Below are 52,682 nucleotides of genomic sequence, written 5' to 3' on the forward strand. Positions count from 1 at the left end.
AAGTCAACGGTGCGTGGTTTGGTTTTCTTGCGCGCACTCTCCAGCATCGGCTTGATGATCTCGAATTGCTCGCGGCTCGTATCGCTGGGATATTTCTTGGTTCGCACCTCGTCATTGTCAGTGATCAAACAAAGATCGTGAACACGTTCTTAGGGTTAGGGTTCTCTCGGCCTTTTCCGGTTTGTCCAACAAAGCCGTTGAAACCCGCAAATACAATCAATCAAGATTTAGTAATTTTACATAATATACATCGTATCTAGTCAGGAGATATTAAAAAATGGGATCAATATCCCGACAGATAGATGCAGATAAAAGTAGTTTCGACCACCTCAGCGCTGAATCGCACGGTGTGGACTGTAGTTGCATCCAGCGATGCATGTCAATTGTTGAAAGACCGGTTTTGTGTCAAGACGAATCTTTTCTGACTCGGAACTTACTTTTACCGCTGGATGATGCTTACTCCAGCTTGAGCACAGGATTGGCCGGCGGCACCGGCACGACCCAGCGGTCCGGTTCGGCCAGCACGACGGCGGCGAGCCGCCCGACACTCGCGCCGCCTCGGCCCATGACCTGGTAGCGCAGGATGTTCACGCGGCCCTTGCCCTGGCCCGAGGTCATGCGGTGCCAGCCGGCCTTGATGACCTCGCGCTGCACTTGCAGGCCCGTCGCGTCGGCTTGATCGGCGGGCCCGGTCTCGCGGGCGTAGAGCTTGAAGATCAGCGGCGAGACGAGCGCCATGCCTTCGTCCACGAAGTGCACGGCGGCGCCGGTCTCGTTGTGCTTGATCTCGCGGCTGGCCAGGCCGTTTTGCAGCCAGCGCATGAAGGCGATGGCCACCTCGCTGGGCTCGGCCTTGCGGGCGGCCGCTTCGTGGGGTAGCTCGGGCAGGTGCGGCGCCAGGACCACCGGCGTGGGTTGAGTGCGCGCCGAAGTCTCAGGGGCCGAGCCGAACAGCGGACGCACGAAGCCGGCCTCGGGCCGCTGCTGGGGCGTGGCCGTCGATGGTGCCGTCTCCCGCTGGGACGCCGGCGTCGGTGCCGCCGCGGGCACCTTCGACGTTGATGCAACCTTGGGTTTGGCTGCGGCCTGGCTCTGGCCTTGGGCCGGTGCTGGCGCTGTAGGAGCCTTCTTGCCGTTCGGCGTTGGGGCATTTTTGGGTGCTACCGGAGCTGGCCTGGATGACGCCGCCGGCGCGCTGGGCCGCACCGGCGCGGGCGCTGCAGAACGCACGTCATCGTCCTCGTCCAGCCATCCCCCATCAACGTCGAAGCCGTCGTCCTTGCCCCCGATGCGGATCACATCGTCCAAGTGCGGGAACGCGGGCTCTGGGCGTTGGGGCGCTTTCGCCTGGGCAGGCGGTTTGGCCGGCACGGAAGCGGCAGGTCCTGGCACTGATGCCGGGACCGGGGCGGCTGATGCTGGCGCAGTTTCTTGTGTGACCGCTGCAGGAGTTGCCGCAGTCTCCTGCGCATTGCCGTTCGATCCTGCCGCAGGCTTGGGCTTGGGCCGGTTGAAGACGGGGGCCTTGAGCTGGTTCTCGCTGTGTTTGGGCGAAGTTGCCGCAGCCTTGGGCTTGTTGGGTTTTGCTCCAGCTTCGTGCGTGTGAGTTGCCGCAGGTTGGGGCGCTGGCGCGAGATCTGCCGCATCGTTGTCTGATTGCCCCAATGCATTCGCTGCATCAGCGCGTTCGGTACCCTGCTGCACCGATACATGCCCTGCCCCATCCTCCGGCGCAGCATCGCCTGCTTCATCCTTGCGTTTTTCTCGCACCACGATGCTGCCGGCCATCGCTTGCGGGTACTGGCTCGGATCATCGTAGAGCTTGGCCAGCGGAAACCTCAGCATGGTCAGCGAGTGGCTGTAGCCTGTTGCAGCCGTGTCCTGATGCGTTGCGGCAGCTTCCTGCTGGCCTGCTGCATCCTGTGCCTGGCCCTGCACCGTCACGTACCAGATCGCCTGGCCGCTGTGCGGGTTGACCTCGATGCAGCCGTACTCCTGCCAGGTGTCGAACAGCCGGTCGTTCTTGGCCTCGCCCGGCACGGCCTCCTCGGGGGCATGGTCCTTGATCCAGGTGCGTACGCCATCTGCCAGGCGCTTGGCCACGAACCACATCGAGCCGTCATGCACCCAGCCGGCCGCGCCCGAACGGTTCAAGGGCAGCGCGGTGCCCGCGCGCAGCATGGCCTTCACCGCATGCATCAACAGGTCGATGAGCGGGATCGCATTGCTGGTGGTGAATCGCGCCCGGCTGCCGTGTAGCAACGCCCGCTGGGTCGATGCCTGATCGGCGCGCCCAACGATGCTTGCCACCAGTCCGTCCTTGGTGCCCGAGAGGTAGCGGGTCAGAGCCTCCAGAGTGTGCGGCCGGCGCGCGAGCAACGTCATCGCCGTTGCCGGCGCGACCTGTCCCAGCAGTGTGACCGCCAGGCGCGAATGCGCGCCGTAGTCCCGCGCGGATTTCGGGGCGAACTCCACGAGGTATTCCGCAGCCCTGCCCTGCTCTATCCGAGTCATCGGTCCCCCGATCGGGTTCCACCGAGTGCGCTCCGTCGCCCCCGGCGTGCGCCAGGTCACGCGCAGATCGGTCATGGGCTTGGCGATGTCGTGCAGCAGCGCGGCGAAGAACACCACGTAGGTCCACTCGTCGCGCTCCGCGTCGATCTGCTCAATGGGCGCACCCTCGGGCAGGAAATGCCCGTTACGCCAGGTCATGGCCGCCAGGAGCATCTCCAGCGTGTGGGCCAGCAGCCCGCCCACATGCGCGTGGTGATGGGCCTCGGACGCCGGCATCAGCTGCACCATCTCTGCGTAGCGGTGGATCGCGGGCAGCAGGTCTCGCTGCCACACGCTTTGCGCCAGGCGCGACTGCCGCCACATGTCCTGCATGGCCTTGTCCGCGTTCACGCACACTAGCAGCTCGTCGGCGGGCAACAGGCGCAGCCACCCTTGCTCCGAGCCCTCCACCGCGATGCGCCTCGGCGTGGTGGGTATGCTGGGTGTGGCCGGTGTGGGTGCCGTTGCGGGAAGGGAGGCGCGTGCGGGCGCACCCTGCCCGCCAAGCAATCGGCCTGCATCGCCCCATCGGCTGCGAAGCCATTCGAGCGATCGCTTCATGCGGGGGCCAGCAGGTAGCGGGAGAGTTGCTCCAGCCAGGGCTTGGATGCCGGGCGGCTGTCATCGACGCAAAGCCAGTCCTGCTTCCCATGCGGTATCTCGATAAAGTCCAGCCAGCACTGCTCCAGCGGACTCCACAAGCACGCTGATGCCTCGGGCCGGTGTTCATTGCCCCACCAGGCGCGCACGCGCACCAGGTCCAAGGTCAGCAGATCCTGCACGATGGCGAGCCTGCGTGCGTGTGCCACCCGCAAATCCAAACCTGCGGCAGCTTCGCCGGGGATGCGGCAGACGTGCCGCAGCAACACGTCGCGCACGCAGATGTTGGGCGCCTGCCAGTCCTCCAGGTGTCGCTCCAGACCATCGTAGCGACCCAGCCATTGCAGCAGCCTCGATGTCCAGCCGGCCAGGCCCAGGGTGGACAGATGCTGCACGATCGAATAGACAGCATGGGCATGATCCAGCGCATCGCGTCCGGAATGTGGCCATCCCGCGTTGGGCGCAGGGTTGCTGTGCTGCGCCCTCAGCCGCGGTTGACGCGGGGGCGTAGGCGAGAATTCCGGGTCCAGTGCTTCTTCCATGATGGCGCAGCACTGTAGGGACGACTGGCGGTTCGGGCCAGCGAGAACCCTGCGCGAGATAGCGGAGGGTTTACGCTTGCCGGTATCGCCTTGATCTGATAAGCAAAACGAAATAAAGGGAATTCTTGATGAGACAGCAGCCCGACATGAAGCAGCGGTTTGCGCGCCGACTGCGAGATGCGATGGAAAATTCCGGTTACGCGGCCAAACCCGCCGTACTCCAGCGGGAATTCAACAGCCGAAACCCAGCGGACAAACCCCTCACGCTGCATGGGGTGCGCCGATGGCTGATGGGTGAGACCATTCCCAGTTACTCTAAGCTGCAAGTGCTCTCCGACTGGTTGGAAGTGTCTGTGCATGAACTCATGCAAGGTTCCGCCACTCCCTCGCCGAAGATGTCGAAACCACGGCCCATGTCACACGAGGACCGGCTGGCTGTCGAGGCATTCCTTGCTCTGCCCGTTGCGCCGCGGCGCATAGCGCGGGAGGTGATACTTGCCATCGCCCGTGCAAATGAGGCAAGGTAGTATCGATATACTGGCATTTCATACAGCTTTTGGAGGGCTCCATGAATGTCATAGACACCCGATACACCGTTGCACTGTGCGACTGTCCCGCTCTGCCCGCGAGCGAGCGCATCGCCGCAGAGTCGGCCTATGCGAAGACCCTGGAGCGTCTGCTGGATGGAGCCGATGGGGTCGTGCAAGCGTTCCTGGCGGTGCAAAGCATCCAGGAGCAAGAGGACGGTGGCGATGACTCGCCCGAGGCCCGAGGGCGGGCCCTTGCGACGATCAACCGCTGGGCCAAGGCCGCCGCAGCAGCCCGCCAGGCTGGCCTGCGCGAACTGCAGGGCGAGGCCGAGGAAGGCTACTTCGAGGTTCGGCCGGCCTGAACACCATGGACCAGATCGCCATCGCCATCTTGGGCGCAGCCGCCGCTTGGCTCTCGCAGTCCCGTGATCCAGCGCAAGCCCGGTGGGCCTGCATCTTCGGCATGTTGGGTCAACCCTTCTGGTTCTATGCCGCCTGGCAAGCCGGATAATGGGGCATCTTCGTGGTGTGTGTGCTGTACGCGATCGCCTGGATGCGGGGACTGTGGGTGCATTGGCTCTCGCCTCGGCGAGCAACAGGTGTGGGGACGATCCAGATCGCTCCAGGTCGGGAGCGTTGAGTTTGCGTGGTTGGGGGGTAAACTGGCAGCATGGAACTGGAAATCTACGAAGCTCTCACTGCTGTCAATGTCCCAGCTGACAAGGCGCGGGCAGTCGTCGATTCAATTAACAAGGAAATTGACAAGCGCTATTCCTTGCACGCAGCCCAGTTGGCGACCAGAGGGGACTTGCATGAGGCAAAAGGTGCCCTGGAAGTCAAGATAGCCCAGGCGCAGGCCGAAATCATCAAATGGTGCGTCGGCACCATGTTCGCTGCTGTTGGCCTCTTTGCCACGATCACCAAACTCTGGCACTGAATCAAGTTACTCCACCCCTTCGGCCCGCCTCATGCGGGCTTTTTTCTTCCCGCTGCGCCAGTGTGATTGGCCAGAACTGGGGAAGGTTCTAACGCGAGCAGGAGCGGCATTTGTGCGTGGAAACGCTTGCCGCTGGGTCAACTCGACGCTGCCCCCATCAGCCGTCGATAGGCTGGGCGGATTCACCTCTCCGGCAACGCCTGCTGAATACTCTTGTTGTATGTTGTATTTCAATACAATATACTACGAGTCGGCATTAGTCGCGGCGGTATGGCTCTCCCCTTTCATCACCCAACCAGGGGTCCGGGGAGCAATGGAACAGCCAACCGACTTAAGCCCTGAGCATCACCAGTGGCGGTCGGCTCCTTCCATGCGGGCATCACTCTCCGAGAAGCAGTGACGGTCGTCCGCGTCGCTGGCGATGGAACACCCTGTACGCGGACGCTGTGCTGGAGCAATTACGCCACGAGGGTTATCCGGTGCGGCCAGAAGACGAAGCACGCTTGTCACCATTCGGGCACGAGCACATCAACATGCTCGGGCGCTATTCGTTCGCGGTGCCAGAGGCCGTCGCGCGCGGGGAGTTACGACCCTTGAGTAAAAGGGAGGAGTAAATGTGACGCTTAAGTCGGTTCGCTGTTCCGTTGCTCCCCAGACCCCACCCAGGGGCGCTGCCGGGCTTGTCGTGCGGCCTGGAGTTCCGCGGGGCCTTTCGGGATCATGGGCCGGCGCCCCGCCGCCGGCCCATGACTCATCTCCCGTAAAAGCCCTTTTCCCTGTCCCCGTAAGCCCTTTCGTGCGTCCGACGATTTAGGAGGACGCACGCCCTTTGGATAGGCCCCTTCTCCTGTAGAAAGTCCTTTGCCCGTAGGCACCCGCCCTCGGGGGACGCCTTTCTCCTCCATGCGCCTTTCATTCACGGTATTTCACAGAATTCCGCAGCTTTTCTTGCCTACCACCTGACGGAACGTCCGTCAAGCGTAAACCGTCTGCCACGTAGCGGAGGGTTTCGGCTTGAGGGCGCCACCTACAAAAAAGACACTGCCGGCCATTGGCGACGTTTTCCCGGATGGGTGACGTCTTTGGCCCGCAGCCTCTTTGGCTTGCGGGCGTTTTCTCTACAGGTGGTGGATTCATGGGGCAGGCGCATGCAAGGGTGGCAAGTGCAGCGGCACGGGTTGCGGTGATGGGCATGGCGATCGGAGTGCTTGGCTGGCTGGCGATGCCGGCCCAAGCGCAGGCAGTGGGAGATGGATCAGTGCGCATCGGCCGCTACAGCACGCAGCAGGCGGCGCCGGTGGCAAGCGCGAGCGACCCGCTCGCCGTTTTCGCCACCATCACCTTCCCGCGCCAGCAGGTGAGGACCGTGGGGGACGCCGTGCGCCACACGCTCCTGCGCACGGGCTGGCAGATGGTGGACGTCGCCGCGCTCTCGCCCGAGGCGACGCGCTTCCTGGCGCTGCCGCTGCCCGAGTCGCAGCGGGTGCTGGGTCCGTACCGGGTACAGGACATCCTGGACCTCCTCCTTGGTACCACCTGGCAGTGGCACCACGATCCGGTGCAGCGGCGCCTGTGGTTCACCGTGGTGCCGGCCTATGCGCAACTGACGCAGGCCAGCACCGATGCCGGCCAAGCTTCGGTAGCCACCACGCAGCCCGTGCCCGAACGGGCTGCTCAGTCGCTGCCGGGAACGCCGCTCGATGCTGCACGCAACACCGCACCGACCACTGCGCAGGAGGCCCGCGATGCAACAGCACGTTGAGTACGACACGGCGCAAGCGCCCGGCCATAAGGCCCACCAGGATCACGAGATCGACCTCCTGCTGGACCACCAGGACGACGTGCACCGCCAGGACAGCCAGCCGACCGACGGACAGGATGCCGCCCGGGCATGGCACCCCGACACGGCCGCGATGCCGCTGGGCAACGACCCGCAAGCGTCAGCGGATGACGCTGCTCGCCGGCGCCGGCCATTCGGCAAGGCCACAACCTTGATCATGGTCCTGCTGCTGGCCCTGATCGCCTGGATGGCCTACGGCCGCTGGATGCGCTCGGACGCCCCGCTGGCGCCCGAGCCGGCCGCACTGGCCCAACCGGCCGAACCTGCGGCCACGGCTGATGCAGCCCAGGCCGATCCAGCTTCGGCTGCGGCCAGCCTCGACGCGGCGGCGCCGCAGCAGCAGGCATCGCCCTCCGTGGCTGCCGCGAGCGCAGTGGCGCCGCAGGCCTTGCCAGAGCCGACGCACCCGGAACTGCCCGCCATCGACGCCGGCGCGGCGACAGCCACAGATGCCCAGGACCAGCGCCTGGAACGCCTGGAGTCCCAGCTCGCGCGCATCGAGTCGCTGCTGACGCAGCGTCCTGCGAACCAGGCGGCTACCAACGCGCCCGCTGCGGTCACGGCAACTCGTCCCCAGGTCCGGCCCCGCTCCCCAGCCGCCAAGCCTGCGACTGCGATCCAGCCAGAGACGCCGACGCTCGCCGGCCAGTTACTGTCCGTTGACCTCTGGGACGGCCGTCCTTCCATCGTCGTGGGCACCGGCGAGGCTGCGGACCAGCGCGTGCGGGTGCTGCAACAGGGCGACTCCTACAACGGCATCACGCTCAAGGCCATCGACGTGGCGGCGCGCCGCGCAACGTTCGACGTGGGCCAGGGCCGTCTGGTCCAGCTGTCCGTGGAGGGCCAATAAACCATGCGACCGACGCACTCACGGTCTGTCCTTGCCTGTCTGATCGCCCTGGGCACCACCCTGGGTGCCAACCAGCTCGCCATCGCCCAGGCCAAGACCCAGCAGCAGCGCACGCAGGAGGTGACGAGCCAGCGGGCCGGCGCCGACCGCACGGGCACCGTTCTGGACGAGAACGACCAGCTCATCGCCTCCATCTGGGGCCTGTCGTCCGAAGAAATGCTGCGCGCCAAGGTCCTGCTGCAGGGCCCTCGCAAGTCCTTCTCCGTGGAGAACCTCTCGCCCGTGGAGGCGCTGGGCATCCACGCGCGCAGCGATGCGGAGCGCCGCAAGTACGCCGAGATGTTCGCCCGCACCTTCCACGCGGACGTGGAGCGCTCTCTCGCCTGGAATGCCGCCTTCACCGAGGCCATGGCGCGGATGTACCCCAACGAGCCTGTCATCGACTTCAGCGGCCAGGCCAAGGTGGCCGCGCCCATCGGCACGGCGGACATGCTCAACGTGCCGCGCTCGCTGGTGGTCGATACCGCACCAGGCGCCAGCGCACCGAAAGCGGCAAAGGTCCGTTGATGCAGACGATGCTGCCACGCCGATCCATGGTGCTGGGCTTGCTGGCGGGCATGCCCGCTTGTGTTTTGGGTGCAGAGCCCAACGGCCCATGGTTGCCCTACCGGCCCGAGGATGTGACGCGGATCGAGCCGACAGGCGCGCAGATCTCGCGCACGCCGACCGCTGCGATGCGCCGCATCGAACCCGTAGTACAGGACATGCTCTCCGCATCCATGGTGCAGAGTCACCCACCGAAGGCCTACGCGGTCACCGCAGGGCGCATGGGCGTCCCGCCCTGGCTGCTCTTCGGCGTCGCCCTGCAGGAATCCAAGCTCAAGTTCGGCGAGCGCACCCTGCCCTACCCGTGGACGCTGTGCGTGCGTGGACAGGGACTGCGCTACGCCGACTACCCCGAGACGCTGGCCGCACTCAAGGGCTTCATCGCCCGCCGCGTGACCAACATCGACATCGGAGCGATGCAGGTCAACTGGCACTGGCATGGCGACAAGCTCCAGCAGCCCGAGCGCGCCCTCGATCCCTACCCCAACCTCGCCGTGGGCGCGCAGATCCTGCGCGGGCATTTCGAGGCGGGCGGCAACTGGCGCCGCGCCATCGCGCTCTATCACACGGGATCGGACAACACCCACGAGACCCTCGCGCGCGGTGCGCGCTATGCCGATCAGGTGCTCCAGCGACTGGGGCGCATGGGCGTGTCCGTGGCCGCAATACTGCACAGCGTGCCGCGTCCATCTTCGGAGGCTTTGCGTGCACAGGCTTGATCCAATTCTTTTGGCTTCCGCACTGATGTGGACTGCTACAGCGAACGCTGGCCAGCCCGCACTGCAACAGATCCATGGCAGCGATGCCACCGTGCCCGTGGCCCCCTACCTGGCCGCGCTGGTTGGCGGTGAGGACCAGCAAGGGGTGATGCAGGGCATGACTTTCCCGCTGCGCACGAGCCTGCGCCAGGGCGTGCTGACCACCGAGGGAGTGGCCGTTTTCAACGCCCGCTGGATGACCCAGCCCATCGTGGTGATGGGCACCGACTGGGCATCACTGCAGTGGCTGCAGCTGCACCAGGACCGTCTGCGTGGCCTTGGTGCCGCGGTGATCGTCGTCGCCGCCGGCAGCGAAGACGAGTTCAAGGCGCTGCAGCGCGCAGCAGCCGGCGTGCCGGTGGCGCCCGCGCAGAGCCCATGGCTGGAGTCCCGCATGCGGGCGGCCGGCGTTGCCATCTACCCCGTCCTCATCGACCTCGATGGCCGGGCGCGCCAGATCATCTTCGACGGTGCCGAGGCCGATCTCGGGAAAGGCACGCCATGAAGAACCACGCGGTCCTGGAGGCGCTGCTGCGCCCGCCGATCGAGTTGTGGAGCGTGGCGATGGCCTGGGGCGTGGCCCTGGTGGCCATCGTGGCGCCCTGGGCCCTGATGATGCCGCCCCTGCTGGGCTGGGTCGCGGCAGCCATCGCCTTCGGCTTCGGCTACCAGCGCTTGGCGCAGGCGCTGCAGATCCTGCGCTACCAGCACTACATGAAGTATTACAAGGTCACGCGCATCTCGCCGTCCAAGATCCCGGTGGGCAAGGACGAGTATTACCTGGGCGAGGGCTTCGAGTGGACGCAGCTGCACACGCAGCGCAAGCGGGATGCCACGCGCACGGAAGCGGAGCCGTTCGTGAAGCCCAGCGCCACAGAGGTCGCCATGCGCCGCTGGGGCACGAAGCTCAACGAGGACATGCAGGCGAAGCTGCGCAAGAATCCCTCCGAGCCCACCTTGCTCGTGCGCGCCCTCGCGGGCGCCCTGGCCAGCGAGGCCTGGTTCAATCCCTTGCGCTCCTATCCTGACCTGGGCGGCTCGCCTATCCTTCACGGCGTGGGTGCCCTGCAGGAAGGCCCCGTCAAGATGCGCCAGTCCTCGCGTTCCGGCCACATGATCGTCATGGGCACCACGCGCGTGGGCAAGACGCGCATGCTGGAGATGTTCGCCACCCAGGACATCCACGCGGGCCACGTGACCATCGTGATCGATCCCAAGGGCGATGCGGAACTCATGCTGCGCCTGTATGCGGAAGCCGCCCGCGCAGGCCGGCTGGACCAGTTCTACCTGTTCCACTTGGGCTACCCAGAGATTTCTGCGCGCTACAACGGCATCGGCAATTTCGCGCGCATCACCGAGGTGGCCACGCGCGCGACCAATGCCCTGCCGTCCTCTGGCAACTCGGCCGCGTTCAAGGAGTTCTCCTGGCGCTTCACCAACATCGTGGCGCAGGCCCAGGTGGCTCTCGGTCGCGTGCCGACCTACGAGACGCTGCTGAAAGACGTGACCGGCATCGACGGGCTGTTCATGGACTACGCCCGCATGATCTTCACGCGCCTGGCATCGCAGGGCCAAGTCACCGATTGGGAGAAACGGGTCGCCGCCCTCGAAGCCGTCGTAGGCACCAAAGGTGGCCCGGCCGTGCCGCGCAGCCTGGCAGATCGCTCCCCGGACTTGGTGGCCATGTTCCTGTGGATCAAGGACTCCAAGGTCGAGGACACCGTGCTACGGGGTCTCGCCGCCGCGTTCAGCTATGAGCGCTCGTTCTACGAGAAGATCATCGCCAGCCTCGGGCCGTTCCTGGAAAAGCTCACCACCGGCGCCGTGGGCAAGCTGATCTCCCCGGACTACTTCGATGCCAGCGACAAGCGGCCGGTCTTCGACTGGATGACCGTGATGCGCCAGGGCGGCATCGTCTATGTGGGCCTGGATGCGCTGTCCGACTCGGTGGTGTCCTCGGCCGTGGGCAACTCCATGCTCGCCGACCTCGTGAGCGTGGGCGGCAAGCTCTACAAGACCGGCCTCGATCCGCACCACCCGCAAGGCAAGCTGCAACTGCCCACGGTGTGCTGCCACTTCGATGAGGTCAATGAGATCGCGGGCCCCGAATTTGTCCCCATGGTCAACAAGCTGGGCGGGTCGGGGTTTCGGATCACGGCCTACACGCAGTCGATGTTCGACATCGAGGCGCGCGTGGGCGACAAGGCCAAGGCCGGGCAGATCCTGGACAACTTCAATCATTTAGTGATGCTGCAGGTGCGTTCGGTCACCACGGCCAACCTGCTGGCCGAACAGGTACCGCAGGTGGAGGTCGTGCACCTCACGCCCATGTCCGGCGTCACCGACACGGCAGCGCAAGGCACGGGCGTGGACTTCACGTCCCGCAACGACGACATCGTGACCACCACCAAGGTGGCGATGATCGAGGCGGCCGACCTTCTCAGCCTGCCTCAGGGCCAGGCGTTTGCGTTGCTGGAGGGCAACCGACGCTTCAAGATCCGCATCCCGCTGGCCGATTCCACCAACGATCCGTTCGTTCCCGAGTCGCTCAAGAAGGTGGCCAGCGACATGCGCAACCGCTACCGCACCAGCGAGCAATGGGCCAAGGAGACGGACTGGATGGGCGACTGGATGGCCGCGCAGCCGCTGGGCGCTGCGGCTGCGGACCTGATCGCCACCGATCTGGCGCAGGAGGACTCGGGTGCCAATGAGGGCGGTACACATGAAACCGCTGTGAATGAGGCCGCGATGACCAGCACCGCCCTGGGTCAGATCATGAGGCACGGATCATGAAGGAGCTGCCATGAGCGACGCGCCTCCCAAGGGACCGGTGCGGCCCCGCACGCGCGGCCCCGTCGAACTCGTGCTGGAGATCGGCATCGGCCTGACCTTCGTGGCCCTGTTCTCCTGGTTCGTGGGCATCCTCATCGAGATCGGCGGCATGTACTTGCTGTGGAAGGACGAGGGGGTGCTCCATGCGCGCACGCTGGTGGAGCAGGACCTGGGATACATCGCCGCCGCGCCGCGCAGCCTCCTGGTGCCCGATACGGTGGCGTTCTCCCAGCGGATCGTGCGGTGGGTGCAGATGCCCTACGAGCGGCTCGGCGTGCTGCGCTGGTATGCGCGCTTCAACGGTCCGCAGGCGGCAACCGAGCCCACGCCATCGCACGCCACCGCCGCAGTCGGTGGCAATCCGCGCGAGGGCAGTCCCTTGTCCAAGGGGGTGGGCCAGGTCAGCCGCTCCATGGGCAAGCTCCTGTCGCAATGGGCGCTGGTCTCGATGTACGTCGCGCAGGACGTGCTGCTGCGCATGTCGGTGGCGCTCTTTGCCCTGCCCGCCTTCGTCCTCGCCTGCCTGGTGGGGGCCGTCGATGGCCTGGTGCGCCGCGACCTGCGCCGCTGGGGCGGCGGGCGCGAGAGCTCGTTCGTCTATCACCACGCCAAGCGCTACACCGCCTGGTCGCTCACCGGCGGCTTCGGCCTGTATCTCACCTGGCCCTTCGGCGGCTTCAACCCCGCCTACATGGTCCTCGTCTTCACCGTCCTCGTCGCCGCCACCCTCTCGACCACCGTGGCCGCGTTCAAGAAGTACGTCTAAGTACGTCTGACGGCGCCACCTACCACGTTCATCACGTTCATCAGGAGAAGAATCCCAATGCAATCCCCTCCCCTTCATAGCACTGGCCAACGCTGCCGCAGCGCCTGGCTGATCGCCCTGCTGCTGGCGGCGGGCGCTGCCGCAACCGCTCCCGCGCACGCCGGCGACGAGGACACCGAGCGCGAACACCTGGCACGCATCGCGCACGAGATCGAGCGCGTGCAGGCCATGGTGGCCACCGCCGCGCAGGATGCGCCCACCGGCCAGCGTGTCAAGTTCCGCTACGACTGGCTGGCCAGCGACTTGCAAATGCTCCGAGAGGGCATTGAGCGACACACCGACACCCCGCGCCAGCCACGGCCCGTGGCCCCGCTGCGCGGCGACTACCGCCAGTGATCCAGCTCGTACGCCCTCTGCAACCACCACGACCACCATGAACCAGACCATGCGCGAGGCCTTCCGCGCCGGCTCCGGCGCCGATCCTGCGGCTTTCAAGACCACGCTCACGCTGATCGTGAGCGCCGTGGTCCTGACCTTCTTCGCCTGGATCGTGATGCAGCTCATGGATGCCTACCGCCACGAGCGCGTCACCGCGATGCAGGCCACCATCGCCGGCGTCAAGGCCATGGTGCTGCTCTCGCTCGTCTTGTACGTCGTGGTCTAGCCCGCGACCGTTTTTTCATCCCACTTTCACAGAAGGACCCATCCACATGCCATCGTCCCGATTCCACCGTCTGCAGAGCCTCCAGGCGCTCGCCCGCAACACCCTTTTCATCGCCCGGGACCGCGCAGCCCGTGCACTGCTCGCTCCTGCCGTGGCCCTGATGTGCACGCCTGCCTTGGCGGCGCTGCCCACCCTGCCCAAGCCCGGCGAGGCCATCGGCGGCGGCACGGTCGCCGATGGCGACTGGCTGGGCAACATGGGCGCCCTGATGAAGGCCGGCCTCATCATTCTGGGCCTCATCATCGTGGGCTATGGATTCATCCATGTCGTTGCCGGCTCGATCGCGAAATGGCGCGCCTACACCGCGGGAAAAGCCGAGAAAGCCGACCTGGTGGAGTACTTCATCATGGCCGGCGTACTCGGTGGGTTCATGGTGATCATGGTGACCTACGCGCTGGAAACCATCAAGTGAACCGGCAAGTCGCGCTGAATGCCCCGCACTCCCGACAGCCATCCAGACGCACCGCAGCACTTTGCAGCTTCGCGCGGGGCCCCGCTGACCGCTCACGTGAACGTCGAGCCATCGATCTTCAACGGGATGACCACGACCGAGGCCAAGGTGATCGCGGCCGCGGCACTCGCTGCCTGTCTGTTCATGGGCGCCATCGTCACCACGTTCACGGGCCTGTGGCAGGTCATGCTGATGCTCGCGATCTTCGGGCCCATGGCGGTGCTGTGGTTCTCCTCGACCTGGCTGGCGCGCATCAAGCGCGGCCGGCCCGATGGCTACTACACCCAGTACCTGCACCTGTGGGCCGCTCGCCGGGGATGGGTCCGGTGCCGCTTCATCGGGCACGAGGGCTGGTGGGACCTGGGGCGCTCCTTCGAGGGCTCGCTCGCCTCTCCCTTGCGGCCACCGAGGGAGGTGCGCAGGGATTCGCACGGCCAATCCCCTGCCGACACACATCACCGACCGGATTGATCCGCCCGATCAACTGAGCCACCGACACCATGAATCCCTACCTCGACGCCCTGGCCTCGGCCCGGGCACAGAACGCCACGCTGCGCCACGCGATCCTCATCGTCGCAGCCCTGGGCGCCCTGGGCATGTACTACGCCCACGCCATGCCCAAGAACCTGGACCTGCACCTGGCACCCAACGTGAAGGCCGGTGACAGCGTGCACGTGGACGGCGGCAACGCGCCCGTGCCCGACACCAACGTCTATGGCTTCGCCTACTACATCTGGCAGCAGGTCAACCGCTGGCAGGCCGATGGCGCCAAGGACTATGGCTCGCAGATCTTCAACCTGCAGGCCTTCGTGACGCCAGCCTGCCGGGCCCAGCTCGAAGCGGACATGCAGTCGCGCTACAACAGCGGCGAGTTGCGCTCGCGCACGCGGCAGATGACCGAGATTCCCGGCTTCGGTTACTCCAGCGCGCGCGTGGTCGCGGACGGCCCGGATGCCTGGACCGTGCTGCTGGACATGCAGCTCATGGAGAGTTTCCGGGGCCAGAGCGTCAAGGATGCGTTCATCCGCTACCCGCTGCGCATCGTCCGCTACGACGTGGACCGCGAGAAGAATCCCTGGCGCATGGCCATCGACTGCTACGGCGCCAACCGTCCGGCGCGCTTGGAGATGAGCGAGGTGCAGGCGGTGCGTAGCGGCCAGGCCGCGCCCAAGCTGCCCACCACCCTCACGCCCGCGGCCCTCCCGCGCACGGCCGACCAGCGTGTGGACCCCAACAGTCCCCAAGCCACTCCCCTGCAGGCACAGGGCGCTGCCGCGTCTGCGCCTGCCAGTACCTCGTCCATTGCGCCCAGCAATTCCTCCTCCGCTTCCCAATGATGTTTCAACGCACCATGCACCGATTCACTTACCGACTCACTGCGCTGGCCGCGGTGGTGGCGGGTTCGATGTCGCCCTCCCTGTCGCAGGCGCAGGAGGTCCGTCAGCTCTCCCTGGCCAACGTTCCTCCGGACATGATCGACGCCGGGCCGCAAAGCAGTGCGCAAGGGGGCGGCAAGCCCGCTGGCAGGAATGACATCGACCTGGGACAGGATCTGTCTCCATCGGGTGCCAGCCCGCAGCCTGGTTCATTCGGAGCCGACTCGCCTGCGCGGGCGGCCGCCCAGGCGGCGCGCGCTGGTAGCTCCTCAGCTGCCCGCACCCGCCGCCCGCCCGCCACGGGCGCCGCCGCCCGCGCCGGCGTGGAGCGTGCGGTCTTCGAGCGCGCGCCCATAGCGGTGCCCCTGCCCGTGGGCCGTGAGCGGCTCATCACGCTGCCGGCGCCCGCCGCGCTGCATGTCCCCCGGGACATGGAGTCGGTGGCGCGCCTGGAGGTGATCGACCGCACCCTGTATGCCACCGCCCTCGTCCCCTTCACCACCTTGCGCATCGTCGCGGAACTGGTGGACAGCGGCCAGCAGATTCCGATGGACCTCGTTGCGGGCGAGAGTACGGCTTCGGCCACTTCCGAGCTGGAGGTGTTCGTGGTCGAGCCGGGCAAGTCCGGCCCCACGGCATTGGCTGCATCAGCGGCATCTGGTGCGTCGCCCGCAACTGCAACCAAGGAGGCAGAGCCGGAGCAGCCTGCGGCCGACATGGTGCAACTCACCCGCTATGCGGCCCGGATGCTCTATGCGCCGCGGCGCTTGGGCTACGACCTGCCTGGCGTACGGCAGGTCGAGGTGGCCACGAAGCCCGTCTCCGGCCTGCTGCGTGGCGCCCAGGTGGAGGCCGCGCCCCTGGGCCAGTGGCGCTCGGGCAACCTGTACGTGACGGCCGTGCGCGTAACCAACCGCGCAAGAATCCCTCTGGAACTGCCGCTGGAAGACATCCGGGGCCGCTGGATCTCCGCGACCGCGCAGCACGGGCGCATCGGCCCGGCCGGCAGCGACTGGGACACCACCGCCCTCTATCTGGTGTGCGAACGCGCCTTTGAGGCTTGTCTTTAACGGAATTCAGCATGCATTTGCGCTCACGCATTTGCTGCTTTGCTAATTGAAGGATAGGAGCGATTTTTATGACTCCAAAGAACAGACTGCTCAGGGATGACAGGGCAATCAAGATGGGCTACAGCGCAGACAAGCGCAAGCGAAAAAACCAGCATCGTGTGAATGCAAAGCAGCTATTGCGCGAAGCTGGATTCTTTGCCCAGGGAGGGCAACGCGGCACCACGATGCACGAAGTTGCCAAGTGGAATCTGGATCAAGCGCGCATGCTCGCGCGGTCTTGACGCAAGGCAAGTCGATGGCCACCACCAGCAACAAACTTATCCCCCTCCTGGGCACCGTCGGCGTCGTCGTGATCGTCGGCGTGCTGTACCAGCAGTTCTCCGGACCCGCCCAGCCGAAGGCGGACGCCCCCATGAAGTCTGTCCCCGATCCTGCCAAGGCAAAGACCGCCCTCCCGAAGGCAACCGGCGCCGACAACGACACGCCGGCCGAGACGCTCGCCACCGTGGTGGCCAGCAACACGCAACTGCGCCAGGACGTGGCCAAGATCATCGAGACGAACAACCGCCTGACCGAGGAGAACCGGCGCCTGGGTGGTACTGCGGGGCCGGGCGGCCAGGGAGCGGCCAACAACCCGAGTGCCGCGTCCGTGCCGGCACCGCAGGCCACCGGCAACTCCAGTACGTCCGCCACCGCCATCGATCCCCCTGCCGCCGACAAATCCGTGCTGGGGAACGCGATCGACACCGCCGCCGAGGCCGCGGACACGCTCATGAAGGGCCTGCCCAGTTCGCCCAGTTCGCCGATCACGCGCGGGCCCTCCACGGGATCGCAGGCTGCGCACGGCTCGCGCGCTACCAGTGCTGGATGGTCCGATGCGGGGACCGCTGCCGGCACCCAGGCCGTCACGCCCACGGGTGTGGTGCAGTACAAGCTCATGACCCCCATGGGCTACGTCGCGCACGTGGACCCCGCGCGGGGATCGGGCGCCGTGGCCACGACGCGGTTCGTGCGAACCACCCAGGCTAGCGGCGACGCCGGCATTGCAGGGCCAGCAGGGCCTGCCACGCAGGCCGCAAGAGCCGCCGCGCAGAAGGCCGAAGACACGCCGTTCTTCACCCTTCCAGAGAACTCCACGCTCGCAGGCGTCACCGCCATGACCAGCCTCATCGGTCGGGTGCCCATCGATGGCCGGGTGACGGACCCCATGCAGTTCAAGGCCATGGTCGGGCGCGACAACCTCGCCGCCAGCGGCTGGGAGTTGCCTCCCGACATCGCCGGCATGATCGTGACTGGAGTTGCCATCGGGGACATGGCGCTGTCGTGTTCCGAGGGCAAGGTGCGCTCGATCACCTTCGTCTTCAACGACGGCACGGTGCGCACCGTGTCTTCCCGCAACCGGGGCGGCGGCATCTCAACGGGGAGCGGATCGAGCGGCTCCTCGGGCGGCGACATCGGCTTCATCTCTGACCTGCACGGCAACCCTTGCATCCCGGGCAAGTTCGTGACCAACGCGGCGAGCTACCTCACCGACATCAGCATGCTGCGCGGCCTCGGTGTGGCCGGCCAGGCCTTCGCCGACGCGCAGCGCACCCAGCGCAACAACAACGACGGATCGACGTCCTCCTCGATCACGGGGGACCGGGGGCGCTTTGCCATGGGCCAGGCCGTGAGCGGCGCCACCGACGAAGTGACCCAGTGGATGCTCCAGCGCCTTCGCAACAGCTTCGATGCCGTGATCGTGCCATCCGGCAAGCAGCTCGTCATCCACCTGGACCAGGAAATCCGCCTGGACAAAGCCGTCAATGCCCGCCGCCTGGTGCATCGCCAGCAGGGCGGCACCCAAATCGCACGAGGAGAACGCCATGGTCTCGAATGACCCCATCCCAACACGTCTGATGCCTGCAGCCTGTTTGTCCCTGGTCCTGCTGGGCACCGGCTGCTCGGTCACCGGAAACCGGGAATCGCCCATCAACGAGGTCACCCGCGGCAGTCCGACCGTGCTGGACATCTACCGCGGCAAGGCCTTGGCTTCCAAGGAAGATGGAACGGGCGAGCCTGCCCGCACGCAGACCGCGCAGGACCGCCTGCGCGGGGCATCGACCGCCAGGCCCATCGCCGCGGGTGACGCCGACACACGCCGCTACTGGTCCGCCCTGGAGCCCATGCGCCAGCGCTTCGCCCGTGTGCCCAACCCCGATCTGGTCATGGTGGTCTATCCGCACCTGGCGCGCGGTACCTACCCAGTGCCCGGCTACGTGACCACCTTCCCGATGTACGAGCAGACGTTCTATGCGCTGCCGGGGGAGGTCGAGCAAGACCTGCGCAGCGGTAACTCCGTGCAGGGTCAAGCCAGCACCAGCGCCTCTCGCTGACATCACCACCGCAGCCAACGACGACCCAAGCACGATGCTCTTTGATTTTCTCCGACCTAAGCGCGCGCCAGTGACACCTGCCGGCGCCGCCTCAACGCCATCCAGCGGCCAGACCGTCGCAGAGCGCCGGCGCATGGCCCTGCGCCCGCCCTCCTTCACCGACATGCTGCCCTACGTCGCCTATCAAGGCGAAGACAGGGTGTTCGTGCTCAAGGATGGCGCCACCCTCGGCGCGATGTTCGAGCTGTCGGCCATCCCCACGGAGGCGCAGGCCGCGGAGTTCCTGGCCGAGCATGCCCTCAAGGTGCAGGAGGCCCTGCAGGCGCTGCCCGAGTCGGACGCATCGCCCTGGATCGTGCAGTTCTTCGCCAACGACGATCGCAACCTGGGGCCGCTGGCGGGCGCATTGAGCGACTACATCGCTGAACAGCACAAGGAGTACCCCGAGCGCTGCCGCGCCATCCTGGACTCCCGCTTCACCCAGTCGGTCCTGGCCGAGATGTCCAGGCACCTGGATCTGGTCTCCCGCCCGCAGGGCCTGTTCACCGACACGCTGGTCACGGGCCAGGTCTGGCGCGGCCAGGTGCGGCGCGTGCGCTGCTGCATCTACAAGCGCTTCGCCGGGCTGGCCGACGACCCGGCGCCGCCCACCGCGCAGATCGAGTCGGTGGCGATCACCCTGATGTCCACCTTCAGCGAGGCGGGTGTCGCCGCGCGCCGCTGCACCGGCCGCGACCTCTACGAATGGCTGCTGCCGTTCTTCAACAGGGCAGTACCCTGGGCCAACACGCCCACTGACTTGCTACGCCAGGCGCCCTACCCCGGCGATGCTGGCACGGTGTGGCCCCAAGCGCCCCTGTTCGGCTGCGACCTGTCGGACCTGCTCAACCTCTCGCCCCCGAAGTCCGACCTGGCGGCCGGCACCTTCGAGTTCGATGATGGCGTGCCCGTGAAGGCACTGGCGCTGCAGAGCATGCGCAGCCAGCCGCAGATCGGTCACTTCTCGGCCGAACTGCAAAGCGGCAAGGAGAGTTTCGCGCGCCTGGACCGCCTGCCCGCCGGCGCCATGCTTTCCATCTCTCTCACCGTGCAGCCGCAGCACCAGCTGGAGCGCCACATCGAGCGCATCCGCGATGCCTCGCGCGCCAAGTCCGCTGCTGCCATGGAGACGCACCGCGAGTGCGAGCAGGTCCTCGCCCGGATGGTGCAAGGGGACAAGCTCTACCCAATGATGATGACGCTCTACGTGAGCGGACACGACACCGCCGACCTGGAGCAGCAGATCTCCCAGGTCAATGCGCTGCTCGTGCCCTCGGGCCTGCGGTTCATCGATTCCAAGCACGACCTGGTGCCCCTGGACACCTTCATGCGCGGGCTGCCCTTCAACTTCGATCCGGCATTCGACAATCGTTCACTGCGCCGCTCACGCCTGACCTTCGCATCCCACGCCGCCGCGCTGCTGCCCGTGTATGGACGGGCGCGCGGCACGCCCCATCCGGGCATGTGGTTCTGGAACCGCGGCGGCGAGCCGCTCTGGGTCGATCCGCTGAACCGGCGGGACAGGAAGAAGAACGCCCACATGCTCGTGCTGGGCCCTACTGGCGCGGGCAAGTCGGCCACGCTCAACTACCTGGCCATGATGACCATGGCCATCCACAAGCCGCGCCTTGTGATCGTGGACGCGGGTCGCTCCTTCGAACTGCTGCTCGCGTACTTCAAGGGCATGGGCCTGTCCACCCACCATGTCACGCTCACGAGCGAAGCGGACGTTTCGCTGCCGCCCTTCGTGCATGCCCTGCGGCTGCTGGACGATCCCGATGTCATGTCCTCCTACAACGCGGCCGAGCAGCAGGCCCGGGTCAACGCCGGCGTGCCGGACGACGAGGGCATCGACATCCTGATCGGCGAATTGGATGAGGAGCCCTCGGGCACCCAGGCCGCAACGGCCACGCCTGCAGAAGATCACGATGACGAAGGGACGGAGCGGCGCGATCTGCTGGGCGAGATGCTGATCGCCGCCATCATGATGATCACCGGCGGAGAAAAACAGGAGGTCGCACGCATGGGCCGTGCTGACCGCTACCTCGTCTCGCGGGCGATCATCCGCGCGTCCGTGCGCTGCCGAAAGGAGGGCCGTACGCACCCGCTGACCCAGGACGTGGCCATCGAACTCATGGGCATGCACCGTGACGATACGCTCTCCGGTCCACGCCAGATGCGCGCGGAAGAAATGGGCCAGTCCATGATGACCTTCACTCAGGCGCTGCGCGGCAAGCTCTTCAATCGCGAGGGCCAGGACTGGCCAGACGCGGACGTGACCCTCATCGAGATGGGCACCCTGACGCAGGACGGCTATGGCGACGCCCTGGCGGTGGCCTACACCAGCCTCATCGACTCGGTGCAGTCTCGCGGCGAGCGCACGCAGGCCGAGGGGCGTCCCATCGTGTTCCTCACCGATGAGGGCCACTTGATCACCACCAACGAGCTGCTGGGCCCCAAGATCGCCAAGGGCACCAAGATGTGGCGAAAGCTGAACATCTGGTTCTGGCTGGCTACGCAGAATTTGCAGGATTTCCCGGACTCCATGGAGCGGGTGCTCTCCATGTGCGAATACTGGATGCTTCTCACGATGGACCGCTCTGAGATCGCCGAGGTCGCACGGTTTCGCAGCCTCACGCCCGAGCAGCGCCACCTGATGGAGTCCGCCCGCAAGGAGCCGCCCAAGTACACCGAGGGCGTCATCATCTCTGCGCTCGGCCAGATGCTGTTTCGCAACGTCCCGCCTGCGCTACCCATCGCCCTGGCCATGACCGAAGGCCATGAGAAGGCGCACCGGCGCCGACTCATGGACCAGCACGGCTGCACCGAGCTGGAGGCGGCCATGCTTGTGGCAGAGGAACTCGTGAAGGCGCGCGGGTGAGCGCGATGCAAGCGATCCGCTCCAAAGCATGGTCCTGCGCGCTGGCCTTGCCGCTGCTCATGGGGGCCACCCTGTCCCCAGCACAAACCAGCCAGGCGAACCAGGTCCTCCTGGGCGATGACCTGTACCGGGGCATCACGCAGGTGGAGGTGTTCGCCAACTCGGCCATGCTGGTGACCCCGCAGCGCTCGGACCGGTTCAAGCTCGACATCTACCGCCTGGACGCCATGGCGCGCGTGCAGCAGTCCATCAACCAGGGATTACCGCAAAACGAGGCCGATGCCCGCGCCTGGCTCGCTGCGAACGAAGCGCGCATCCGCCGGCAGATGCAGCCCGTGGTGGCCAACGCGGCCAATGGCATCACCCTGGCGATGCACTACCGCATCGACCGGCTGCCGGCCATCGTCGTGAACCGTCAGACCGTGGTGTTCGGGATGACCGACGTGGATGCCGCGCTTGCTGCTTTCCAGCGCGCTCGACCAGCCTCTGGGCCGAGGGGGCCGAAATGACGAAGCCTTCGAAGCCCTCATCCTCATCCTCGTCCTGGTGCCGCGCCCTGCGCGTCCTGGCGCCGCTGCGATCAGCCACCGTTGGAGTCGCACTTTGTGGCGCATTCGCTCTGGCGCCCCACGCAGCTCTCGCGCAGACCACCAACACAGTGGCAATCCTGACCGCCACCTTGCAATCTTTCCCCAGTTGCCTGTCCTACCAGGTCAAGGGAATGTGCTTCTTCCTGCGCTGCACGATCAAGGGCTGCGCCATCCTCTCCTCGATCCGCGTGAGCCATTATTTGCCCGATGCAATCGTGAGTACCTACAACGACCCGCTGATGCATCCCTGGCTGGAGGTGGGCAAGCCGATCGCCGCCACCATGGCCGGCATCGGTTCGGCCATGGCCGGCATGCCGCTGGATTCTGCAGCCGATACCGCCCGCGATGGCACCGAGATCACCACCTTCAAGGGGGCCGACGCCATCGGCAACCCCGTGGGCATGGTGGCGAGCGTGCTGGCGAGCGGCACCTTGCCCAACGTTCCTTCTGTGTTCGGCATACCGGGCATCACGGAGCTGATGGAGTTTCCTTCGGAAGAACTCCCCAACATCCAGCGTGAATGGATGTCCGTGCCCATGGATGCGGCCAACTCGGTCCTTCAAGGCGCGGCCAGCCTGGCCAAGGCCCCGATGGACATCATCGGCAAGATCACGAGCCTTCCTGGGCGCCTGTCGCAGTTGCAGTCCGCAGCCGGCAATGTCGGCAGCTTTCTGGGCTCCAGCAGTGGGCTGGCCACCTTGGGCATGGATGCCGCAGCGCTCGCTGGCATCGATCTCGGGCCGCTGCAGCAGGTCGTGTCGATCGCATCGCTCGCTGGCGGCAGCACCGATCTGGGCGTGGGCAGCCTGTTCTGTCCGGGCGGTGCTTCCGCATTCGGCTTGCATTACCAGTCCGAACTCGATGCGCTCTTTTGGCGCGGCATCCTACCGGTGGAGATGCTGTACCCATCTGCCTGGGTGCCCACACGCAAGGAGGTGAGCCATTCGGCAATAGCCAGTACCTGGGGCAGCATCTATCCGCGCACGGGGGAAGTGGTCCAGCAGCACCCGGTCAAGGCCTCGGCCGTGCTCGCGGAGCGCGTGGCCAGCATCATCAAAAAGCGTGCGCAACCCCACATCTACCATCGCCTGGAGGCAGACGGCAATTTCCGCTACTTCTCCTCCATCGAGGACTCCGACACCCGATGGTCGATGGTCTATCCCCGCACCACCACCAGCTGCGTGCGCTTCGGCGAAAACGACTCTCTGTCCCTGCTGTCCTTCGGCGATGGCAGCACCAGTGCCGTCAATGGCTACGTCTGGAACCTCTGGAACAAGTACGACTGCTGTCAGCGCCGCGGCATCTACCTGTTCTCGGTCCCGTGACCGGCTGAAACCTGCCTCAAGCTCCTTGCCCTGAACCCTAATGACCGCCAACCCATCTGTTCGCCCTGCTCGCCCGATCCAACCGCACACAGCCGTGGCTGCGGCAATTGCCTGCGTACTCGCTCTGGTCTCCACCCCGGATGTCCAGGCGCAGCCAGTCTCCAACTCCACGCTGTACTACCGCATGGGCGGTGGCACGCCGGGCGGCGCTGCCAACAACCGTGGGCAGACCTCCCAGGCCCTGGGCCTGCAAGCCAACCTGCGCCTGAACTACTCCTGCGGCAAGTTCGATGTGGGCATGTCCTGGGGCAACATCATGAACAACATCTCGCGGCTGGGTCAGCAGGTGACCAATGCCGTGCAGGCGGGCATCGCCTCGCTGCCGCTGTACGTCCTGCAGCGTGCCCAGCCGGGCCTGTACCAGCTCTTCCAGAACTACAGCCAGAAGGCGGATCTGCTGGTCGCATCCTCCCTCAAGACCTGCGAGGAGACGGAGGCCATGATCCGCGCCGGCCAAAATCCCTACGAGGATTGGATCAAGATGGCCAAGGGCGATGCCTGGAAGGTCAAGGCCAACACGTCCGGCGACATCGTGCAGGCCAAGATCGACATCAACAAGAACGAGGAAGCGCAGCGCACGGGGGTGAACTGGGTGTTCGGTCAGAAGGCTGGCGGCATCAACTCGCTTCCCCTTCGTCCCATCCGTGACCTCTCGGTGGCTGGCTACAACGCAACGTTGAACAAGTCCGTCACCGCCGCCTCCAGCACCAGCTACACGGGCTTGGCCGAGAAATCAACGCGCCTGGTGCAGGCCTTCGCATCGCCGGATGACCTTGCCAAGTTCACGACCGAGGTGCTGGGCGACAAGCGCGTCTATACCTGCTCGCAAAGCGCAGATTGCCCAACTGCGACGGCGGTGACCACGGCGTCGGGTCTGGGCCCGAAGTACGAGGCCGAGGTGGACCAGGTGCTGCCGAAGCTGCAGGCGATGGCGGGTGCTCCCTCGGGCAGTCCCTATGCTGATCTGAACACGATCGCCGCGCCCGGCATGGCCATCAGCCCTCAGTTGTTGGATGCGCTGCGCAGGCTGCCTCCCGACACGCGCGGCATCGCCGTGACCCGGCTTGGACAAGAGTTGGCCATGCACCGCGTGATCGACAAGGCGCTGGTGGCGCGCGGCGTGCTGCTCACGGGCCTGAGTCTGCCCGAGGTAACCGCTGCGGGCGACGCCATGCGGGACACGCAGTCGCAGATCGATCGGCTGACGCAATTCATCAACGACCTGATGTTCGAGGCCCGGGTGCGCAAGGAACTGACCTCCGACACGGCCCTGGCCATCATGGGCAGCCAGTTCCAGGCCGACTCGCGCTCGATGCGCGTACCCGATGGGCGGGCGCCCGATCCGCAGCCGATGGAAAACGGCCGGGTGAAGGTGACGCCATGAGCTCGCAGCCTCTCGATCCGCAAGGGCCTGCTGCCGCCAATGACGTGATGCTCGGAACCTTCATCGAGAAGATTCGGCACCAGGATCTATTGATCGCGCAACTGCAAGCCGAACTGCAACGGGCGCAACAAGCCTCTGCAGACACCTTGCTCGGGCAGCTTCGCTTGCGTGAAGCCGTGCTTCTGTACGTAGGGCAACACGCTGACGACTTCGCGAAGCAGATCGCCGGGAGCTTCAGTGGCGACGTTGCGCGAGCGGTGTCGAACAGCTTGTTCGTGCTCGACAACGCGCCGATCCCGCGCGATGCGCGGGAGGCAATCCGCAAAGCGACCAATCACGGGTTGAACAGGTGGTGACATGTCTGCATGTCTCGCTGGCCCACCAGGTTCTTGCGCTGACTGCCGGCGTGAACCAACTGCGCTCCATCTCACGGCCGAAATTTAGGCCGTGAGATTTCGGCTGACCTACCAAAAGAAATCGATGTCCAAGATCCAACTCGAACCAGCCCTGACGAAGCCCAAGCCACGCACGGCGATCATCAACCACGACTCCACGCCCCTGCCCTGTCACCTTGGCGCGAAGGTGACGTCATGAGCATGCAGCCTCTCGATCCGCAAGGGCCTGCCAGTGAAGCGAAGGCGCAGCGCACGGGTGCGGCCCGGCGCAGGCTGCTTCGTCTGGCGTTCATCGCCCTGGCCTGGCTGGCAGGCGCCAGCGCCATGGGGTTCGTCCTGGTCGCGCTGCTGTCGCACTTGCAGGTGCAGCCAGAGACCCTGGCCACGCTTCAGATCTGGGCGACCGACATTCGGCACTACGGTGCGCTGGTGCAGTGCCTGGTCGTCGCCGGCATCGGGATCTGGTGGCAGGCGATCGTGGCCTGGGGAGCGCGCCGCGGCATCGTGCGGCCGCAGGAGCATGCACAGGTGATTGCGCTGCGGCCGAAGGTGATGACGTTCTGCATCGCCTACCTGCTGCTGATCCCGATCGGGCCGGCCACGTTGCTGCGGTGGATGCAGGCGTGAGATTCGACGACCCAGAACCAGAAGAACCGATGTCCAAAACCCACTTCAAACCGGCCTTGATCTCATTGAGCGAGTCCACGCCCCTGCCCTGTGCCTGCCCTTGTGCGGTGAGGCTGCGCCACGTCCACCGCCTGCTCGTGCAACTCGTGGATGCCCTGCAGGAGCCGGGCCGCCAGGCCTTGCCCGCCGCCCTCCTGGCCACGCTGCAGGAGCCGACGCTCGAAGACTCGCTCACCGAGCCCGGCCAGCTGGCCGACATGCCCTGCAGATTGCACTGATCCGAACCCATCCTCCGCCACCACCATGCAGCTCGACAGCTACCTCGAAATCTTCACCACCATGTACGGGTGGGCCTTCGCCAACATCATCGGCGAGGTGATTACCGGCACCGGCCTGATCATCGTGCCCTTCGCGGTCATCCTCTTCAACGCCTGGCGCGATGCCAAGGAGCAGGGCCTGGAGAGCGCCGGCGTGCTGCCGCTCCTGGAGAGCGTGGGCACGAAGATCATCGTCGCACTGTTCGTGATGTCGCTGTGTTTCGCCACCACGCCCATCACCTCGCTCAGCTCCGTCAACCTGAGCTACTTGCCCGATGCGACCCCCCTGGAGCCCAATCCCACCATGGTCTCGCGCAACGGCGGCACGGGCTCGGGCTACGACGCGGCGATGAAGGATGCCTCGGACGGCACCATGAGCACGGCGGGCAACCTCTCCCAGGTGCCGGCCTGGTGGTTCTCCACCATGGCAATCTCCTCGGGCATCAACCGCGCCGTGCGCGCCGGCGTTCGATCGGGAGACCGGCAGATCCGCATGGTCGAGGACATGGCCCGCAACGCGACCATCCAGGACCCGCGCGTGCTCAACGCCGTCCAGCGCTTCTACAGCGAGTGCTTTATCCCGGCGCGAAGCCGCTACCTGGCGGCCGCCAGCGGCGCCCTGTCCGCGACGGGGCAAAGCCTGGTGGCGGTGGACAACAAGGAATACGGCCCCACGGACGTGGACTGGATCGGCAGCCAGCTGTTTCGCACGGAGCCCGGCTACTACGCCGACATGCGTTCCTACAACCCGGTGCCGGATTTCCCGGTGGATTTCTCCCGAGACATCGACTACTACAACCCGGCCAGCGGCATCGCCCCGCCCCACTCTGGTGTAGTGAATCCCGAGTGGGGCCGGCCCACCTGCAAGCAGTGGTGGGAGGACGGAACGAACGGAGTGCGCGAGAAGATGGTGGGCCACGCCGGCAGCTTCGGCAAGCTCGTGGACGTAGCCAGCAGCGCCATGAACTGGAGCAGCATCGACCAGACCAAGGATTCCTTTGCGCGCTTGGCGCAGAAGAGAGCCAACCCCCAGTTCGTGGACCCCGATCGCATCATGGGCACCGACTACGACACCGTGACATCGTTCAGTCGCACCGTTGTAGGCGCAGCCACGGTATTCGGCGTGGGCTGGGAAGCCACCCTGGCCAGCCTGTCGATGCAGCCGCTCATCACGGGCCTGCCGATGATCCAGGCGCTGGTCCTCATGTCGATCTACATGTTCCTGCCGCTGATCACCTTCTTGAGCGGCTACGACTTGCGCGTTCTGTTCTACGGTGCTGTGGCGATCTTCACCGTGAAACTCTGGGCAACGATGTGGTTCATCGCCCAGTGGATCGACGCCAGGCTCATCGACGCGATGTATCCAGGCGCGCAGGGCAATATCTTCGTGCAGGAAATATCACAGCTTGCCGGCTCCATGGCGTCATCGGGCTATAAGCGGATGATCCTGAATATCCTGATGATGGCCCTGTTCATTGGCTTGCCCATAGTTTGGACAGGAATGATGAGTTGGGCTGGAATCAACTTGGGTCAGCAGTTGGGAGACTTGATGAAAAACGCCGACGGATTGGCAAAAAGCAGTGCTGGAAAGACCGCAGGTCCAGTTAAAGCAGTAGGTAAAGGAATAACTAAACTCTGAAGCGTTACTTTCGCCCGCCGTAATACGCTTCCCAATCAGAATGCGTGACATTTGTTATGTCGGGAACACCAAAAGTATCAACGCCGCTATAGGAGGTGTATGCCCCATCTTCTTTTTCTTCATCGAAATCCGGCGCAGTGGCGAGTATGAAAAGGAAAATCTTCCCCAGCACCGCCAAAGTGCCAAGAAGGAAAGCGCCGATCTTGAAGGATTGCCTGGGCAGGCTGGCCGTGAAACTGCTGCGGGCCGCTCCGGCTTCACGGGCTTGCGAGTCCATCGAGCGAACGAGTGGCTTGAATACCCCGATGAACTCTTTCAGTGAATCCCGCACCCACAGCGCGAGGATGATGCAAACGCGCAGCAAGAACTTGCCGCCATGAAAAAGCAGTCGCCAAAAATAGTGGTTCGTTTGCATGGCCTGAAGGCTCCCTTGTTATTTGTGCAAGCGATCATCGACAGGCGCCGTTTGTGTGTCAATGCTTTGCGGATGCAAGGCTTGTAACTTTCTGCTGAAACCCACATTCGTGCCGGTCTTGTCTTGGCTAATGGGCGATCAACGGCACGTCGATCCCGGATGCGGTCACCAAAAATCCGGCAGATGTCGCTTCGACAGCTATCGCCACACCCAGGATCGCTTCGACCTGCCGGACGTTGATGCCCAACGCTCTGCAGCCGGCAGCGTGCTCGGCCACCAGTTGCCGCATCTGCATCGGGTTCAGGACCAGCCGGACGGGTGGTGATTGGCCTGTCCGCGTGTGCCGGTAGATGGCGCTGACGATAGTCGCATAGAGATGCCCATTGCCATCGCCTTCCACAGAATACGTCGACACGGCTTAAGCTCTTTGTGAGAGCGCCTTTTCGATCTTTTTGTCCGTGCTGTACTGACTCAATGCGTAAACAGCCCAGATGGTTGCTGGGAGCCAGCCGATCAGCGTGAGTTGAAGGATCAGACAAACGACACCGGCAATCGGTCTTCCGATGGTGAAGAAGGTTAGCCAAGGCAAAAACAAGGCGATCAGCAGTCGCATTTCTATTCCCTTTCAATATCTCGTTATTGATTTTTCCAGAGCATATTACGGCTCGGAATCATTTCTTGATCAAATACCCGATGATGCCCCCAGTCGCCGCAGACAGCACCGACATCGCCCACTTCTTTTCTTCAGCAGTGGCGGTGGATGATGAAAGTGTGCTGTAGCACAGGACCACGAGCAGTACCACGAAACCAACCGCTACGACAAAAAGAGCAACATCCTTGAACAAGCGGACACGGCGCTCGCCGTCCGTCTCCTCGCGTTCGACCGAGACACTGAATTTGTGATTCGGTGGCGGTGAGTTGAGGTCGATCGTACTCACAACCCCACGATCTCCGTCTGCAACTTTTCGGTTTTGGGCTCGACGAGCCCGAGTTTCAGGCCACGCTGCTTGCCCTCACGCGCTGTAAGAAATAGTTGCAGGGCTTTGCGAAGAATTTCGCTCTTGTTGGTTTCCGTCTCCTGGGCTGCACGGTCAATCTCACGATTGAGGTCATCGGACAGGACGACATTGAAGCGAACGCTCATGTGTGTACTCCTTAAAAATAGGTCACGGATGCGTCTTTTATACACTTTTTTCACGCATTGGGTGAAATCAATTTTGTATTGCACAATACAATTTATCCATGGCAACACAACCTTCCGTGCATACCCCGACGCAACAGACCTATTCAGAGCTGCAGCAGGCGTACAGCCACTTCAATGAGACGCTCTTTGGTGGCTTGTTACCAGGCTGCCTCATCACGCTGCAGCGCGAGAAGCGCACGTGCGGCTACTTCTCGGCCCAGCGCTTTGCCAACCTGGAAGGAGGCATGACCGACGAGATCGCCATGAATCCCGCCTACTTTGCAGTGGTGCCGATGGTGGAGACCATGCAGACGCTGGTCCACGAGATGTGCCACCTTTGGCAATCGCACTTCGGCAAGCCTGGACGCGGGCGATACCACAATGAGGAATGGGCATCCAAGATGGAGGCCATCGGCCTTATGCCCTCCTCCACTGGCCAACCTGGTGGCAAGCGGACAGGGGACATGATGGCTGACTACGCCATCGAGGGCGGGCCATTCCTCAACGCCTGCGCTGAGTTGCTCACCCGTTCATTTCGGATCAGTTGGTATGACCGCTTCCCCGCTTCAGAACATGTTCAGGCTGGCCAGCAAAGCATGGCAATGCACCTGGGCGCTTCGGTTGGTGGGGGCAGCGTGCCGGCGCAGTCCATCGCCGTGATGGCCAGCCTGGTCAATCCAGCGGCCATATCAGGCGAAGACGGTGGGGAGAACCCCAAGCCGGCGGCGAACAAATCGAACCGCGCCAAGTACGTCTGCCCGTGCGAGAAACAGGTGTGGGGCAAGCCTGGGTTATTGCTGATCTGTGGCAGTTGCCATGAAGGGTTCGATGTACAGGAATGAGTGAAATCCAACTTTTGGATCGGTCAATCGCTGATGCGATTCAACCATTTCTGGTCGTCATTTGTGCTTATCCATGCCCACCCACGGAGTGCTTCGTGAACAGGGTCAGCATGGTGTGCAACATCTCGATTTCCGACAGTGGCTCGCTATCCGGAACATTCAATCTACTTGGGAAAAAGCTCGTTCCAAGGGTATGAAACCTTGCAAGATTTGGTGAGGTTTCGAGTGAAGATGCAAGAATGGTGGAAAATTCCGGATCATTGTGGTGATAGCTGGTTTTGACAAAAAAACCGGCGGCTATTTTCTTCTGTCCATGACTTGATGTTGCAACGCATACCGCATACAGGTTCGGAAGTATTCGATAAAAATTTGGGTCGAATTCGCGCGTGAAACTGGTAATTGACTCAGCGCCGTTGAAAACACAATCGAAAACAGGAATGGATACCCCACCTCTTTCCATAAAATCAGTCCCTCGTCTTGGTTGTCACTAAAAAAATCCATCGTCAAGCCTAAACCCTCTGCCACTTCTGAAGGCAGCGCAAGCGTGCCTCGGCTACGCCCTGCAGTCAGAGATTCTGCCTCCCCTGTAGTTAGCTGAACTCGACAGCCAAGCTCTCGGTCTCCAGGACGATAGGTAAAGGCGTGTGATCGGCATCGAACTGCCCTTGTCTCCAGCCCAGCATCAGCGTGGCTTCGCCCGAGAAAAACACCGGCGCAACGTCTGCAGCCGAGTGCCGTAATCCAAGGGCATATGCCATCCACCAAGCGCGACTCTCCTGCGCATTTCCTTGGTCGGGATCGAAAGACTGCATGACGCGCGCATTGGCCAATACGCAGCGCGCATCAAGTGCTTGCTCGGGAAGGCTTTTCATCTTTTTCGCTCCTGATCGATCAACCGCGCACGATCCGATTCACCGTGTGACCGGATAGGCACAGCAGCACGAACGCGCCTAGCTTCGTGTACCACTCTGCCCACCACACGCTGAACAACTCCCGCGGCACGAAGTCAGGAAGAGCGCCATAAGCCCAATGGTCGATCGCTGGAAACCATGCGCATGCCATCAGGCCAAGGAACAGCGGCCATGTATTTCCAATACCAAGGATCGATTCGGTGTCAAAGAGGTGGATGGCGAATCCCGCGAGCAGCGTGACCACGAACGTGTAGCCAGTGACCCGCACGGCAGTGGCCATGTCCAGGCCGGTCGCGCCGGCGATGGCGGCAATGCTCGCCATCCCCAGGACCATCCATTTCCCCTCGTTGTTTTCGTAAGCGTTTGCCATATGACCTCCCAGTCATTGATTTTTCGATTGCCATGAGAACGGGCGGCTGTCAAGCCGAAACCGTTCGCCACGTGTCGCATGGTTTCCGGCTGACGTCCGGCCCGCGCGCACCTACATTGCTGCCGATGTCCAAGAACCATGCTTCCGATGCCGCTCGCTTGGCGAGCCAAGCCAGCGTCTCCACTGCCCACAAGATCGAAACCCGCGTGCTTTGGTCAGCTGGCCAGGGCCAGGTCTGCAATGCCGGTGTGTTCGTTTTCGCCCTGCTCTTTTGTTGGCTCGTCCTGCCAGTAGGCTGGGCGCTGTATCGGTATTTGCGAACGGCGAATCACCATTACGTGCTGACCGACCAGCGGCTGCTGGAACACTCGGGAATAATCGTCAAGAAAATCGAAGCGCTTGAACTCTACCGGGTCAAGGACTTGTCCGTCTCTGGTAATTTGTTGCAAACCGTTTTTGGTCGCGGGCAAATCATCTTGCTCACCACGGACAGCACGAATCCCACACTGATAATCGATGCCGTGCCGGATGCGGCTGGTGTCTCAAAAATAATACGTGATGCCGTGGAAGACTGCCGCGCGGCCAAAGGCGTTCGCGCATTCGATTATTAAAAAATCTATGAGGGAATCAATGCAATCCTTTGAAATCATTCGCCAGAAAATCATTGCTGAGCAAAAGACCGCTTTGTTGCGTGCTCTTTTGATCGCAACTGCCGTGTTGGCCGGCGCCGGCGTCGGCCTGCTCTGGGGTGATGCACCTTCGTTCCATGGCCTCGTCCGCGTCGGCGGACTGGGCTCCTTGGCCGGCAGCGTGGCACTCCTACTGACCCATCCCAAAACAAAATGAGGAAATCATCGATGTCCCAGATCCATCGGCCGCGGCTGCGCGCCCTGCTCCTGCGCGCAACCGTGCTGGCCAGCCTGTCCATGTCCGTAGGCGCGCAGCCAATCCCACCCAGCCTCAAGGCCACGATCGAGCAGAACACGGCTGGTAAGGTCCGGGTCGAGCAGATCACGGCCTCCCCTATCCCCGGTATCTACCAGGTGGTTTCCGAAGGCGAGATCTTCTACACCGATGCCTCCGGTCGCTTCGGCTTCGTGGGTGGGGCCATGGTGGACATGAAGACCCAGCAGGACCTCACCGCGCCGCAGCTCGAAAAGCTCAACAGTGTCCCCTTCGCAAACCTCCCGCTCAAGCACGCGATCAAGGAGGTGCATGGCAACGGCAAACGGCAGGTGGCCGTGTTCGAAGATCCGCAGTGCCCGATCTGCCGGGTCTTCACCAAGTTCGTGGACCAGCTCGACGACGTGACGGTCTATCGGTTCATGTTTCCAGTGATCAGCCCGGAGTCGGCGCAGCTCGCGCGCGCTGCCTGGTGCTCGCCCAACCGTGCCGAGGCCTGGCAGCAGGTCATGGCGGGCCGTCGCCTGCAGGGCCGGGAGGACTGTGACACCAGCGGCTTGGTCGAGATCCTCAAGTTCGGTGAGCGGCACCGCATCCAGAACACGCCCACCGTGATCCTGGGCAATGGCAAGCGCCTGGTGGGCGCCACGCCGCCCGAGCAGTTCATCGCCGAGCTTGACGCGAGCGTGAGCAGCAAATGAATCAACACGATCAGAGGGAAGACTCCATGAAGTTATCGAACACAAAGAGCGCGATCGCGGCGGGCCTGGTGGCCACCGCGCTGTGCATCGCCGCCGGTGCTGCGGGCGCGCAGGAGCGAGGGAATATCCAGTTTCCTGCCGGCTTGAAGTGGAAATTGATGCCGTTGGTGACCTTCAATTCACGGCAATACATCAGTGGTAATCCAGAGGAAAAAAGGCTTCTGGAGCCGATCTGGAAAGAGAACATTGACTCCACGCCACTAAACCTCGTTCGCAACGACGGCAGTAGGTTGGGCAGCTTCATTCTCTATCAAACGCATGAGAATAAGGAGAACAGGTATATCTTCACCATGTTCAGTGCCTTCGAGTCCAAATGCGAGCCGCCTCCAAACGGGCCATTTGCACAAAAAGGCTATGTACCCCCGATGTACAGCATTTGCCCCATGCGCGTGATTGTGGAAGAAAAAGCCACCGGCCGCAGGAAGCAAAAGGATTTTTCGAATTACTGCCACCTGTCCATAGACGACGAAAATACGCCGCTCGCGCAAAATCACACAGAATTCGCGTTCGACGACAAGACTGACAGCGCCTACTTTCGGGTGATTCAGTACGGCAAGCGTGTGCCTGAATGTGATCGTGCGTTGCACCTCGGATGACAGGTGCCGACAAACATGCAACGCACCCTCTTTGCGCTCTGCTCGGCGCTGTTGTTGGGCTGGCTGGCGCTGCTGGCCACGCATCTTCCTGCTTCGGCTCAGCAACGCCTGGTGACCAATGACCGCGTGACGGCCGATCAGGTGTCTCAAGCAATCGCCCGGTCGCCCAACGCCAGCCAATGGCTGCGTGCGAACGCAAATGCCGTGGGCAATCTGGCCATCAATGTCGAGAGCGGCGGCTACCTCTCTGTCTACAACGGCTCCTGCTGCTATGGCGTGCTGCAGATGAACAACGAGAACATCCGGCAGGCAACTGACGTAACGCCCGCGGAGTTCAGAACATGGAGCCTGCAGCGCCAAGTCGACGCCTGGTCGCGAGTCATGTCGCAGGCCCTGCAGGCCACCCCGGCCCAGGCCCTGGCGGCCCTGGGCACGTTCGATGGTCGGCGCGTCGATGCGAACATGATCCTGGCCTGCGTTCAGCTTGGCATCGGCAACTGCCAGCGCATGATCGTCTCGGGGCGCTGCTCGGGCTTCTCCGATTCCAACGGCACGACCATCTGCGGCATGGCAGATCGCATTGCGGGCAATGCACCCTCGCCCACGACGCCCGGCACCACCGCCCCCTCCACGCCGATCTCCAGCGGCGGTAGCGGCATTGCATTCAACAACGGCTGTATCCGTGGCTCCGATGGGCAGTGCGTGCCCGTCACCGAGGCGCTGCGCATCGGCTTCGAGCAGGGCTCGGGCGTGTCCATGGCACGCATGCGCTCCATCATCCAGATGCTGCTCGTAGCCATCACGCTGCTGGTCGTCTCCAGCGCCATGGTGGGCGTATGGCAGCAGTACGCCCGCGGCGTCATCGACAAGGCCACGATGATGGAATACATGCAAAAAGGCTGCATCATCGTGATGATCGTCTTTGCCGTGATGACGATTTTTTGATTCAGGAGATCATTCGATGGAGAAAAAATTGACCGACGACATTATCGACAGCGCCGTGCGAGGTGTAGCAGGCTCCGCACGCTCACTTCTATGGTTCGCTCAGAAGTTATCGTTCGTTGGGGCCTTGGTGTCGGCCGCTGGATTTGCGTGCGCTGTACTCATGGGGGCGGAGCAGCTGTTCACATGGTTTTACTGGCTGATCGGCTGCTCAATCACGGCCTTGGCGCTCGGCATCGTGACGCGACAGCGGTGATGCGCCCCTGCCAAGCGGTTGCCGTTCGTAGAGGATTCCTCGGGGATGGTGCCGCTCGATGACGCCTCGTAAGTAGCCCATGGACGTCCTGGCATAGATGGTCGTGGTCTGCAGGCAGGCGTGCCCGAGCAGCATCTGGATCACGCGCAGATTCGCCCCGGTCTGGTACAGGTGTGTGGCGAATGCATGCCGCAGCGTGTGGGCCGTCACCATCGGCAGGCCTGCAGCGTCGGCATGCCGGCGGATCGTGCGTTGCAGCGCGCTGTAGTTCAGGGTGCCAGAGGCCGTCGGTTGAACGAACAGGGCCGGGATCGGGCGTTGACAGGCCTGCAGCAGCGCGGGGCGCGCTTCGCGCAGGTAGTGCTCCAGCCACTGGGCAGAGTGCTCCCCGAACACCACGAGCCGCTCCTTGCCGCCCTTGCCCATCACCTGGGCTGCACGGGTGCGCAGGCACAGTTGATGCGGCCGAAGGCTCAGCAACTCCGCGGCACGCAGGCCGGATGAGTACAACAGTTCCAGGATCGCACGGTCGCGCATGCCCAGGGCGAACCGGGTGTCGGGTTGTTCCAGAAGCCGGCGCACCGTGCGTTCGCAGGGGACATACCCCAGGCTCTGCTGGTGAGGACGGCGCCTCGGTGGCGCGATGTATTGCCATGGGTCGCACTCCATCATGCTCTCGCCCGCCAGCCAGGCGTAGAACCTGCGCAGCACCCAGGTCTTCTTGTCCACCGTGGATTGAGCGTGCCGACGCAATTGATCGTCCAGCCAGTGCCGAAGATGCACGGCCGAGACATCCAGCCGCGTGATCCCGAACCTCGCGCGCAGCCAGCGCTGCCATTCGATGAGGGAGTAATCGACCACCTGCAGGGTACCTCGCGCATACCCGCATTCATGTCGCAGATAGTCCTGAAACCGCTCTTCCAGGAAGAGCCTGGGCACCCACCCTCTCACGGCGCAAGTTCAACGGGCACGAGGCGACGACGCCGGCACCCTGCGATGAAGAAGTACATCCACATGCATGAAAGGTCGCACCTACTTTGGTGAGGGCGTGGCCCCAGAGCCTTGGCCCGCGAAATAAGGGATCAGCATCCGGTTGCCCTCGGCGCCGGTCTCTCGAAGGTACTCGATGGAGAACTTCTCCCCGATGCGCCGCAGTTCGTTGCGCAACTCGGGCTCCGGCGTATCCACCTTGATGCCCTTGCGCGTAAGTTCCGCCAAAGAAACGGTGGATGCGGCTTCGCTGGCCATCCAGCCGCGCTTTTGCGCTTCATCCGCCGCCGCCATCACAGTCTTTCGGTTGGCCTCGGAAAGTGCGGCCCACTTTGCCTTGTTGGCAATCACGATGTTCTTCGGGTACCAGCCTCGGGCGTTGTAGAAATACTTCACCGGCCCCTCCCACAATTTGGAGTCCACGCCTATCGCCGGTGAAGTGAACATGACATCCAGCCGCTGGTCCTTGAATGCCGCACCGATGGCCTGCGTGGGCACGTCGACGGGCATGGCGCCGATGAGTTGGGCAAGACGCACGGTACTGGGGTTGTAGGTGCGCATCTTGGAGCCACGCAGATCCGCAATGCTGCGCACGGGACGGGTGGTGAACAGTCCCTGCGCCGGCCATGGCACGGCATAGAGGATCACCAGGCCCTGCTTGTCCAGGGCCTCCTGCAGGATGGGGCGCTGAGCATTCCACAGCCGCAAGGCATCGTCGTAGCTGCTGACGATGAACGGGATGGCATCCGCGCCGGCGATCCGGGTGTCGCTGGCCATGGTGCTCAGAAGCACCTCCCCTGCAGCGAGATCTCCGGAGCGCACCTTGCCCACGATCTCGGAGGGGACGGCGGCGATGCCGTCGGTGCGCACGTCGATGACCAGCCCACCCTTGGTCTGATCGTTGACGTTCTGCGCGAACTGGCGCAGGTTCACCCCGTGGAAAAGCTCCTTCGGGTAGCCCGAGGCCAGCGTCCAGGTGCCCTGCGGAGTCTGGGCGGCGACGGGCTGCAGGCTGGCGCACGCCGCTGCGGCCACCAACACCCTGGCCACGAATCCAGCCATCTTCTTGGTCGAACTGGCCAATTGCACAGGGGATTTCATCAAGGGTTTCCTTTGTTTCCATCATCCTGAAGAGCCAACACTGACATCGGCTTCAAGGTCTCAATCCGCGATCTTGCTGCAACGGCTGCTCAGTGCCGCGTTGACACGCCCGATGGCGGCCCGGGGAACGATCCAACCGCCATAGTCGGGATTACGTTGCCCGGTCCAGCGACACACATCAAGCATGATCTGTTCCAAGGGTCCGGATGCAGGCCCAGCCACGCTCATGTCGCCACTGGGCAATGTGGTGGTCTTGATCTGCCCTTGCACTCCTGGTACGACATAGATGCTCATGGTGTCTCGCTTGAAAAGGAAGCACAACCCATCGCGGCCATCCGGCAGGGCTACTCCAAAAGGGCACCCAGCCGCCCGATGGCATCGTCGATGACCACCTGGGGCACCCGTTCGATCTTTCGGGCTTTGCGCGCCACCAGGTCCAGCATGCGAATCTTGTTCACCAAAGCCACGCCCTGCGTCTTGCAGCCTGTCCCGGTCAGCGTCACCGCAAAGCCGGCATGGCGTGCGAAGTCTCCGCCCTGGGTGATCGGGGCCACCAGCACGTCGCCGAGCCGATTGAATTCCTTGGTGGTCAGCACGAGCGCTGGGCGCATGCCGCGCTGCTCATGGCCAACGGTGGGATCCAGTGGAACGCTCACGATGTCGCCGCGCTCGAACACCGCCATCACCAGACCTCTTGGCCAACTGGGTGCGCCTCGTTCCACAGTGCCAGGCTGGCAGGCTGCGCAGCCTTGAGGTCGCACTGGGCAATCATGTCGGCCAGGACGTATTTGCGCTTGGGGGTGAGCACGATCCTGCCGTCCGACGTAGTGTCCATCGTCAGGTGTTGACCAACACCGATGCCGAGATCTTTCAATACCGGGGGGGGCATCACCAAGGCAGTGCTGTTGCCCATCTTCTTCAGTACGACTTCCATCGAACGCTCCTGCGCTTGTGAACTCGTATGGATTGTGCCAACGCTATTTTTCGATGTCAAACCTTGTATTACATCTTGGCTGCGGGCGAATGCAGTCGAAACTATAAATTCGGCTGTTGATCGGGCAGGCCTGCAAAAGGCCGGTGATCAGTTCCAGCCATAGTAAGAAAGGTCAGAGAACCTGCCAAAAGTAGGCCACATGCGCAGGCTTGCCTTCCCCTCGGGCCAGTGACGGCGGATGCATGGTGCCTTCTGCAACCTCGAAAACGACTCCGATAGAGTAATAAACAACTGCTCTGATTTGAGCGACGACACCTTTTCCACTCTTGGCATACACGTCCTCGGCAATCGACATCAGGTAATCCTTCGCCCCCTCTTCTGTAGTCAGGTCAAAGCGTTTGAGTTCACCGTTGATGAACCGATGGGTCTCGGGAGTGCGTTCCTTGGCCAAGGAGATGAGTTTCTCCGTCGCGTTGGCAAGATTGTGTCGATCAAATCCGACATTCATGTGTTCTACCTATTCCGTTTTTCTTGGCCATCTTTGTTTTCCTTGCTGAACCTACTTACTGCTGCCGTCTAAAACGGCAGGGGTAAGCAAGCTCTTGCTTCAGTTATCGCGTGGCTCTCCATCGCCAAGCCATGCCAGCGAGTAGGTGGTCAGGGGGTAGCCGGATTCGTCTTTGCCAGATGCGGTTTCGATCAAAGTCCACCCCAAAGCAATCAACTCATTCGCACGCCTGGCATCAGATGCACTGCGCACGGCTTTCGCTTTTGTCAAATCTACAGTTGCCATTCTTCTACTTCCCAAAAAGCGCTGGCTTCCGGCCAGCTTCGGGCGCCACGAAAGCGCAAATAAAAAACCTCTTTCCTTTACTTGGTTTCGCTGGCCAGCAGCTTGATCAACTTCGCCTGGCAGTCATGGCAGCGCTGCGCTTCCGGGGTTGCTACGAATTGCTCTTGCGGCACAAACACAGCACGAATGCTAGGCCTGGCCGTGTAGCGGCATCGAGAACGACCGCCTATCTCGGTCGCCAAGTGGATTCGTTTTGTGGCCACGTCTGCTTTCCGTTGTCTGTCAGATCGTCCTCACGGAGCCTCCCGCTAGGCTGACGAGGAAGTTGCCCTTAAACCCAAGCAGGCGCAACAGATATTCGCGAATCAGGTCAGTTGCGGCATCGTATTGGGCCTTTTGCTGTTGGATCGTCATGCTTGCCACGCCCGTGTGCAGCACCTCGTTTCGCAGGTCTACCAGTGGTTGGAGGCTCGGGGTCATGCCCTCAGAACCGAACATGCGTTTCACCATCTCTTGAAAGCCGAGAGGGACTTTCGTCACCGGGTCCACGAACTTCCCACGTTTGAACGCGAACTGCAACTGAGTCCCGTAGGTTCGCTTCATGTTCTCCAGCAACACAGACAGGAAGACCAGTCTGCATTCCATGGGCAGGCCTGGGCGCGCAGCCTGCAGCATGTAGTCGATCACCACTTTGAGGCTTCGCGTACCCTCTAGGGCTTTGAACTGTGGGTACGCTTGGTCCACGAACATCCGAATCGCAGAGCCATCGGCTGGCTCAATGACAGGATCCGCGTTCTGTCCTGCCCGATGCACGCTGTTGCGGACTTTATGGGGGGAGCCGTCTGGATAGTCGTGACCGTAGCAGGCCACCTGCGACTGTGTTGCGAACGCCAGTAGCCAACAAATGCGCTCAATAGCTTCCATGGTCGCCTCTGTCTGCTCAGGCAACACGTCCTCGACAAGGATTCCAGCCAACTGGTCAGGCTTTGTCTTCATGATGAACCGCTGCCCGTCGCATGTGAAGACCAACGTGTCTCGGACAGACTTTCCATCCACCTCCTCGCTGAATGACTCACCATGAACCTTGGAATTCATGACGAAAGCACGTAAGTGAGATATGCCGGAGCCTTGTGACGAGGATGAGATTGTCTGAGCTGCCATATTCGTTGCATTCCTATCGCATCTCAGCTGGGTGAAAGGACATGTAAAACCCCGCGTATCTGGGCCCTGATTTCCGAAAACCAAGCTGCCGAATGCTCCAATCAGAAGTCTTATTTCTGCAGCCTGATTGAAGTGATTTCGAAATTTTCCTGGTCGCGCCGAGTGCGTGTTTCTTATGCGCTGGTCCTGTCACTCGCCAGCACCTTCTCCGGTTTTTCAATCGCTCGCACACCGCAATTCGACAGCGCGGCGCTGCTGACCCCGCAGCCCACCAACTTCGCCCAATGTCCTCAGTTCTTTGCAGGTGGCAAGCCTCCTGCGATCAAGCCGCGACCTCAACTGCGTGAGCTTTGCTACGAGGCGTTTGCGGTATTGCATAGCGGCGCAACGCGGACCCCTGTCTACGTGGCTCAGCGCCTCAATCGTCAGACCATCGAAGACGCCGACGAAAAGCGAGCCAAGCGATTCTTCGCTGACGCGCGCTTGCCGCGTGGTGAACGGGCGGAACTGGAGGACTACAAAAACTCCGGGTACAGCCGTGGGCATATGGCGCCCGCGGGCGATATGCCCACGCCAACCGCCATGGCGCAAAGCTTCAGTCTGGCGAACATGGTGCCCCAGAACTCACAACACAACGGGGGTGCCTGGAACAAGATTGAACAGGACACACGCCGCTATGCGCTGCGGGCCAAAGGAGACGTGTATGTGATCACAGGGCCGGTGTTCACTGATAGTGCCACAACGATTGGCGCCAATGGGGTGAAGGTGCCTACCTATCTGTACAAGTTGGTCTACGACGCGACCACTCATCGCGCTTGGGCGCATTGGCAGGAGAACCAAGCCGGGGAGTCGGCTGGTGCACCCATCAGCTATCAAGAGTTAGTCAAGCGGACTGGGGTGGAATTCTTGCCAAAGATTACTTTGCAGCACTGATGGCCCGTTGAACGCAGTCAACGCCTGCCGATTTCAGGTGGTAGTGCCTGTCTACCTTTTCCTATGGTCTTCAGGGTCATGCTCTTTCCTTCAGGCTTGGTTCTTCACAACGCTGAGGCCCGTCAGCACATAACCCCCTGAAATCTTTGCCATGAATCTACCGCTGGTCGGTTGTCATTTGCATCGCACGGATCACAGATGACAATCGCTTACTGCCCGTTGTTCCAACTAGATAAGGCGGATAAGGCACACGCGCGTCCACCTCCTTGTTAAGGCTGTCCCGCTTTTTAGGTTTGAGTTTGGCTGCGATGCTCTTGATGCGATAAAAGAGAGGTGGCATGGGTGATTTTGATGATGCGGGTAAATTGCCCCTGGTGCAGTGTCTGGGCGCGAGTGATCTCAGTCATTTGTCACTCTGTAATTCGATGGTGGTGACGAAATGCAGAGAGGGAGCCACGCAGGCTCTTTTTCGATCATATCCCGCGCCATTCCTCAACATCAAGGAAAGTTAGATGCCAAGGTGAACGCACCAATAGAAACGCCCTGCCCGCAAAGCGGGACAGGGCGTTGAGCCAGCCGTCAATCGGCCAGCAGTTTCTTGGCGAGGGCCACCTCGATGCTGTCTCCCGCATCGTTGAGCACGTCCAGGCCTGAGTCAGGCATGTCACCCGACGTCGATTGCGATACCGCGATCTTCTTGGCCATCAACTTCAAGCAGTCCATCTGGGTGCTGTCGGCGTAGCCCAGAAAAATCACCATCACCGCCAACTTCTGCCCGATCCGCCAGGAGCGCCGGGCCGCTTGCTGAACGGTATAGACGTTGTAGCCGCTTTGCATGAACACGATGCTTGGGAAATCCAGCAGGTCCAAGCCGGTTTTCACCAACTCAGGATTGCAGATGAGCACGTCGATGCCCTTCTCCACCTGATCGGCCACCCAGTCCTCACGGCGAGCGGCATCCACGCTGGCGCGCAGAACGCCTACCTTGAAACCGTGCAGTTCCAGCAGCGCCTTCAAGCGTGCTGTCGTGTCGCGGGTGCCCGAATACACCGAATAGACCAACACCCTGCGGCCCTGTGCCTTTTCCTGCTGGCAGATCCGCAGCAACTCCAACTCTTTTGGAGCAGGTTCGCTGTCGGTAAAAACCGCAGGTTGAACAGCCAGTGTCGCGCGCGTTCGCGGGTGCTTGACCGTCTCCGTCCTAAAACAGCAGTCCGGCCAAGCCAGCAGCACGTTCATCACGACTCCCAGCAAGGTGCTGTCCTTCATGGCCAACGCTTGCTTGAGGGCACTGACCAAAACCCTGGTCAAACGCTCATAGGCATCCTTCTGCGCTTCGCCCATCGGCACCTCGATGAACTGCTCCTGGTAGGGAGGCAGCACCTTCTGGCCGATGTCCCGCAACTTGAGGAACACAGTGACGGGCAGCACGTACCGCATGATGCCGACCGGGCCAAATCCCGGCGCCTTGCTGGTGCGTACCGTCATTTGCTTGGCCTTGGCCGTGCTGTGGGAGGGGCCACTGGACTCCTTGTACACGTCCTTCAAGATGCCGTGCTCGCGCATGAAGCCCATGGCGGCCGGCCCCATCGAGCCGCTCTTGGACGGCTTGAAACCGTCCTCGATCAGGCTTGCCGGGTTCATGCGCCACAGCAGGTGGAACAAGTCGTCGGCGTAGCCGCCCATCAGCGTGCCGGTCAGCAGCAGCGTCTTTCGACACTGGCTGGCCAGCACACCCATGGCCTGGCCCTGTGCAGAGCCCTCGTTTTTGTACTCATGACCCTCGTCCACGACCAGCAAGCCAAAGTAGCCGCGGGGCAGATAGCGCTTTACGAACTCGGTGGCTTGATACCCGCCCTCGCCGATGCTGAACTCGAAGTTGGCCAGCGAGCGCTCCATGCGCGTGGCCTGCCGGTCACTGAACACCAGCTCGCCATTGGCGTCCATGAGGTTCAGGAACTCGTACACGTTGTCGCCCAGCATGGCGCCCAATGCGTCTTCTCCGAAGATGCCCAGCAATTTGCGGGCGGTTTTCTCTCCAATGGTCGGCATCTGCTTGAGCGCGCCCAGCACCAGGTCGTGCATCGAATGGATCGGCCGACCCGATCGCATCAGCGTCCACAGTGAACTTCCGCAGTGCGCGCACTTGCCTCGCCGGTCTCCGAGGCTGGCCATCGCCAGTTCCGCAGAAATGGGCATCGGATGACCTTCGCCGTCATCCCGCGTGATCGGCATCAGGCAATCGGGACACGCTGCCACAGCGAGTACCTGGTCATGCACCTTCTGGCGCCGTGTGACGAAGGCAGGTTTCCAATGGAAGCCCATGCGCATCCTCACCCGGCCCAGCACGAAGAACTCAGGCTGGCTGGTCTTGAGGCCCAGGGATTTGCGGAGCATCAGCAGCTTGCGCAGCGTGTCCGGGCCATTGAGCACCCACACCTTGGCGTCAGGCACCGTCTCGCGGATCTCGCGCCGCCACTTGTACACAAGGTGCGGCGGCGAGATCACCAGCGTGCGCGGATGTGTGCGCTGCAGCAGCGCGGCCGCGCAGATGGCCATCATGGTCTTACCTGTGCCCATTTCCGCGTTGATGACGGCAGCGGGTTGATCGTGATCGACCAGTAGCTTGACGGCGGCATGCACTGCGTCGGCCTGGGCCTTGAAGGGCTTGCGCTTGAGCGAGTCGAGAATGCTTTGCCGGGCTTGCCAGGCACCCTGCCCTTCGTCTCGTGCCGGATCGTAGATCGGCGGGTTCTGTGAGCGCACCTGGGCCAGCAGCCCGTCGCCAAACTCGTCGATGAAGTTGGCCAGGGCCATGTTGTCGAAGCCGTCCTGGGCCAAGGGTTGGGCACCATCAGCTGCAGGAATGGAAGGATCTGCAGGGATTTCTGCGAGAGAGGGATTGACGGGTTGCATAGAGGTTCTCCTTGAGCAAAAAAATGCGGAGAACCAGCGGGGCCAGTTCCCCGCGCGGGTTGCAAAGTGAGTGGCCGGATGGCCAAGGGATCAGAGGGTCAAGGTGCGGTTTTTCACGCCATCCTTGATGAAGCCGACGAAGTGATCCGTCAGGCTCACGCGAACAGCCTGTACAGGGCCAATGGCGGGATAGATCGCGTCACCCAGGGCCTGCGTGGCGCGCTTGTCTTCGCACCAGGTCAGCAACGGTTGCCGCCAGCGGTCCAGCAATGCGACAGGAGATAGCCCGACGATGGTTTTCCACACACGATCCTGCAGCGTCACGTTGGTCACGGGACCGCCGTCGAAAGACGCTTTTGCGCCGGCCTCCTGGTGCAACACCCAGGCGATGCGATTGGCGCGGTCGGGCTGCTGCAGGCGCTTGTCGAACACCCACATCTGGCTCAACGGACCGAACAAGTTCTGTCTTGGCAACCTGCCGGCATGCTTGGTAAGGCGGTCGGTGCCGCCCACGGCGACTGGATGTCGCTCGCAGGCGGCGTTCACTAGGTGAAAGCGCTGCACGCCCCGCTCCTGGCCACCCAGCTCCATCGCTGCGATGAACTGCATGATGGAGCCGTCGCGTCCGTAGATTGACAGGAACATGAACTGGCCTTCACTGTCTCGCAGGCAAGCATCCACGAAGATCTCGGGAAACTCCTCGATGCGGTAGAGCCCATTGGAATCAGCCACGCGCGTCACCTCCCTGCGCTGCTGCATCCTCGGGCACCCAAAGCCATGCGGCAATCCAGACGCCACCCGATGTGGGCGCCACCAGAGGCTCGTCATCGATTTCAATGTCGTTGTCCGATGGCTGTGCATAAATCGCTCTTGCACGCTCGATTTCCTGAGAGAAGGCGATCCTGTCGCAGCGCAGTTCATGCAGATGGAGGCCCAGCTCCGTGACGCATTCGGCCAAGCCCGATGTGCACCAACTGGCGATGGTGGCCTGGGCCAGTTCCTCTATTCTCAGCATGGCAAGGTTCCTGTGTTGGTCATGGATTCACTCCTTGAAAAACAAGCGGGTCCAACCCTTGGAGGGATGGACCCGCTAGGGTTGAAGAAACAGAAATCAGCCACCGAAGTGGCTTGAGTTCAAAGGATTGGCTTGGACTGCGAATCTGCGGCAATGCCGCATTCGCTTTCCATCCGCTCGATATCTGCAGGGGTCAACGGATCACGCCTGAGCAGATTCACGACGAGGAAGTGGCGATCACCATCCATGTCCAGGAAGAAGCCGAAGCTACTGTCCTCACCGAAGGTCAAATCGATTTCCTGGTCGATCACTGCAATTCGATGTCCGTTGGCCGTCACCATGAATGACGGCGGGCGATCACCTCCTTCCAGATTGATTTGCTCCAGTTCGTAGTAGTCCACCGAAACCTCGTCGGCGGCCCAGATGGCTTTGAACAGCCGAGCCTTACCCGTCTTGCTGTTCTTGGCACACTGAGCACAGGCGCCGAGTTGTCCGGCTTCCAGCTCACACTCGCAGAAATGGCAGAAATTGGTGCCCGACACGGGCTCTGCGTTGGTCATGCATGACTCCTTCAGGAAAAAGGCGCGAGGCAGTCCCGCGTAGGGCCTGGCCCCGCACGGGTGGTAGAAATGTTCAGCCGGCCTCAAGTCGGCTGCATCGGGCTGGGGATCAGTCCCAACCGTAGTTGGCTTTCATCTTTTGCCGTACTTCTTCAGCAACTGCGACCCACACCTCTCCATTGATGAATGGGCTGTCGAAGGTTGCGGGATCGGCTTGGCTGACCGCTTCGGCATACTTTCTGATCGCCTCCACGATGAGCAACTGCACCACCGCGCCGTACCGGCTGTACTCCATCATCTCGACGACAAGTTCGACGTTGGTCAGCGGTTTTTCTGGCATGGCAACGCCGCCCTCAATACTCCGAAGGCAACAGCAGCGTGGTCACGCTGCGGTCGCACTCGGTGATGATCCAGACGGTGGTGTTCCCTTCGAGCTGGTAGGCCGACAGGATGCGGTTGCCCAACTGGACAGCTTGGTCGTTCAGTCGGCGATCTTCTTCACAGAGATCACCCCAGTCGCCCAGCAGATGCCGGCGCAAGAGCACATAGGGGTTCAGCCGGCCTTCGGCGACCAGGGCGTTCACACCTTGCGTCATCACGGTCGATCCCAATGGGAATCGGGGCAGGCATTGCGGCGCTTGCGGCGCTTCGTAAACAGCATTCATGGACTTCTCCAAAAATGGGGAAACCGCCCCTTGGGGAAGCGGTGTTCCCCAAGGGTTGATGAAAGGGCTGCGGCAGCAGCCGCGGGTTAAAGGCGTCGGCCGGAGCCGATCAGCACAAGGCCTGTCAGCGAGCGACGGCGCTCGGTGCGTGGACAACCGGCTGCGTGGGCTCTGCAACGTCAAGCTGCGGAGCCTCCGTCTCGGCTTGCGCCTGGGCCGCGTAGTGCAACTGCGCTGCCTGGCGGATGGCATCGATCTGGCGCAGTGCCATCTCGTGCTGCTGCGCCACCACTTTTTCGGTGATGCGCGGCGGCTGCGTGGTAACGATGCGGGTGGAGAAGTCTCCGTCCCCAGTGCCGAAACCCATGACATGGGTTTGGCTACCAGCAGCGCCAACACTCCAGCACGTGGCGCTGGTCAGCAGCCCGCCACCGATCTGGCGACGGGATGTGCGGATGACCAGCTCGCGCCGTTCATCCATGGGGACGACCGTCTTGGCATTCCAGCCATCGCGGTCCTTGTAGATATTCGTTTCCATGGTGGTTCTCTCCTGAAAAAAGGCGTGAAGCCACCCCCTGCAGGGCGAGGCCCCACAGGGTTGATGAAAAGGTTTTGACAAGAACTCCACTTGGCTTATCGCCCAAGCGGGCACGTTTTCAGAGTTGAACGTGCCTGAAACCATTGGTGATTGGTTCAAATGGTTTCCCACAAAGGCCATGAGTCCGGCCGCTGTGGGAACCCATTTGCATGGGTTCTGGCCTTGTCAGGGACAAGGAAAGGGGCGCTGCGCGCCGGGTATCAGGGCCTGTAGGCCTCACGGTGCATTTGCCTCACGCGCCGGAAAAGCACGCGCCGCATACGCCGCAAAAACATACGCACGGTCGGGTTGACCAGCACATAGACCCCGAAACCGATCTGTCGGTACACGTTTCGGGCAATGGCCAGTGCGGGATGCACTGGCTGGAGGTTTTCCATGCGCTGTAACTCGGCCATGGCACGCTCGTGCTGCCAGGCGACTGCAATGCTTTCCGTCATCGACGGCGGCATCCTGGAATTGGCCAGGCAGGTCCAGGTGCTTTGCTCGTAGGCCGCATCGTCCCGGCACAGCCAAGTGATGAGGCGACCGTCATAGTCCAGCCGCGTCTCCAGCCACAACGCGACTTTTCGGTCGGTCATGCCTTGGGTGGTGGCCACGCAGTGGCCATTCATGCGGCGGTACTCGGTGTTGATGAACATTTCTTTCCTTTGCGGAGAAACATGAAGCCATCCCCTGTGGGTAGGCCCCACAGGGTTGATGAATTGGTTTTGACAAGAACTCCATCTGCTGATCGCAGATGGGCACGTTTTCAGAGTTGAACGTGCCTGAAACCATTGATGAATGGTGCAAATGGTTTCCCGCAACGGCCGTCTTTGCGGCCGCTGTGGGAACCCATCTGATGGGTTCTTTGAGGTGGTTGCTTTAGCTGATTCGCACGATCTGACCCAGCCGGTGGTCCGGCGTGAACTCGATGGCGTTGATGATTGGAACGAACTTGTCCAGCAAGACGATCGTCTCGCTGACCTTACCTTTGTCATCCACTTCGGTCGTGGTCATGCGCTCCTTCTTCTTAAAGGTGTCGCCCTTGATGAGGAACGTGCGCCCGGTGGTGGAGCGGATGCAGCCAGTGACCTGGCCAGCTGCCAGCGCAAGCGCCAGATGCCATTGGGTCATGTCGCGCAGCGGTCTGCGGTGGGTGCCACGCGCTTGATTGAAGCAAGCCTCGAAGTTCGGCCACAGCAGGCCGTTGCGATGCTTTTGCAGTTCGTCAGCCAGCTGCTCGGCGTCCATGCGCACTGCATGAAAAACCATCTCACTGCCCTCCTGGATCGGCGGCACTTGGTATGGCATGCCGAGCCATTCCTCTGGCAATGTTTGATGAGCCAGGTGTCCTGCCTGCGCTTGCGTGAGCATGTCCAGCACATCCTTGCGGGGGTGGCCCGGCCGGCATTTCGTGCCGAAGATCACACACTGCTTGAACTCTTGCTCAGGCGCCATGAAGAACCGCAGATCCTGGAAGTTGCGTGCCAGGTAGGTGCGAATCTCGTTGTCGAGTGCGTAGAACGGAACGATGTACACGAGGATGCCGCCGAGCATGAGCAACGGGGCAGTCTTTTTGAGAAACGTGCGCTCCAAGCGCTCGGCCTTTTCACGATCGCCATCCGCATCGCTGCGGTTGGCAGAGTCCTTGACGCCATACCCATATGGTGGGTTCAAGTACAGCAGTCCGATGGACCTGGGTTTGATCACCGCATCGTGGATGTCAGCGTGCAGCACGCGGTCCAAGATGGTCTTCGCGTGCCACGCACGCTCGCGGTCGAACTCCACACCCAAGGTCTCAATGGTCGGCCCTGTGCCACTGTCAAACTGCATGCCGTGGCGTAGGTCTGCCAGCGCGGCGCCTTCACCGCAACACGGGTCCAGCAGTCGCATGGGCCGATCGCAAGGGGTGATGAAACGCTGAATGCGAGCGAGGGTTTCATCGTCGGTCGGGAAGTACCCGTTCTTCACGAAATTGCGCGCCAGGCGCGAGAACATCAATGCCATGGGCACATCTCCTTCAAATTGGGGACGGAGGTGCCCCGGTGGGGCATGGCCCGTCCGGGTGGTTGATAACTTGGTAAAAGGGCCATGCGCCCCAGCTCGCACGAATGCAAGCCGGGGCGGCACGGTTTTCAACCTCTGCGAGGCGGGGAACGATGCGTGAACGCGTCCTTGATGCCCCAGCGAGCGATCATGGTTGCCCACAGGACTTCGCCGTTGTCGAAGTAATGGGGAACGTCCTGCTTGCGCAGTCGGCAGTCCATGTGGAGCACTGCGATCACATGCGCGTAGAGCGACTCATCGAGCCACCGCAGATCGTTGAGGTTGAACGAGAACAGGTCGCCGTTGTACAAACCCGCGAGAAAGCGGGCGATGTACCTGGCGTGCATGGCCTCACCTTGAGCGATCCGCAGCAGGACCTTCAAAGACTCGACTCCACGCTGCTCCAGCTGATACCTGTCCTCGTCGGGTGGCGGGGAAAAGTACATCTCCATGAGCTTGCGTGGCGGTTTCTCGCTCTTGGTGCGCAAAGCATTTACGAATTCTTCATAGACCTTGAAGAAGGCCTCTTCCGAACCCGCGGGTACATGCACCATCACGACGGTGTGCTTGTTCGACATGGCACGCCCTCCCGCTCAGGCGGCTCTGCGCTGTTGCGCAGGAGCCAGCCATTGACGTTGCACGAGCAGGTGGACCAGCGACTCCGGCAAGTCGGCGCGTAGCGCCGGTTGCGTGAAGCAGCTGCGCACCAGCGTGAGCATGGAGCATCTCTGGCCTGGCGCATGGCGTTCACGCGCCATGATCAGCTTGTCGCAATCTGGTGCAGGTGCGGCAGTCAGCCACTGTCGCAGTACAGCGTGAAATAGCTGGCGCTGCTCTTGTGCCAATCGGGGAAGCACGGGGGGGAAATGGGAAATCATGATCGTCTCCAAGAAAAATGGGGACGACCGAAACCCTGCGGGGACGGTAGTCCCCAGCGGGTTTAAAGAAGAAGTGACCTACAGCAGTTTGATGACTGCCGTCGTGATCACGATGGTGAGGCCGGAAAAGCCGAAGAAGCTGGTGATGATCCAGCGGGTTTGATCGACCACGCTTCGCTGGAGGCGGACCTCCATTTCGGCACTGGCGCGCAGGAGACGTGTTTCCAACTCGGAACCATCTGCCTTGGTGAAGAGCTTGTCGCGCATCTCTGCGCGAATCTCATCCGTGCCGGCGTGAATGGCTGACTCGAACTGCCGCTCGACCTTGCGCGCCGTGTCAGGTGGAATCCCGACGCCGGTGAGCGCTTCGTACAAGCCCAGTTCGATGGTGGATGGCATGCTCAAAAGTTTACTCCTTTGAAAGAAAACCGCGAGCACGATCCCTTGCGGGTCGTGATCCCGCAGGGGTGGATGGATGAAGAAATGAACTCGGATCGCTCACGCGGCCCTGGCACGTTTTCAGAGTTGAACGTGCCTGCTTGAAACCATTTTTGGTTTGACTCAAATGGTTTCCCTCATCAGCCTAACTGCAGCTGCTGGGGGAACCCATCTGGGTTCCGTAGGGATCGATCACGAGCAGACTGGTTCGGCTTCAGCCCATCGGATCGCTTCCTCGATGCCTGCCTGATCCGCAGTGCCGGCCGCTGCGCACACGTCGTCCGACAGGCCGAGTATGTAAAAGCCGGCGCAGTTCTGCAGTGTGGAGAAACATCGGTCTTTGGCGACTGCCAATAGTGTGTTTCCCACCACCGCTTCGCCATGGCGCATCAGGAGCGCCGCGACTTGCGTGCGCGCTTGTTTGGTCAATGGAACAGGGAACTGAGGCGCTTTCCTGTGAAGGCGTGCCAGTTCGTTGATTCCGCCACGATTGGTGTCGTACATGTCGTCTCCGATAAAAACGGGGACGACCGGAACCCTGCAGTGATCGATGTCCCCGATGGGTTGATAAAGAGAGCTGCACTCGGGCCGCTTTCGCGGCTCGGGTGACTCAATCATTCGAGTGCCGCGAACTCCGTCACCGCTTCGACGGGTGTTCGCCCCACGTCAAAACGGTGCTCGAACCAGTCGTAGCGGTCATCCACAACATCGGAAGGACGCCCCAAAGTGCTCAGATGCCCACGTGCTTCCGCGTTCCATGCATAGAGACGGTTGCTGCGTTCTTGTGCCGATCGTTCTTCCTCACATCGAGCCTCGATATCGCTAACGAGCGCATGCAATGCAGGATCGTTTTCGCCGACGCGGCGGTAGTGATCCACCATTTGCTTGAACGCCGTGAAGTGCGCCTCATCCGTGGTCGTCAACCGCGATAAGCCCACGGGATGGGTTCCACCGCTGTGTAACGCCATGACAACATCACGCAGCCAATAGGCGGTGCTGTAATGCCCAAGCACTTTGGCACGATGGGTAATGAAAGGTGACTGGGTAGCCATTCTTTTGCTCCTTGTAGAAAGACCTAGAGCGCGAACCCCCTCGCAGGGCATTGGCGCCCGCAGTGGGTTGATAGAAAGGACTGCACTCGGACTGCTTGCGCGGCCTGGCACGTTTTCAGAGTTGAACGCGCCTGCTTGAAACCATCGTTTCGGTTGGATGGAAAGGGTTTCCCTCATCAGCCATGTACCGGCTGCTGGGGGAACCCCTCTTTAGGATTCCACTGGCTTGGGATGAGTCTTGAACGGATACCTCCTCGCTGCGGCGTGGACGGGCCCGTTAGGGCCTGTCGTGTTGCGCAGGCGGGCCACCGCGAGTGAAGGTCCAGGTGGCCTAAAAATGGCGCGGAGACCTCAGGGGATCATCCGCAAAGCCGCGGCACATCAGGTTGCCGCCACCCAGTTGGATAGCAGGGCCCGGGCTGCAAGCAGCGAAGGCTGTCCCCTGGGCTCTCGTCGAGCTGCCACGGGACAGCCCTCCTGGAGGGCGGGCTGTTTAACGTCGACTGGATCAGCGCTTGGTGAACCAGGTCTGCAGCTTGGGTTCAAAGTCATACCTTTGCTTGCGCAGGTATGCGGCTTGGGCTCGGAGCAAAGCACGGTCCACCGTGGCATCGAGCTTCACCGGATCTCCACGCTGTATGGCGTCGAGAAGGTCGGTATCAAACAATCCGTCATCCGAGGCTTCGGCTGGCTCCTGGGTCGGCGCAGGTCGGGATTTCTTGAAATCGTCCCAACGCTTGTCGGGGGTTTTTGCGGCTTCCCTGCCCTGTTCCTTGGATGGCTCCGAGGTCTTGGCTTGGACCTGGACGGGTGCCGGCTCGTCCAGTGGATCGAGTTCGGTGGGGGTGCGGTCGGCAGGAAGTCGGTCTTGGGAGACCACTTGCAGGTCATGCAGGCGGGCCCGGATTTCCGTGACGCCCTTGCCGAAGGAGATGTACTGTGACAGGTAGATCTCGCTGATCCACACTGTAGCTTGGTACTCCCCTTCCTCGAACTGGTCCAGAAGCGGGTCCTTGACCTTGAACTCGCCGAAGTCGGTGGTGAGGTCTGCGATGCAGAACGCGCCGTTGCGACTTTGGCGGATCTTCTTGATCCGCAAGGTCGCGTCGTCAACTCTGATCATGTGCAGGTGGTCCTTCGCAAAAGAAAAATGCGGGACCACTCGCCGCAGGGAGACAGGTCCCGGCGGGTAAAAAAGAAAGCACCGCACCTGCCGAGGCAGGTGGGATGCAGTGGGCTTTGAATGTCTGACAGGCTTGCGACCTGGCAGGCTGGGCACTAGCGGACTTTTGAGGTGTGCGATTCAGCGGTCCGTGCCGACAGGAACCCCGACTCCGAAGAGCGTGCACGCTTCAGGGGTTGACGTGCCTCATGTGC

At 62.4% G+C, this 52,682-nt stretch carries 66 protein-coding genes and 3 pseudogenes; 36 read left to right on the plus strand and 33 right to left on the minus strand.

Annotation, left to right across the window (positions count from 1 at the left end):
• The 3 genes and pseudogenes from AVHM3334_RS16835 to AVHM3334_RS16845 form a co-directional block, all read right to left on the minus strand.
• Positions 1 to 107, minus strand: a pseudogene (locus AVHM3334_RS16835) (IS5/IS1182 family transposase); the annotation flags it as partial.
• Between the two features lie 349 nt (positions 108 to 456).
• Positions 457 to 3,114: a MobH family relaxase gene (gene mobH / locus AVHM3334_RS16840; protein WP_284414182.1), complete on the minus strand. Its 2,658-nt coding sequence runs from the start codon at positions 3,112 to 3,114 to the stop codon at positions 457 to 459.
• The gene (locus AVHM3334_RS16845; RefSeq protein ID WP_284414184.1) at positions 3,111 to 3,695 is read right to left on the minus strand and encodes a hypothetical protein; all 585 of its coding nucleotides are present in this window, start codon (positions 3,693 to 3,695) and stop codon (positions 3,111 to 3,113) included. Before AVHM3334_RS16845 ends, mobH begins: the two co-directional genes overlap by 4 nt.
• Before the next feature lie 128 nt (positions 3,696 to 3,823).
• Between AVHM3334_RS16845 and AVHM3334_RS16850 the strand changes: the two genes are divergently transcribed.
• The 29 genes and pseudogenes from AVHM3334_RS16850 (at position 3,824) to AVHM3334_RS16990 (ending at position 28,067) form a co-directional block, all read left to right on the plus strand.
• Positions 3,824 to 4,222, plus strand: coding sequence for an XRE family transcriptional regulator (locus AVHM3334_RS16850; RefSeq protein WP_284414186.1), 399 nt, complete (start codon positions 3,824 to 3,826; stop codon positions 4,220 to 4,222).
• Between the two features lie 41 nt (positions 4,223 to 4,263).
• Entirely contained in the window at positions 4,264 to 4,587 is a 324-nt protein-coding gene (locus AVHM3334_RS16855; protein ID WP_284414188.1) for a hypothetical protein, read from the plus strand.
• A gap of 5 nt (positions 4,588 to 4,592) precedes the next feature.
• Positions 4,593 to 4,865, plus strand: a pseudogene (locus AVHM3334_RS16860) (hypothetical protein).
• Positions 4,866 to 4,895: 30 nt separating this feature from the next.
• Positions 4,896 to 5,162 carry a hypothetical protein gene (locus AVHM3334_RS16865; RefSeq protein ID WP_284414190.1) on the plus strand — a complete coding sequence of 89 codons (267 nt, stop codon included), beginning with the start codon at positions 4,896 to 4,898 and terminating at the stop codon, positions 5,160 to 5,162.
• 422 nt (positions 5,163 to 5,584) lie between these two features.
• A pseudogene (locus tag AVHM3334_RS16870) lies at positions 5,585 to 5,776 on the plus strand (Tn3 family transposase); the annotation flags it as partial.
• A 578-nt stretch (positions 5,777 to 6,354) separates the two neighbouring features.
• Positions 6,355 to 6,924 carry a PFGI-1 class ICE element type IV pilus protein PilL2 gene (gene pilL2, locus AVHM3334_RS16875; protein WP_284414191.1) on the plus strand — a complete coding sequence of 190 codons (570 nt, stop codon included), beginning with the start codon at positions 6,355 to 6,357 and terminating at the stop codon, positions 6,922 to 6,924.
• Positions 6,908 to 7,852, plus strand: a complete 945-nt coding sequence (locus AVHM3334_RS16880; RefSeq protein WP_284414193.1) for a hypothetical protein — start codon at positions 6,908 to 6,910, stop codon at positions 7,850 to 7,852. Before pilL2 ends, AVHM3334_RS16880 begins: the two co-directional genes overlap by 17 nt.
• Positions 7,853 to 7,855: 3 nt before the next feature.
• The gene (locus AVHM3334_RS16885) at positions 7,856 to 8,419 is read left to right on the plus strand and encodes a hypothetical protein (protein WP_284414195.1); all 564 of its coding nucleotides are present in this window, start codon (positions 7,856 to 7,858) and stop codon (positions 8,417 to 8,419) included.
• On the plus strand, positions 8,419 to 9,177 hold the full coding sequence (locus AVHM3334_RS16890; RefSeq protein ID WP_284414197.1) for a transglycosylase SLT domain-containing protein: 759 nt from the start codon (positions 8,419 to 8,421) through the stop codon (positions 9,175 to 9,177). The genes AVHM3334_RS16885 and AVHM3334_RS16890 overlap by 1 nt, the downstream gene beginning before the upstream one ends.
• A gap of 25 nt (positions 9,178 to 9,202) precedes the next feature.
• A complete protein-coding gene (locus AVHM3334_RS16895) occupies positions 9,203 to 9,721 on the plus strand; it encodes a PFL_4695 family integrating conjugative element protein (protein ID WP_284414199.1) in 519 nt (172 codons plus the stop codon).
• Positions 9,718 to 12,009 (plus strand): type IV conjugative transfer system coupling protein TraD, encoded by a 2,292-nt coding sequence (gene traD, locus AVHM3334_RS16900; RefSeq protein WP_284414201.1) that lies wholly within the window; start codon positions 9,718 to 9,720, stop codon positions 12,007 to 12,009. The genes AVHM3334_RS16895 and traD overlap by 4 nt, the downstream gene beginning before the upstream one ends.
• Before the next feature lie 10 nt (positions 12,010 to 12,019).
• A complete protein-coding gene (locus AVHM3334_RS16905) occupies positions 12,020 to 12,814 on the plus strand; it encodes a TIGR03747 family integrating conjugative element membrane protein (protein ID WP_284414202.1) in 795 nt (264 codons plus the stop codon).
• Between the two features lie 57 nt (positions 12,815 to 12,871).
• A complete protein-coding gene (locus AVHM3334_RS16910) occupies positions 12,872 to 13,210 on the plus strand; it encodes an integrative conjugative element protein, RAQPRD family (protein ID WP_284414204.1) in 339 nt (112 codons plus the stop codon).
• Between the two features lie 37 nt (positions 13,211 to 13,247).
• Positions 13,248 to 13,478: a DUF3262 family protein gene (locus AVHM3334_RS16915; protein ID WP_284414205.1), complete on the plus strand. Its 231-nt coding sequence runs from the start codon at positions 13,248 to 13,250 to the stop codon at positions 13,476 to 13,478.
• 46 nt (positions 13,479 to 13,524) lie between these two features.
• Positions 13,525 to 13,950 (plus strand): DUF2976 domain-containing protein, encoded by a 426-nt coding sequence (locus tag AVHM3334_RS16920; protein WP_284414206.1) that lies wholly within the window; start codon positions 13,525 to 13,527, stop codon positions 13,948 to 13,950.
• A gap of 18 nt (positions 13,951 to 13,968) precedes the next feature.
• On the plus strand, positions 13,969 to 14,460 hold the full coding sequence (locus AVHM3334_RS16925; RefSeq protein WP_284414207.1) for a TIGR03750 family conjugal transfer protein: 492 nt from the start codon (positions 13,969 to 13,971) through the stop codon (positions 14,458 to 14,460).
• Between the two features lie 29 nt (positions 14,461 to 14,489).
• A complete protein-coding gene (locus AVHM3334_RS16930) occupies positions 14,490 to 15,326 on the plus strand; it encodes a PFL_4703 family integrating conjugative element protein (protein ID WP_284414208.1) in 837 nt (278 codons plus the stop codon).
• Complete coding sequence (locus AVHM3334_RS16935) at positions 15,323 to 16,435, plus strand: TIGR03749 family integrating conjugative element protein (RefSeq protein WP_284414210.1); 1,113 nt, start codon at positions 15,323 to 15,325, stop codon at positions 16,433 to 16,435. Before AVHM3334_RS16930 ends, AVHM3334_RS16935 begins: the two co-directional genes overlap by 4 nt.
• 68 nt (positions 16,436 to 16,503) lie before the next feature.
• Positions 16,504 to 16,716 (plus strand): hypothetical protein, encoded by a 213-nt coding sequence (locus tag AVHM3334_RS16940; protein WP_284414211.1) that lies wholly within the window; start codon positions 16,504 to 16,506, stop codon positions 16,714 to 16,716.
• A gap of 14 nt (positions 16,717 to 16,730) precedes the next feature.
• On the plus strand, positions 16,731 to 18,314 hold the full coding sequence (locus tag AVHM3334_RS16945; RefSeq protein ID WP_284414213.1) for a TIGR03752 family integrating conjugative element protein: 1,584 nt from the start codon (positions 16,731 to 16,733) through the stop codon (positions 18,312 to 18,314).
• A complete protein-coding gene (locus tag AVHM3334_RS16950) occupies positions 18,301 to 18,810 on the plus strand; it encodes a TIGR03751 family conjugal transfer lipoprotein (protein ID WP_284414215.1) in 510 nt (169 codons plus the stop codon). Before AVHM3334_RS16945 ends, AVHM3334_RS16950 begins: the two co-directional genes overlap by 14 nt.
• 34 nt (positions 18,811 to 18,844) lie before the next feature.
• Positions 18,845 to 21,730 carry a conjugative transfer ATPase gene (locus AVHM3334_RS16955; protein WP_284414217.1) on the plus strand — a complete coding sequence of 962 codons (2,886 nt, stop codon included), beginning with the start codon at positions 18,845 to 18,847 and terminating at the stop codon, positions 21,728 to 21,730.
• Between the two features lie 5 nt (positions 21,731 to 21,735).
• Positions 21,736 to 22,239 (plus strand): TIGR03757 family integrating conjugative element protein, encoded by a 504-nt coding sequence (locus AVHM3334_RS16960; RefSeq protein ID WP_284414327.1) that lies wholly within the window; start codon positions 21,736 to 21,738, stop codon positions 22,237 to 22,239.
• A 170-nt stretch (positions 22,240 to 22,409) separates the two neighbouring features.
• Positions 22,410 to 23,645, plus strand: coding sequence for a TraU family protein (locus tag AVHM3334_RS16965; protein ID WP_284414219.1), 1,236 nt, complete (start codon positions 22,410 to 22,412; stop codon positions 23,643 to 23,645).
• 94 nt (positions 23,646 to 23,739) lie between these two features.
• Positions 23,740 to 25,089, plus strand: a complete 1,350-nt coding sequence (locus tag AVHM3334_RS16970; protein ID WP_284414221.1) for an integrating conjugative element protein — start codon at positions 23,740 to 23,742, stop codon at positions 25,087 to 25,089.
• Entirely contained in the window at positions 25,086 to 25,445 is a 360-nt protein-coding gene (locus AVHM3334_RS16975) for a hypothetical protein (RefSeq protein WP_284414222.1), read from the plus strand. The genes AVHM3334_RS16970 and AVHM3334_RS16975 overlap by 4 nt, the downstream gene beginning before the upstream one ends.
• A 234-nt stretch (positions 25,446 to 25,679) precedes the next feature.
• Positions 25,680 to 26,111, plus strand: coding sequence for a hypothetical protein (locus tag AVHM3334_RS16980; RefSeq protein WP_284414224.1), 432 nt, complete (start codon positions 25,680 to 25,682; stop codon positions 26,109 to 26,111).
• Between the two features lie 29 nt (positions 26,112 to 26,140).
• Positions 26,141 to 26,389: a hypothetical protein gene (locus tag AVHM3334_RS16985; protein WP_284414226.1), complete on the plus strand. Its 249-nt coding sequence runs from the start codon at positions 26,141 to 26,143 to the stop codon at positions 26,387 to 26,389.
• Positions 26,390 to 26,414: 25 nt separating this feature from the next.
• Positions 26,415 to 28,067 carry a conjugal transfer protein TraG N-terminal domain-containing protein gene (locus tag AVHM3334_RS16990; protein ID WP_284414228.1) on the plus strand — a complete coding sequence of 551 codons (1,653 nt, stop codon included), beginning with the start codon at positions 26,415 to 26,417 and terminating at the stop codon, positions 28,065 to 28,067.
• A 4-nt stretch (positions 28,068 to 28,071) separates the two neighbouring features.
• On the opposite strand, the gene AVHM3334_RS16995 is transcribed toward AVHM3334_RS16990, so the two are convergent.
• The 5 genes from AVHM3334_RS16995 to AVHM3334_RS17015 all read right to left on the minus strand — a co-directional run bounded on the left by AVHM3334_RS16995 (position 28,072) and on the right by AVHM3334_RS17015 (position 29,626).
• Positions 28,072 to 28,482, minus strand: a complete 411-nt coding sequence (locus AVHM3334_RS16995; protein ID WP_284414230.1) for a hypothetical protein — start codon at positions 28,480 to 28,482, stop codon at positions 28,072 to 28,074.
• Positions 28,483 to 28,609: 127 nt separating this feature from the next.
• Complete coding sequence (locus tag AVHM3334_RS17000) at positions 28,610 to 28,897, minus strand: hypothetical protein (protein ID WP_284414232.1); 288 nt, start codon at positions 28,895 to 28,897, stop codon at positions 28,610 to 28,612.
• A gap of 3 nt (positions 28,898 to 28,900) precedes the next feature.
• A complete protein-coding gene (locus AVHM3334_RS17005; protein ID WP_284414234.1) occupies positions 28,901 to 29,095 on the minus strand; it encodes a YqaE/Pmp3 family membrane protein in 195 nt (64 codons plus the stop codon).
• 58 nt (positions 29,096 to 29,153) lie between these two features.
• On the minus strand, positions 29,154 to 29,420 hold the full coding sequence (locus AVHM3334_RS17010) for a hypothetical protein (protein ID WP_284414236.1): 267 nt from the start codon (positions 29,418 to 29,420) through the stop codon (positions 29,154 to 29,156).
• A complete protein-coding gene (locus AVHM3334_RS17015) occupies positions 29,417 to 29,626 on the minus strand; it encodes a ribbon-helix-helix protein, CopG family (protein ID WP_092745994.1) in 210 nt (69 codons plus the stop codon). The genes AVHM3334_RS17010 and AVHM3334_RS17015 overlap by 4 nt, the downstream gene beginning before the upstream one ends.
• 98 nt (positions 29,627 to 29,724) lie before the next feature.
• Here AVHM3334_RS17015 and AVHM3334_RS17020 point away from each other — a divergent pair, with 98 nt between their 5' ends.
• Positions 29,725 to 30,507 carry a SprT-like domain-containing protein gene (locus tag AVHM3334_RS17020; protein WP_284414239.1) on the plus strand — a complete coding sequence of 261 codons (783 nt, stop codon included), beginning with the start codon at positions 29,725 to 29,727 and terminating at the stop codon, positions 30,505 to 30,507.
• A gap of 67 nt (positions 30,508 to 30,574) precedes the next feature.
• Here the strand turns inward: AVHM3334_RS17020 and AVHM3334_RS17025 are convergent, their stop codons facing one another.
• From AVHM3334_RS17025 to AVHM3334_RS17035, 3 genes are all read right to left on the minus strand, one after another.
• Positions 30,575 to 30,967 (minus strand): hypothetical protein, encoded by a 393-nt coding sequence (locus tag AVHM3334_RS17025; RefSeq protein WP_284414240.1) that lies wholly within the window; start codon positions 30,965 to 30,967, stop codon positions 30,575 to 30,577.
• Positions 30,968 to 31,097: 130 nt separating this feature from the next.
• Entirely contained in the window at positions 31,098 to 31,379 is a 282-nt protein-coding gene (locus tag AVHM3334_RS17030; RefSeq protein WP_284414241.1) for a hypothetical protein, read from the minus strand.
• A 19-nt stretch (positions 31,380 to 31,398) separates the two neighbouring features.
• Positions 31,399 to 31,788, minus strand: coding sequence for a hypothetical protein (locus tag AVHM3334_RS17035; protein ID WP_284414242.1), 390 nt, complete (start codon positions 31,786 to 31,788; stop codon positions 31,399 to 31,401).
• 125 nt (positions 31,789 to 31,913) lie between these two features.
• Between AVHM3334_RS17035 and AVHM3334_RS17040 the strand changes: the two genes are divergently transcribed.
• From AVHM3334_RS17040 to AVHM3334_RS17060, 5 genes are read left to right on the plus strand one after another with little or no spacing between them, the layout of a single operon-like run.
• Positions 31,914 to 32,399, plus strand: a complete 486-nt coding sequence (locus AVHM3334_RS17040) for a PH domain-containing protein (RefSeq protein ID WP_284414243.1) — start codon at positions 31,914 to 31,916, stop codon at positions 32,397 to 32,399.
• Between the two features lie 19 nt (positions 32,400 to 32,418).
• A complete protein-coding gene (locus tag AVHM3334_RS17045) occupies positions 32,419 to 32,634 on the plus strand; it encodes a hypothetical protein (RefSeq protein WP_284414244.1) in 216 nt (71 codons plus the stop codon).
• A gap of 11 nt (positions 32,635 to 32,645) precedes the next feature.
• Positions 32,646 to 33,392, plus strand: a complete 747-nt coding sequence (locus AVHM3334_RS17050) for a DsbC family protein (RefSeq protein WP_284414247.1) — start codon at positions 32,646 to 32,648, stop codon at positions 33,390 to 33,392.
• Positions 33,393 to 33,418: 26 nt separating this feature from the next.
• On the plus strand, positions 33,419 to 34,048 hold the full coding sequence (locus AVHM3334_RS17055) for a hypothetical protein (RefSeq protein ID WP_284414248.1): 630 nt from the start codon (positions 33,419 to 33,421) through the stop codon (positions 34,046 to 34,048).
• 15 nt (positions 34,049 to 34,063) lie between these two features.
• Positions 34,064 to 34,993 carry a DUF3262 family protein gene (locus AVHM3334_RS17060; protein ID WP_284414250.1) on the plus strand — a complete coding sequence of 310 codons (930 nt, stop codon included), beginning with the start codon at positions 34,064 to 34,066 and terminating at the stop codon, positions 34,991 to 34,993.
• 208 nt (positions 34,994 to 35,201) lie between these two features.
• Here AVHM3334_RS17060 and AVHM3334_RS17065 read toward each other — a convergent pair whose 3' ends face one another.
• The 8 genes from AVHM3334_RS17065 to AVHM3334_RS17100 form a co-directional block, all read right to left on the minus strand.
• On the minus strand, positions 35,202 to 36,185 hold the full coding sequence (locus AVHM3334_RS17065; protein ID WP_284414252.1) for a tyrosine-type recombinase/integrase: 984 nt from the start codon (positions 36,183 to 36,185) through the stop codon (positions 35,202 to 35,204).
• A 93-nt stretch (positions 36,186 to 36,278) separates the two neighbouring features.
• Positions 36,279 to 37,337: a TRAP transporter substrate-binding protein gene (locus tag AVHM3334_RS17070; RefSeq protein WP_284414254.1), complete on the minus strand. Its 1,059-nt coding sequence runs from the start codon at positions 37,335 to 37,337 to the stop codon at positions 36,279 to 36,281.
• A gap of 60 nt (positions 37,338 to 37,397) precedes the next feature.
• Positions 37,398 to 37,631, minus strand: a complete 234-nt coding sequence (locus AVHM3334_RS17075; protein WP_284414256.1) for a hypothetical protein — start codon at positions 37,629 to 37,631, stop codon at positions 37,398 to 37,400.
• A 50-nt stretch (positions 37,632 to 37,681) separates the two neighbouring features.
• On the minus strand, positions 37,682 to 38,020 hold the full coding sequence (locus AVHM3334_RS17080; protein WP_502869930.1) for a type II toxin-antitoxin system ChpB family toxin: 339 nt from the start codon (positions 38,018 to 38,020) through the stop codon (positions 37,682 to 37,684).
• On the minus strand, positions 38,020 to 38,271 hold the full coding sequence (locus AVHM3334_RS17085) for an AbrB/MazE/SpoVT family DNA-binding domain-containing protein (RefSeq protein ID WP_284414259.1): 252 nt from the start codon (positions 38,269 to 38,271) through the stop codon (positions 38,020 to 38,022). The genes AVHM3334_RS17080 and AVHM3334_RS17085 overlap by 1 nt, the downstream gene beginning before the upstream one ends.
• Before the next feature lie 172 nt (positions 38,272 to 38,443).
• Positions 38,444 to 38,779 (minus strand): hypothetical protein, encoded by a 336-nt coding sequence (locus AVHM3334_RS17090; protein WP_284414261.1) that lies wholly within the window; start codon positions 38,777 to 38,779, stop codon positions 38,444 to 38,446.
• Positions 38,780 to 38,878: 99 nt separating this feature from the next.
• Positions 38,879 to 39,064 carry a hypothetical protein gene (locus AVHM3334_RS17095; RefSeq protein ID WP_284414263.1) on the minus strand — a complete coding sequence of 62 codons (186 nt, stop codon included), beginning with the start codon at positions 39,062 to 39,064 and terminating at the stop codon, positions 38,879 to 38,881.
• Positions 39,065 to 39,346: 282 nt separating this feature from the next.
• Complete coding sequence (locus AVHM3334_RS17100; protein ID WP_284414265.1) at positions 39,347 to 40,159, minus strand: hypothetical protein; 813 nt, start codon at positions 40,157 to 40,159, stop codon at positions 39,347 to 39,349.
• A gap of 228 nt (positions 40,160 to 40,387) precedes the next feature.
• On the opposite strand from AVHM3334_RS17100, the gene AVHM3334_RS17105 reads away from it, so the two are divergent.
• Entirely contained in the window at positions 40,388 to 41,158 is a 771-nt protein-coding gene (locus tag AVHM3334_RS17105; protein ID WP_502869931.1) for a DNA/RNA non-specific endonuclease, read from the plus strand.
• A gap of 579 nt (positions 41,159 to 41,737) precedes the next feature.
• On the opposite strand, the gene AVHM3334_RS17110 is transcribed toward AVHM3334_RS17105, so the two are convergent.
• The 14 genes from AVHM3334_RS17110 to AVHM3334_RS17175 all read right to left on the minus strand — a co-directional run bounded on the left by AVHM3334_RS17110 (position 41,738) and on the right by AVHM3334_RS17175 (position 52,428).
• Positions 41,738 to 43,975 (minus strand): DEAD/DEAH box helicase family protein, encoded by a 2,238-nt coding sequence (locus AVHM3334_RS17110; RefSeq protein ID WP_284414333.1) that lies wholly within the window; start codon positions 43,973 to 43,975, stop codon positions 41,738 to 41,740.
• 189 nt (positions 43,976 to 44,164) lie between these two features.
• Complete coding sequence (locus AVHM3334_RS17115; RefSeq protein WP_284414267.1) at positions 44,165 to 44,806, minus strand: hypothetical protein; 642 nt, start codon at positions 44,804 to 44,806, stop codon at positions 44,165 to 44,167.
• Positions 44,799 to 45,089, minus strand: a complete 291-nt coding sequence (locus AVHM3334_RS17120; protein WP_284414269.1) for a hypothetical protein — start codon at positions 45,087 to 45,089, stop codon at positions 44,799 to 44,801. Before AVHM3334_RS17120 ends, AVHM3334_RS17115 begins: the two co-directional genes overlap by 8 nt.
• Before the next feature lie 119 nt (positions 45,090 to 45,208).
• Complete coding sequence (locus AVHM3334_RS17125; RefSeq protein ID WP_284414271.1) at positions 45,209 to 45,649, minus strand: hypothetical protein; 441 nt, start codon at positions 45,647 to 45,649, stop codon at positions 45,209 to 45,211.
• Positions 45,650 to 45,758: 109 nt separating this feature from the next.
• A complete protein-coding gene (locus AVHM3334_RS17130; RefSeq protein WP_284414273.1) occupies positions 45,759 to 45,989 on the minus strand; it encodes a hypothetical protein in 231 nt (76 codons plus the stop codon).
• A gap of 13 nt (positions 45,990 to 46,002) precedes the next feature.
• Positions 46,003 to 46,314, minus strand: coding sequence for a hypothetical protein (locus tag AVHM3334_RS17135; RefSeq protein WP_502869932.1), 312 nt, complete (start codon positions 46,312 to 46,314; stop codon positions 46,003 to 46,005).
• 124 nt (positions 46,315 to 46,438) lie between these two features.
• Positions 46,439 to 46,852 carry a hypothetical protein gene (locus AVHM3334_RS17140; RefSeq protein ID WP_284414275.1) on the minus strand — a complete coding sequence of 138 codons (414 nt, stop codon included), beginning with the start codon at positions 46,850 to 46,852 and terminating at the stop codon, positions 46,439 to 46,441.
• 260 nt (positions 46,853 to 47,112) lie between these two features.
• Positions 47,113 to 47,550: a hypothetical protein gene (locus tag AVHM3334_RS17145; protein ID WP_284414277.1), complete on the minus strand. Its 438-nt coding sequence runs from the start codon at positions 47,548 to 47,550 to the stop codon at positions 47,113 to 47,115.
• A gap of 223 nt (positions 47,551 to 47,773) precedes the next feature.
• Positions 47,774 to 48,898, minus strand: coding sequence for a DUF6094 domain-containing protein (locus tag AVHM3334_RS17150; RefSeq protein WP_284414279.1), 1,125 nt, complete (start codon positions 48,896 to 48,898; stop codon positions 47,774 to 47,776).
• A gap of 128 nt (positions 48,899 to 49,026) precedes the next feature.
• Positions 49,027 to 49,515 (minus strand): DUF7673 family protein, encoded by a 489-nt coding sequence (locus tag AVHM3334_RS17155; protein ID WP_284414280.1) that lies wholly within the window; start codon positions 49,513 to 49,515, stop codon positions 49,027 to 49,029.
• A gap of 378 nt (positions 49,516 to 49,893) precedes the next feature.
• Positions 49,894 to 50,214 carry a hypothetical protein gene (locus AVHM3334_RS17160; RefSeq protein ID WP_284414282.1) on the minus strand — a complete coding sequence of 107 codons (321 nt, stop codon included), beginning with the start codon at positions 50,212 to 50,214 and terminating at the stop codon, positions 49,894 to 49,896.
• A 231-nt stretch (positions 50,215 to 50,445) separates the two neighbouring features.
• Positions 50,446 to 50,757, minus strand: coding sequence for a hypothetical protein (locus AVHM3334_RS17165; RefSeq protein WP_284414284.1), 312 nt, complete (start codon positions 50,755 to 50,757; stop codon positions 50,446 to 50,448).
• 110 nt (positions 50,758 to 50,867) lie between these two features.
• On the minus strand, positions 50,868 to 51,305 hold the full coding sequence (locus tag AVHM3334_RS17170; protein ID WP_284414286.1) for a hypothetical protein: 438 nt from the start codon (positions 51,303 to 51,305) through the stop codon (positions 50,868 to 50,870).
• A 508-nt stretch (positions 51,306 to 51,813) separates the two neighbouring features.
• A complete protein-coding gene (locus AVHM3334_RS17175) occupies positions 51,814 to 52,428 on the minus strand; it encodes a DUF3275 family protein (RefSeq protein WP_284414288.1) in 615 nt (204 codons plus the stop codon).
• Positions 52,429 to 52,682 lie beyond the last annotated feature (254 nt).

This window comes from Acidovorax sp. SUPP3334 (assembly GCF_030159055.1).
Classification (GTDB): domain Bacteria; phylum Pseudomonadota; class Gammaproteobacteria; order Burkholderiales; family Burkholderiaceae_C; genus Paracidovorax.

Excerpts from the sequence above, each read along its gene's own strand:
- mobH (WP_284414182.1), bottom strand. The coding sequence starts at position 3,114 with ATGAAGCGATCGCTCGAATGGCTTCGCAGCCGATGGGGCGATGCAGGC.
- AVHM3334_RS16845 (WP_284414184.1), bottom strand. The coding sequence starts at position 3,695 with ATGGAAGAAGCACTGGACCCGGAATTCTCGCCTACGCCCCCGCGTCAA.
- AVHM3334_RS16850 (WP_284414186.1), top strand. The coding sequence starts at position 3,824 with ATGAGACAGCAGCCCGACATGAAGCAGCGGTTTGCGCGCCGACTGCGA.
- AVHM3334_RS16855 (WP_284414188.1), top strand. The coding sequence starts at position 4,264 with ATGAATGTCATAGACACCCGATACACCGTTGCACTGTGCGACTGTCCC.
- AVHM3334_RS16865 (WP_284414190.1), top strand. The coding sequence starts at position 4,896 with ATGGAACTGGAAATCTACGAAGCTCTCACTGCTGTCAATGTCCCAGCT.
- pilL2 (WP_284414191.1), top strand. The coding sequence starts at position 6,355 with ATGGCGATCGGAGTGCTTGGCTGGCTGGCGATGCCGGCCCAAGCGCAG.
- AVHM3334_RS16880 (WP_284414193.1), top strand. The coding sequence starts at position 6,908 with ATGCAACAGCACGTTGAGTACGACACGGCGCAAGCGCCCGGCCATAAG.
- AVHM3334_RS16885 (WP_284414195.1), top strand. The coding sequence starts at position 7,856 with ATGCGACCGACGCACTCACGGTCTGTCCTTGCCTGTCTGATCGCCCTG.
- AVHM3334_RS16890 (WP_284414197.1), top strand. The coding sequence starts at position 8,419 with ATGCAGACGATGCTGCCACGCCGATCCATGGTGCTGGGCTTGCTGGCG.
- AVHM3334_RS16895 (WP_284414199.1), top strand. The coding sequence starts at position 9,203 with ATGTGGACTGCTACAGCGAACGCTGGCCAGCCCGCACTGCAACAGATC.
- traD (WP_284414201.1), top strand. The coding sequence starts at position 9,718 with ATGAAGAACCACGCGGTCCTGGAGGCGCTGCTGCGCCCGCCGATCGAG.
- AVHM3334_RS16905 (WP_284414202.1), top strand. The coding sequence starts at position 12,020 with ATGAGCGACGCGCCTCCCAAGGGACCGGTGCGGCCCCGCACGCGCGGC.
- AVHM3334_RS16910 (WP_284414204.1), top strand. The coding sequence starts at position 12,872 with ATGCAATCCCCTCCCCTTCATAGCACTGGCCAACGCTGCCGCAGCGCC.
- AVHM3334_RS16915 (WP_284414205.1), top strand. The coding sequence starts at position 13,248 with ATGAACCAGACCATGCGCGAGGCCTTCCGCGCCGGCTCCGGCGCCGAT.
- AVHM3334_RS16920 (WP_284414206.1), top strand. The coding sequence starts at position 13,525 with ATGCCATCGTCCCGATTCCACCGTCTGCAGAGCCTCCAGGCGCTCGCC.
- AVHM3334_RS16925 (WP_284414207.1), top strand. The coding sequence starts at position 13,969 with ATGCCCCGCACTCCCGACAGCCATCCAGACGCACCGCAGCACTTTGCA.
- AVHM3334_RS16930 (WP_284414208.1), top strand. The coding sequence starts at position 14,490 with ATGAATCCCTACCTCGACGCCCTGGCCTCGGCCCGGGCACAGAACGCC.
- AVHM3334_RS16935 (WP_284414210.1), top strand. The coding sequence starts at position 15,323 with ATGATGTTTCAACGCACCATGCACCGATTCACTTACCGACTCACTGCG.
- AVHM3334_RS16940 (WP_284414211.1), top strand. The coding sequence starts at position 16,504 with ATGACTCCAAAGAACAGACTGCTCAGGGATGACAGGGCAATCAAGATG.
- AVHM3334_RS16945 (WP_284414213.1), top strand. The coding sequence starts at position 16,731 with ATGGCCACCACCAGCAACAAACTTATCCCCCTCCTGGGCACCGTCGGC.
- AVHM3334_RS16950 (WP_284414215.1), top strand. The coding sequence starts at position 18,301 with ATGGTCTCGAATGACCCCATCCCAACACGTCTGATGCCTGCAGCCTGT.
- AVHM3334_RS16955 (WP_284414217.1), top strand. The coding sequence starts at position 18,845 with ATGCTCTTTGATTTTCTCCGACCTAAGCGCGCGCCAGTGACACCTGCC.
- AVHM3334_RS16960 (WP_284414327.1), top strand. The coding sequence starts at position 21,736 with ATGCAAGCGATCCGCTCCAAAGCATGGTCCTGCGCGCTGGCCTTGCCG.
- AVHM3334_RS16975 (WP_284414222.1), top strand. The coding sequence starts at position 25,086 with ATGAGCTCGCAGCCTCTCGATCCGCAAGGGCCTGCTGCCGCCAATGAC.
- AVHM3334_RS16980 (WP_284414224.1), top strand. The coding sequence starts at position 25,680 with ATGAGCATGCAGCCTCTCGATCCGCAAGGGCCTGCCAGTGAAGCGAAG.
- AVHM3334_RS16985 (WP_284414226.1), top strand. The coding sequence starts at position 26,141 with ATGTCCAAAACCCACTTCAAACCGGCCTTGATCTCATTGAGCGAGTCC.
- AVHM3334_RS16990 (WP_284414228.1), top strand. The coding sequence starts at position 26,415 with ATGCAGCTCGACAGCTACCTCGAAATCTTCACCACCATGTACGGGTGG.
- AVHM3334_RS16995 (WP_284414230.1), bottom strand. The coding sequence starts at position 28,482 with ATGCAAACGAACCACTATTTTTGGCGACTGCTTTTTCATGGCGGCAAG.
- AVHM3334_RS17005 (WP_284414234.1), bottom strand. The coding sequence starts at position 29,095 with ATGCGACTGCTGATCGCCTTGTTTTTGCCTTGGCTAACCTTCTTCACC.
- AVHM3334_RS17015 (WP_092745994.1), bottom strand. The coding sequence starts at position 29,626 with ATGAGCGTTCGCTTCAATGTCGTCCTGTCCGATGACCTCAATCGTGAG.
- AVHM3334_RS17020 (WP_284414239.1), top strand. The coding sequence starts at position 29,725 with ATGGCAACACAACCTTCCGTGCATACCCCGACGCAACAGACCTATTCA.
- AVHM3334_RS17025 (WP_284414240.1), bottom strand. The coding sequence starts at position 30,967 with ATGGAAAGAGGTGGGGTATCCATTCCTGTTTTCGATTGTGTTTTCAAC.
- AVHM3334_RS17030 (WP_284414241.1), bottom strand. The coding sequence starts at position 31,379 with ATGAAAAGCCTTCCCGAGCAAGCACTTGATGCGCGCTGCGTATTGGCC.
- AVHM3334_RS17035 (WP_284414242.1), bottom strand. The coding sequence starts at position 31,788 with ATGGCAAACGCTTACGAAAACAACGAGGGGAAATGGATGGTCCTGGGG.
- AVHM3334_RS17040 (WP_284414243.1), top strand. The coding sequence starts at position 31,914 with ATGTCCAAGAACCATGCTTCCGATGCCGCTCGCTTGGCGAGCCAAGCC.
- AVHM3334_RS17045 (WP_284414244.1), top strand. The coding sequence starts at position 32,419 with ATGCAATCCTTTGAAATCATTCGCCAGAAAATCATTGCTGAGCAAAAG.
- AVHM3334_RS17050 (WP_284414247.1), top strand. The coding sequence starts at position 32,646 with ATGTCCCAGATCCATCGGCCGCGGCTGCGCGCCCTGCTCCTGCGCGCA.
- AVHM3334_RS17055 (WP_284414248.1), top strand. The coding sequence starts at position 33,419 with ATGAAGTTATCGAACACAAAGAGCGCGATCGCGGCGGGCCTGGTGGCC.
- AVHM3334_RS17060 (WP_284414250.1), top strand. The coding sequence starts at position 34,064 with ATGCAACGCACCCTCTTTGCGCTCTGCTCGGCGCTGTTGTTGGGCTGG.
- AVHM3334_RS17070 (WP_284414254.1), bottom strand. The coding sequence starts at position 37,337 with ATGAAATCCCCTGTGCAATTGGCCAGTTCGACCAAGAAGATGGCTGGA.
- AVHM3334_RS17075 (WP_284414256.1), bottom strand. The coding sequence starts at position 37,631 with ATGAGCATCTATGTCGTACCAGGAGTGCAAGGGCAGATCAAGACCACC.
- AVHM3334_RS17080 (WP_502869930.1), bottom strand. The coding sequence starts at position 38,020 with ATGGCGGTGTTCGAGCGCGGCGACATCGTGAGCGTTCCACTGGATCCC.
- AVHM3334_RS17085 (WP_284414259.1), bottom strand. The coding sequence starts at position 38,271 with ATGGAAGTCGTACTGAAGAAGATGGGCAACAGCACTGCCTTGGTGATG.
- AVHM3334_RS17090 (WP_284414261.1), bottom strand. The coding sequence starts at position 38,779 with ATGAATGTCGGATTTGATCGACACAATCTTGCCAACGCGACGGAGAAA.
- AVHM3334_RS17095 (WP_284414263.1), bottom strand. The coding sequence starts at position 39,064 with ATGGCAACTGTAGATTTGACAAAAGCGAAAGCCGTGCGCAGTGCATCT.
- AVHM3334_RS17100 (WP_284414265.1), bottom strand. The coding sequence starts at position 40,159 with ATGAATTCCAAGGTTCATGGTGAGTCATTCAGCGAGGAGGTGGATGGA.
- AVHM3334_RS17110 (WP_284414333.1), bottom strand. The coding sequence starts at position 43,975 with ATGGCCCTGGCCAACTTCATCGACGAGTTTGGCGACGGGCTGCTGGCC.
- AVHM3334_RS17120 (WP_284414269.1), bottom strand. The coding sequence starts at position 45,089 with ATGCTGAGAATAGAGGAACTGGCCCAGGCCACCATCGCCAGTTGGTGC.
- AVHM3334_RS17125 (WP_284414271.1), bottom strand. The coding sequence starts at position 45,649 with ATGACCAACGCAGAGCCCGTGTCGGGCACCAATTTCTGCCATTTCTGC.
- AVHM3334_RS17130 (WP_284414273.1), bottom strand. The coding sequence starts at position 45,989 with ATGCCAGAAAAACCGCTGACCAACGTCGAACTTGTCGTCGAGATGATG.
- AVHM3334_RS17135 (WP_502869932.1), bottom strand. The coding sequence starts at position 46,314 with ATGAATGCTGTTTACGAAGCGCCGCAAGCGCCGCAATGCCTGCCCCGA.
- AVHM3334_RS17140 (WP_284414275.1), bottom strand. The coding sequence starts at position 46,852 with ATGGAAACGAATATCTACAAGGACCGCGATGGCTGGAATGCCAAGACG.
- AVHM3334_RS17145 (WP_284414277.1), bottom strand. The coding sequence starts at position 47,550 with ATGTTCATCAACACCGAGTACCGCCGCATGAATGGCCACTGCGTGGCC.
- AVHM3334_RS17150 (WP_284414279.1), bottom strand. The coding sequence starts at position 48,898 with ATGGCATTGATGTTCTCGCGCCTGGCGCGCAATTTCGTGAAGAACGGG.
- AVHM3334_RS17155 (WP_284414280.1), bottom strand. The coding sequence starts at position 49,515 with ATGTCGAACAAGCACACCGTCGTGATGGTGCATGTACCCGCGGGTTCG.
- AVHM3334_RS17160 (WP_284414282.1), bottom strand. The coding sequence starts at position 50,214 with ATGCCATCCACCATCGAACTGGGCTTGTACGAAGCGCTCACCGGCGTC.
- AVHM3334_RS17165 (WP_284414284.1), bottom strand. The coding sequence starts at position 50,757 with ATGTACGACACCAATCGTGGCGGAATCAACGAACTGGCACGCCTTCAC.
- AVHM3334_RS17170 (WP_284414286.1), bottom strand. The coding sequence starts at position 51,305 with ATGGCTACCCAGTCACCTTTCATTACCCATCGTGCCAAAGTGCTTGGG.
- AVHM3334_RS17175 (WP_284414288.1), bottom strand. The coding sequence starts at position 52,428 with ATGATCAGAGTTGACGACGCGACCTTGCGGATCAAGAAGATCCGCCAA.